47 protein-coding genes (1 of these 47 running past the window's edge) are annotated in these 57671 nt (G+C 71.5%); 37 read left to right on the top strand and 10 right to left on the bottom strand.

All coding sequences use genetic code 11. The features are described from left to right. The 3 genes from IG62_RS0108930 to IG62_RS0108920 form a co-directional block, all read right to left on the bottom strand. On the bottom strand, positions 1 to 999 hold the 5' portion of the coding sequence (locus IG62_RS0108930) for an MFS transporter (protein ID WP_051797774.1). Its footprint begins 201 nt before the window's first position; 999 of the gene's 1200 nt are visible here — the first part of the coding sequence; the start codon lies at positions 997 to 999; the stop codon falls past the left edge of the window. Positions 1000 to 1052: 53 nt separating this feature from the next. Beyond that, positions 1053 to 1838, bottom strand: a complete 786-nt coding sequence (locus IG62_RS0108925) for an arylamine N-acetyltransferase family protein (RefSeq protein ID WP_030799520.1) — start codon at positions 1836 to 1838, stop codon at positions 1053 to 1055. A 79-nt stretch (positions 1839 to 1917) separates the two neighbouring features. Beyond that, positions 1918 to 2940: a 3-oxoacyl-ACP synthase III family protein gene (locus IG62_RS0108920; RefSeq protein WP_030799518.1), complete on the bottom strand. Its 1023-nt coding sequence runs from the start codon at positions 2938 to 2940 to the stop codon at positions 1918 to 1920. Positions 2941 to 3218: 278 nt separating this feature from the next. Here IG62_RS0108920 and IG62_RS0108915 point away from each other — a divergent pair, with 278 nt between their 5' ends. From IG62_RS0108915 to IG62_RS0108805, 24 genes are all read left to right on the top strand, one after another. Then, positions 3219 to 4388, top strand: coding sequence for a 3-deoxy-7-phosphoheptulonate synthase (locus tag IG62_RS0108915; RefSeq protein WP_030799516.1), 1170 nt, complete (start codon positions 3219 to 3221; stop codon positions 4386 to 4388). 74 nt (positions 4389 to 4462) lie between these two features. Next, on the top strand, positions 4463 to 5236 hold the full coding sequence (locus IG62_RS0108910; RefSeq protein WP_030799514.1) for a 2,3-dihydro-2,3-dihydroxybenzoate dehydrogenase: 774 nt from the start codon (positions 4463 to 4465) through the stop codon (positions 5234 to 5236). 29 nt (positions 5237 to 5265) lie between these two features. After that, positions 5266 to 5910: an isochorismatase family protein gene (locus IG62_RS0108905; RefSeq protein ID WP_030799513.1), complete on the top strand. Its 645-nt coding sequence runs from the start codon at positions 5266 to 5268 to the stop codon at positions 5908 to 5910. Next, positions 5907 to 7811, top strand: coding sequence for an anthranilate synthase family protein (locus IG62_RS0108900; RefSeq protein ID WP_030799512.1), 1905 nt, complete (start codon positions 5907 to 5909; stop codon positions 7809 to 7811). The genes IG62_RS0108905 and IG62_RS0108900 overlap by 4 nt, the downstream gene beginning before the upstream one ends. Beyond that, positions 7808 to 8140 (top strand): hypothetical protein, encoded by a 333-nt coding sequence (locus tag IG62_RS0108895; protein WP_030799511.1) that lies wholly within the window; start codon positions 7808 to 7810, stop codon positions 8138 to 8140. The genes IG62_RS0108900 and IG62_RS0108895 overlap by 4 nt, the downstream gene beginning before the upstream one ends. Positions 8141 to 8408: 268 nt before the next feature. Continuing rightward, positions 8409 to 9119: an SDR family NAD(P)-dependent oxidoreductase gene (locus IG62_RS0108890; protein ID WP_030799510.1), complete on the top strand. Its 711-nt coding sequence runs from the start codon at positions 8409 to 8411 to the stop codon at positions 9117 to 9119. Then, positions 9119 to 11287, top strand: a complete 2169-nt coding sequence (tkt, locus tag IG62_RS0108885; RefSeq protein ID WP_051797772.1) for a transketolase — start codon at positions 9119 to 9121, stop codon at positions 11285 to 11287. Before IG62_RS0108890 ends, tkt begins: the two co-directional genes overlap by 1 nt. After that, complete coding sequence (gene aroA, locus IG62_RS0108880; protein WP_030799508.1) at positions 11284 to 12537, top strand: 3-phosphoshikimate 1-carboxyvinyltransferase; 1254 nt, start codon at positions 11284 to 11286, stop codon at positions 12535 to 12537. The genes tkt and aroA overlap by 4 nt, the downstream gene beginning before the upstream one ends. Before the next feature lie 53 nt (positions 12538 to 12590). Next, entirely contained in the window at positions 12591 to 13781 is a 1191-nt protein-coding gene (locus tag IG62_RS0108875) for a 3-hydroxybenzoate 6-monooxygenase (RefSeq protein ID WP_030799506.1), read from the top strand. Continuing rightward, complete coding sequence (aroC, locus tag IG62_RS0108870; RefSeq protein ID WP_030799505.1) at positions 13778 to 14962, top strand: chorismate synthase; 1185 nt, start codon at positions 13778 to 13780, stop codon at positions 14960 to 14962. Before IG62_RS0108875 ends, aroC begins: the two co-directional genes overlap by 4 nt. 220 nt (positions 14963 to 15182) lie before the next feature. Further along, entirely contained in the window at positions 15183 to 16559 is a 1377-nt protein-coding gene (gene gdhA / locus IG62_RS0108865; RefSeq protein WP_030799504.1) for an NADP-specific glutamate dehydrogenase, read from the top strand. 68 nt (positions 16560 to 16627) lie between these two features. After that, positions 16628 to 17206: a TIGR00730 family Rossman fold protein gene (locus IG62_RS0108860; protein WP_051797771.1), complete on the top strand. Its 579-nt coding sequence runs from the start codon at positions 16628 to 16630 to the stop codon at positions 17204 to 17206. A gap of 10 nt (positions 17207 to 17216) precedes the next feature. Then, complete coding sequence (locus IG62_RS0108855) at positions 17217 to 17906, top strand: SDR family oxidoreductase (RefSeq protein WP_030799502.1); 690 nt, start codon at positions 17217 to 17219, stop codon at positions 17904 to 17906. A gap of 56 nt (positions 17907 to 17962) precedes the next feature. Next, a complete protein-coding gene (locus IG62_RS0108850) occupies positions 17963 to 18403 on the top strand; it encodes a MarR family winged helix-turn-helix transcriptional regulator (RefSeq protein WP_030799501.1) in 441 nt (146 codons plus the stop codon). A 99-nt stretch (positions 18404 to 18502) separates the two neighbouring features. Continuing rightward, complete coding sequence (locus tag IG62_RS0108845) at positions 18503 to 19921, top strand: MFS transporter (protein ID WP_078871885.1); 1419 nt, start codon at positions 18503 to 18505, stop codon at positions 19919 to 19921. A gap of 84 nt (positions 19922 to 20005) precedes the next feature. Further along, a complete protein-coding gene (locus IG62_RS0108840) occupies positions 20006 to 21019 on the top strand; it encodes a methionine synthase (RefSeq protein ID WP_030799495.1) in 1014 nt (337 codons plus the stop codon). 30 nt (positions 21020 to 21049) lie between these two features. Further along, on the top strand, positions 21050 to 23266 hold the full coding sequence (gene ligA / locus IG62_RS0108835; protein ID WP_030799493.1) for an NAD-dependent DNA ligase LigA: 2217 nt from the start codon (positions 21050 to 21052) through the stop codon (positions 23264 to 23266). 156 nt (positions 23267 to 23422) lie between these two features. Further along, a complete protein-coding gene (locus IG62_RS0108830) occupies positions 23423 to 25531 on the top strand; it encodes a putative bifunctional diguanylate cyclase/phosphodiesterase (protein WP_030799490.1) in 2109 nt (702 codons plus the stop codon). After that, positions 25453 to 25857: a hypothetical protein gene (locus IG62_RS47105; protein ID WP_158795008.1), complete on the top strand. Its 405-nt coding sequence runs from the start codon at positions 25453 to 25455 to the stop codon at positions 25855 to 25857. The genes IG62_RS0108830 and IG62_RS47105 overlap by 79 nt, the downstream gene beginning before the upstream one ends. A 171-nt stretch (positions 25858 to 26028) precedes the next feature. Beyond that, positions 26029 to 26325, top strand: a complete 297-nt coding sequence (gene gatC / locus IG62_RS0108825) for an Asp-tRNA(Asn)/Glu-tRNA(Gln) amidotransferase subunit GatC (RefSeq protein ID WP_030799488.1) — start codon at positions 26029 to 26031, stop codon at positions 26323 to 26325. Between the two features lie 5 nt (positions 26326 to 26330). Beyond that, positions 26331 to 27824: an Asp-tRNA(Asn)/Glu-tRNA(Gln) amidotransferase subunit GatA gene (gene gatA, locus IG62_RS0108820; protein ID WP_030799485.1), complete on the top strand. Its 1494-nt coding sequence runs from the start codon at positions 26331 to 26333 to the stop codon at positions 27822 to 27824. After that, a complete protein-coding gene (locus tag IG62_RS0108815) occupies positions 27821 to 28063 on the top strand; it encodes a hypothetical protein (RefSeq protein ID WP_030412837.1) in 243 nt (80 codons plus the stop codon). The genes gatA and IG62_RS0108815 overlap by 4 nt, the downstream gene beginning before the upstream one ends. Positions 28064 to 28095: 32 nt before the next feature. Continuing rightward, positions 28096 to 29604: an Asp-tRNA(Asn)/Glu-tRNA(Gln) amidotransferase subunit GatB gene (gene gatB / locus IG62_RS0108810; protein ID WP_030799482.1), complete on the top strand. Its 1509-nt coding sequence runs from the start codon at positions 28096 to 28098 to the stop codon at positions 29602 to 29604. Between the two features lie 170 nt (positions 29605 to 29774). Continuing rightward, a complete protein-coding gene (locus IG62_RS0108805; protein ID WP_030799477.1) occupies positions 29775 to 30680 on the top strand; it encodes a TIGR03620 family F420-dependent LLM class oxidoreductase in 906 nt (301 codons plus the stop codon). Positions 30681 to 30697: 17 nt separating this feature from the next. On the opposite strand, the gene IG62_RS0108800 is transcribed toward IG62_RS0108805, so the two are convergent. The 3 genes from IG62_RS0108800 to IG62_RS0108790 all read right to left on the bottom strand — a co-directional run bounded on the left by IG62_RS0108800 (position 30698) and on the right by IG62_RS0108790 (position 32882). Further along, entirely contained in the window at positions 30698 to 31564 is an 867-nt protein-coding gene (locus IG62_RS0108800) for a hypothetical protein (RefSeq protein WP_078871884.1), read from the bottom strand. A 293-nt stretch (positions 31565 to 31857) separates the two neighbouring features. Continuing rightward, the gene (locus tag IG62_RS0108795) at positions 31858 to 32064 is read right to left on the bottom strand and encodes a DUF397 domain-containing protein (RefSeq protein ID WP_030799474.1); all 207 of its coding nucleotides are present in this window, start codon (positions 32062 to 32064) and stop codon (positions 31858 to 31860) included. Continuing rightward, the gene (locus IG62_RS0108790) at positions 32061 to 32882 is read right to left on the bottom strand and encodes a helix-turn-helix domain-containing protein (protein ID WP_030799471.1); all 822 of its coding nucleotides are present in this window, start codon (positions 32880 to 32882) and stop codon (positions 32061 to 32063) included. The genes IG62_RS0108795 and IG62_RS0108790 overlap by 4 nt, the downstream gene beginning before the upstream one ends. Positions 32883 to 32994: 112 nt before the next feature. On the opposite strand from IG62_RS0108790, the gene IG62_RS0108785 reads away from it, so the two are divergent. Then, positions 32995 to 33429 carry an ATP-binding protein gene (locus IG62_RS0108785; protein WP_030799469.1) on the top strand — a complete coding sequence of 145 codons (435 nt, stop codon included), beginning with the start codon at positions 32995 to 32997 and terminating at the stop codon, positions 33427 to 33429. Here IG62_RS0108785 and IG62_RS0108780 read toward each other — a convergent pair. Next, the gene (locus tag IG62_RS0108780; RefSeq protein ID WP_030799468.1) at positions 33414 to 35153 is read right to left on the bottom strand and encodes a chitinase; all 1740 of its coding nucleotides are present in this window, start codon (positions 35151 to 35153) and stop codon (positions 33414 to 33416) included. The genes IG62_RS0108785 and IG62_RS0108780 overlap by 16 nt on opposite strands. Before the next feature lie 404 nt (positions 35154 to 35557). Between IG62_RS0108780 and IG62_RS0108775 the strand changes: the two genes are divergently transcribed. The 9 genes from IG62_RS0108775 (at position 35558) to IG62_RS0108740 (ending at position 49572) form a co-directional block, all read left to right on the top strand. Beyond that, entirely contained in the window at positions 35558 to 35998 is a 441-nt protein-coding gene (locus tag IG62_RS0108775; RefSeq protein WP_051797767.1) for an SseB family protein, read from the top strand. Then, positions 35999 to 36649: a hypothetical protein gene (locus tag IG62_RS41525; RefSeq protein WP_063755342.1), complete on the top strand. Its 651-nt coding sequence runs from the start codon at positions 35999 to 36001 to the stop codon at positions 36647 to 36649. After that, complete coding sequence (locus IG62_RS0108765; protein WP_234326347.1) at positions 36646 to 41454, top strand: putative T7SS-secreted protein; 4809 nt, start codon at positions 36646 to 36648, stop codon at positions 41452 to 41454. The genes IG62_RS41525 and IG62_RS0108765 overlap by 4 nt, the downstream gene beginning before the upstream one ends. Next, positions 41444 to 41653, top strand: a complete 210-nt coding sequence (locus tag IG62_RS47100) for a hypothetical protein (protein ID WP_158795007.1) — start codon at positions 41444 to 41446, stop codon at positions 41651 to 41653. Before IG62_RS0108765 ends, IG62_RS47100 begins: the two co-directional genes overlap by 11 nt. A 693-nt stretch (positions 41654 to 42346) precedes the next feature. Further along, positions 42347 to 44623, top strand: coding sequence for an MMPL family transporter (locus tag IG62_RS0108760; RefSeq protein WP_030799461.1), 2277 nt, complete (start codon positions 42347 to 42349; stop codon positions 44621 to 44623). Between the two features lie 72 nt (positions 44624 to 44695). Beyond that, on the top strand, positions 44696 to 45298 hold the full coding sequence (locus IG62_RS0108755) for a hypothetical protein (RefSeq protein ID WP_037838018.1): 603 nt from the start codon (positions 44696 to 44698) through the stop codon (positions 45296 to 45298). Positions 45299 to 45583: 285 nt separating this feature from the next. After that, the gene (locus tag IG62_RS0108750; protein WP_030799456.1) at positions 45584 to 45790 is read left to right on the top strand and encodes a hypothetical protein; all 207 of its coding nucleotides are present in this window, start codon (positions 45584 to 45586) and stop codon (positions 45788 to 45790) included. 124 nt (positions 45791 to 45914) lie between these two features. Then, on the top strand, positions 45915 to 49001 hold the full coding sequence (locus IG62_RS0108745; protein ID WP_030799454.1) for a helix-turn-helix transcriptional regulator: 3087 nt from the start codon (positions 45915 to 45917) through the stop codon (positions 48999 to 49001). Positions 49002 to 49110: 109 nt separating this feature from the next. After that, positions 49111 to 49572: a hypothetical protein gene (locus IG62_RS0108740; RefSeq protein WP_030799453.1), complete on the top strand. Its 462-nt coding sequence runs from the start codon at positions 49111 to 49113 to the stop codon at positions 49570 to 49572. Here the strand turns inward: IG62_RS0108740 and IG62_RS0108735 are convergent. The 3 genes from IG62_RS0108735 to IG62_RS0108725 all read right to left on the bottom strand — a co-directional run bounded on the left by IG62_RS0108735 (position 49565) and on the right by IG62_RS0108725 (position 52141). Beyond that, entirely contained in the window at positions 49565 to 49744 is a 180-nt protein-coding gene (locus IG62_RS0108735) for a DUF6191 domain-containing protein (RefSeq protein ID WP_030799451.1), read from the bottom strand. The genes IG62_RS0108740 and IG62_RS0108735 overlap by 8 nt on opposite strands. An 85-nt stretch (positions 49745 to 49829) precedes the next feature. Further along, positions 49830 to 51014, bottom strand: a complete 1185-nt coding sequence (locus IG62_RS0108730; RefSeq protein WP_030799448.1) for a PQQ-dependent sugar dehydrogenase — start codon at positions 51012 to 51014, stop codon at positions 49830 to 49832. Positions 51015 to 51109: 95 nt separating this feature from the next. Further along, positions 51110 to 52141 carry an aldo/keto reductase gene (locus IG62_RS0108725; RefSeq protein WP_030799446.1) on the bottom strand — a complete coding sequence of 344 codons (1032 nt, stop codon included), beginning with the start codon at positions 52139 to 52141 and terminating at the stop codon, positions 51110 to 51112. Between the two features lie 89 nt (positions 52142 to 52230). On the opposite strand from IG62_RS0108725, the gene IG62_RS0108720 reads away from it, so the two are divergent. From IG62_RS0108720 to IG62_RS0108710, 3 genes are all read left to right on the top strand, one after another. Then, on the top strand, positions 52231 to 53193 hold the full coding sequence (locus IG62_RS0108720) for a 2-hydroxyacid dehydrogenase (RefSeq protein ID WP_030799444.1): 963 nt from the start codon (positions 52231 to 52233) through the stop codon (positions 53191 to 53193). 305 nt (positions 53194 to 53498) lie between these two features. Next, a complete protein-coding gene (locus tag IG62_RS0108715) occupies positions 53499 to 56414 on the top strand; it encodes an EAL domain-containing protein (RefSeq protein ID WP_037838012.1) in 2916 nt (971 codons plus the stop codon). A gap of 208 nt (positions 56415 to 56622) precedes the next feature. Further along, positions 56623 to 57671: thiamine pyrophosphate-binding protein (locus IG62_RS0108710; RefSeq protein WP_030799440.1), on the top strand; the 1049-nt coding region annotated here is incomplete at its 3' end.

The following is a 57671-nucleotide window of genomic DNA, read 5'->3' as shown; positions in this document are numbered from 1 at the left end:
CTGGAGGGCGGAGACGTTCACCGTGACCGCCAGCGTGGGCGCCTCGGCGGCGGCGCTGAGGACGCGGCCCTGCAGGGCGGGCAGGATCGCGAACGTCGCGACGGCGAAGAGGAAGAAGAAGGCCCAGGCGAGGGCCGTCACCGGGGCGGCGACCCAGAACAGCGCGCTGGTCAGGGTGAGTGCGGCCAGGGTGCCGGCGAGCGTCGGCAGCAGCGCCCGGTCGGCCAGCCGGCCGCCGACCCAGTTGCCGAGGATCGAGCCGATGCCGTACACGACCAGCATCACGGGAACCGAGGCCGCCGGGAAGCCGCCCACCTGGGTGGCCAGCGGGACCATGTACGTCACCACCGTGAAGAAGCCGCCGGTGGCCAGCGCGGTGGTCAGGATGCCGATGCGGATCTCCTTCTTGGTGAAGACCCGCAGTTCGTCGCGGACGGAGGTGGGGGTGCCCTCCGTGCCGCCGGGGATGAGGGCGGCGAGCAGGACGACGCAGATGAGGGAGAGGGCGGCGGTGGTGCGGAAGGGGGCCTGCCAGCCGAACTGCTGGCCGATCAGGGTGCCCAGGGGGACGCCGAGGACCGAGGCGAGGTTGAAGCCGAGCAGCACCTTGGAGACGGCCGAACCGGCCTTCTCCGGCGGCACCAGGCTGGCCGCGACGACGAAGCTGGCGGCCGCGAACGTGCCGTGCGAGAGGGCGGCGACGATCCGGCCGGCGACCAGCACGGTGTAGTTCGGAGCGAAGGCCGCGATCGCGTTGCCGACCGTGGCGGTGACCATCAGGGCGAGCAGCAGGCTGCGGCGGGACATCCGGGTGGTCAGGCCGGTGACCAGGGGGCCACCGAAGACCACCGTCGCGGCATAGGCCGTGATGACCAGACCCGCGGTCGGGATGGACACGCCCAGCCCGGCGGAGAGGTCTTCGATCACCCCGCCGGGCAGCAGCTCGCCGGTGCCGATGACGAAGAGCGACATGGTGAGGGCGAAGAACTTCAGGAACATCAGGGATCTCTCTCTGGGCGAGCCCGTGAGGAAGGAGAGCGAGCGGGGAGCGGTCAGCCGGCGGGGGCCGGCGGGGTGGGGAGGGCGTCGAGGTCGAAGCCGAAGTGGGTGCGGTAGGCCGCGAACACCGCCTCGTCGTCGGGGAGTTCCTCCTTGGTGCGGGTGCCGTCGACGACCTGGACGAGCTTGCGGCCGCTGAGGGTGACCCGGCCCTGAGCCGTCGGGCGGGTGCAGAACAGCTGGGTGAGGAACGGGGAGTCGTCGGCGCTGCGGAACCACCACAGGGTGGGCCGGAAGTCGTTCACCGTGCGCGGGCGGGGCTCGAACCGGTACTGGTGGGAGCCGTTGCGGTAGACGTCGAGGTCGCCGTGCGGGGCCTCGCGGAGCTCGAAGGTGCCCTGCGGGTCCTCCTGCGGCGCACGGGAGTCGAGACGGAGCGGGTGGCGGAAGCCGCGGCCGTAACCGACGTCGGCCAGCCAGGGCTCGGGGGAGTCCTCGGCGATCACCTTGAGGATCAAGTGGCCCATGAGCGGGCCGAGTTCGCCCTCATCCAGGACGCGGCCGGCCATGACGGTGACGTCGTAGCCGAGGGCGCGCAGGACCTCGGAGAACGCGCCGTTGAGCTCGTAGCAGCCGCCGCCGCGCCGCTGTTCGGTGATCTTGGGTATGGCGTCCGCGCCCATGTGGATGGGCAGCCGGAGGTTGAAGTCGATGTTCTCGAAGGGGATGGAGAGGACGTGGCGTTCGTGCAGCTCGCGCAGGGCGGCGACGGTGGGCTTCTCGGGCCGCTTGGTGCCCATGCGGCGCAGGTAGGCGTCGACCGCCTCGGGGGTCAGCATGACGGGGCTCCTCAAGATCAGCAAGGGGGTTCGGTGGGGGCGGCCCGGCGGTCCTCGACGACCGCCGGGTCGGGCGTCGTCAGCAGCGGACCAGCGCCAGCCCCGCCGCCATGCCACCGCCGAAGCCGGCCAGCAGCGCCAGGTCGCCGGGGCGTACCGCGCCGGAGGCGACGGCGGCGTCGAGGGTGAGGGGGACGGAGGCGGCGCCGGTGTTGCCGTAGTCGGCCACGGTCGTGTGCAGGCGGGCGTTCGGCAGCCCGAGGGCGTCCGCCAGCTCGTCGAGCATGATCGCGTTGGCCTGGTGGGGTACGAGGTGGTCGATCTCGTCGGGGCGGACGCCGGCCCGGCGCAGCATCTCGTGCACGGCCGGCGGGACGTGCTCGGCGACGAACTCGCGCACCGCACGGCCGTTCATCCGGAAGTAGTGGGCGCCCTCGGCGAGGGTCTCCTCCGAGGCCGGGCGGCGGCTGCCGCCCGCGGCCACCTCGATCAGGTCCCGGTAGGCGGGGAAGGTGGCGAGGTGGGTGGCCAGCACGCCGCGGCCGGCGTCGGTGGGTCCCAGCACCACGGCGCCCGCGCCGTCACCGAACAGCACCGTCGTCCGGCGGTCCGTGCGGTCCAGGATCCGCGAGTAGACGTCCGCGCCGATCACCAGCGCATGGCCGCCGGACGCCAGCAGGGTGCGCTGCACCACGGACAGCGCGAAGACGAAACCGCTGCACACGGCGTTGAGGTCGAAGGCGGCGGTGGCCGGGGTCGCCCCGATCAGGTCGGCGACGACGGCGGCGGTCGGCGGCTGGGGGGTGTCGGGGGTGGAGGTCGCCACGACGACCAGCGACAGATCGCGGGCGCTGATCCCGGCGCTCTTCAGCGCGGCCCGGCCGGCCGCGGCGGCCAGATCGCTGGTCGCCTCGTCCGGCTTGGCCCAGCGCCGGGCCCGGATACCGGTCTTGCGCACGATCCAGGCGTCGTCCACCCCGGCGGGCTCGCCGGCCTCGTCGTTGCCGACCACATGGCCCGGGAGATACGAGCCGGTGCCCAGCACGCCGACCGGCGACTGCCCGCCGGGCGGGCGGCCGTGCGCTGTCGTTGCCAATGTCATCTCGCATCCTTCGTCGGGTGAGAAGAACGTGCGGTGATTTCCCGACCCACGATGACGAGGCGGCTGAATGAGCGTCAATTTGCTTCGTATTACTTTGTCAACTGGCCGGTACTTTGTCATTACCCGGGCCGGAAAGGAGGCCCGAGCAGTTCCCGCGCGATGTGCGGCCGGACTCACTTGACTGAGTACCGGAATCTGTATTGGTGTTCGACTATTACGCGCCACAGACTTCCCGGTGCGTGGCTAGCTGCTGCCGCTGATTAATCGGGAGGAATGAAGTGCGTAGTCTGGAACGCCTGCATTCGTTGCCGGCGGAACAACAGCCGGATTGGCCGGACACCGGAGCGCTCGACGCCGTACGCGAGGAACTGGCGCGGGCCGAACCGCTGGTGCGCGCCGCGGACGTGCGGGAACTGCGCGGGCTGCTCGCCCGTGCCGCGGCCGGGGAACTCCAGGTCATACAGACCGGCGACTGTGCCGAGGACCCGGCCGAGAGCACCCCCGGCGATGTCGCCCGCAAGACCGCGCTGCTCGACATGCTCGCCGGCACCATGAAGCTCAACACCGACAAGCCGGTCATCCGGGTCGGCCGGATCGCCGGGCAGTACGGCAAGCCCCGCTCCCGGCCCACCGAGGTCGTCGGCGGTGTCGAACTGCCCGTCTACCGCGGCCACATGGTCAACCGCCCGGAGCCCGACCCGGAGCTGCGCCGCCCGGACCCGGGCCGGATGCTTTCCGGGCTGAGCGCCGCCCGGCAGGTCACCGAGCAGCTCGGCTGGACCGGCGCGGCCCGCCGGCGCGGCGTCGAGGCGCCGGTGTGGACCAGCCACGAGGCGCTGCTGCTCGACTACGAACTGGCCATGGTCCGCGCGCAGGAGGACGGCGGGCTGCTGCTGACCTCGACGCACTGGCCGTGGATCGGCGAGCGCACCCGCCAGGTGGACGGCGCCCACGTCGCGCTGCTCGCCGCCGTCGGCAACCCGGTGGCCTGCAAGGTCGGCCCGAGCATGACGCCGGACGTGATCCGTCGGCTGTGCGAGCGCCTCGACCCGCACCGCGAACCCGGCCGGCTCACCCTGATCGCCCGGATGGGCGCCGACGCGGTGCGCGCCGAACTGCCCGCGCTGGTCCGCGCGGTACGCGGCGCCGGTCACCCGGTGATCTGGCTGACCGACCCGATGCACGGCAACACCGTCACCGGCCCGGTCGGGCTGAAGACCCGCTGTGTGGAAACCGTCATCCGTGAGGTGACGGAATTCCAGAGCGCGGTTTCCGAGGCGGGCGGAGTGGACGGCGGACTGCATCTGGAAACCACTCCGGACCAGGTCACCGAATGCGGTGTCGGCGCGGACGGGTTCCCCGGAATAGGGGAGAAGTACACGACACTGTGCGACCCCCGGCTCAATCCGTCCCAGGCGGTCGCGGTGGCCGCCGCCTGGCGTGGCTGACCGGCCCCGGAATTCGCGTCGCAGCACGAATTCGCGGCGCGGCACGCAATGGAGGTAGCGAGAATATGTCAGGTATGGAAGGCAAGGTCGCCCTCGTCACGGGGGCGGCCGGCGGGATAGGCGCGGCGGTCGTACGGTCCCTCGGCGAGCGCGGTGCGGCGGTGGCCGCCGTCGACCGCGACGCCGAGCGGCTGGCCGACGTGGTCGACAAGCTCCGGGCCGACGGCCTTCAGGCGGCGGCGTTCCCTGCGGACGTCACCTCCAGTGCCGAGGTCGAGGCGGTGGTGGACCGCGTCGAACGCACCCTCGGCCCGGTGGACTTCCTCGTCAACGCCGCCGGTGTGCTGCGGCTCTCGGAGGCCCGCGCGCTCACCGACGAGGACTGGGCGGTCACCTTCGCGGTCAACACCACCGGCGTCTTCTTCGTCTCCCGCGCCGTGGTCAACCGCATGATCGGCCGCGGCAACGGCGGCGCCCTGGTCACCGTCGCGTCCAACGCGGCCGGCACGGCACGGGTCGAGATGGCCGCCTACGCCGCCTCCAAGGCCGCCGCGACCATGTTCACCAAGTGCCTGGGGCTGGAGGTGGCCAAGGAGGGCATCCGCTGCAACCTGGTCGCCCCCGGCTCCACCGAGACGCCGATGCTCAGCTCCATGTGGCACGACGAGTCCGGCCCGCGCGGCACCATCGACGGCCGTTCCGACGCCTACCGCGTCGGCATCCCGCTGGGCAAGATCGCCCGCCCCGAGGACGTGGCGGACGCGGTGGCCTTCCTGCTCTCCGACCAGGCCGCCCACATCACCATGCACGACCTCACGGTCGACGGCGGCGCCACACTCGGCGTCTGACCGTGGCCCCCAGAGCCCCTGGAGGAACCATGGCGGGGATCCCCCCGATCGAGCCCTACCCGATGCCCGGCCCGGGCGACCTGCCCGGCAACACCGTCGGCTGGACCGCCGACCCGGACCGGGCCGTGCTGCTCGTCCACGACATGCAGCGCTACTTCCTGCGACCGCTGCCCCGGACCGTACGCGACGCCCTGGTGGCCAACGCCGCACTGCTCCGCGACCGCGCCGCCGAACTGGGCATACCCGTCGCCTACACCGCCCAGCCCGGCGGGATGACCGGGGAACAGCGCGGCCTGCTCAAGGACTTCTGGGGCCCGGGCATGACCCCCGGACCCGAGGACCGCACCGTGGTCGCCCCGCTCGAACCCCGGCCCGGCGACTGGGAGTTCACCAAGTGGCGCTACAGCGCCTTCCACAAGTCCGACCTGCTCGCCCGCATCCGGGAGACCGGCCGCGACCAGCTGCTGATCTGCGGGGTGTACGCACACGTCGGCGTGCTGATGAGCGCCGTCGAGGCGTTCACCAACGACATCCAGCCGTTCCTCGCCGCGGACGCGGTCGCCGACTTCTCGGCCGCCGACCACCGGATGGCCCTGGACTACGCCGCCCGGCGCTGCGCCGCGGTCGTCACCACCAAGGAACTCCTCACCCACCTCGACGGGGGGCACCGATGACCGACGACCTGCTGGGACGCGTACTGGCCTCGCCGCCACCGGCGTTCGCGCTGCTGCACCGCCCGGAGGCGACCGGCCGCGGCCTGATGGAGGTGATCCGCGGCACCGCGTCCACCGTGGACACCCTCGCCGGCATCCCGCTGCCGGACGGACCCGCCGACGGCGGCCGGGACGACGCCGCCGCCCGGCACGAGGTGCTCGCCCTCATCCCCTACCGCCAGCTCGCCGAGCGCGGCTTCGACGCCCCCGACGACGGCGCACCGCTGATCACCCTCACCGTCGAGGAACAGGACACGGTGCCGGTCGCGGAGGCGCTGGCCCGCATCCCCGACGTCCCGATCACGCTGTCCGACGGGGCGTTCGACGTCGACGACGACGCCTACGCGGCCACCGTGCGCCGGATCATCGCCGAGGAGATCGGCACCGGCGAGGGCGCCAACTTCGTCATCAAGCGGTCCTTCGTCACCGAGATCACCGACTACGGGCCGCACAGCGCGCTGACCTTCTTCCGCCGGCTGCTGGAGCGCGAGGCCGGTGCGTACTGGACGTTCCTGGTGCACACCGGCGGGCGGACGTTCGTCGGCGCCTCGCCGGAGCGGCACATCAGCGTGCACGGCGGCGAGGCCGTGATGAACCCGATCAGCGGCACCTACCGCTACCCGCCCGCCGGGCCCACCCTGCCCGAGGTCATGGACTTCCTCGCCGACCGCAAGGAAGCCGACGAGCTCTACATGGTCGTCGACGAAGAGCTGAAGATGATGGCCCGCATCTGCGAGTCCGGCGGCCGGGTCGTCGGGCCGTACCTGCGGGAGATGGCCCGGCTCGCGCACACCGAGTACTTCATCGAGGGCCACACCACCCGCGACGTGCGGGAGATCCTGCACGAGACGCTGTTCGCGCCCACCGTCACCGGCAGCCCCCTGGAGAGCGCGGCCCGGGTGGTGGCCCGCTACGAGCCGGCCGGCCGCGGCTACTACAGCGGCGTCGCCGCCCTGATCGGCCGGGACGCCGCGGGCGGCCGCACGCTCGACTCGGCGATCCTCATCCGGACCGCGGAACTCGACCCGCGCGGCCGGGTCCGGATCGGCGTCGGCGCCACCCTCGTCCGCCTCTCCGACCCGCGCTCCGAGGTCGCCGAGACCCGCGCCAAGGCCGCCGGGCTGCTGTCCGCACTGGTGGAACCGGGGCGCGGCCGCTTCGGCGGTCACGCCACCGTGCGGGCGGCGCTCGCCGAACGCAACGCCACCATCGCCGGGTTCTGGCTCGCCGCCGAGGAGGACCGGACCGGCCACGCCGTCGCCGGGCTCACCGGCCGGCGGGTGCTGGTCGTCGACGCCGAGGACACCTTCACCTCGATGATCGGCCACCAGCTGCGCTCCATGGGCCTTGACGTGACCGTGCGCCGCTTCGACGAACCGTACGCCTTCGACGGCTACGACCTGGTGGTGATGGGGCCCGGCCCGGGCGATCCGCGGCAGACCGCCCACCCCAAGATCGCCCATCTGCGGACCGCGATCAGTCAACTCCTCGACGAGCGGCGCCCGTTCCTCGCGGTCTGCCTCAGTCACCAGGTGCTCAGCACCCTGCTCGGCCTCGACCTCGTCCGCCGCGCGGTCCCCAACCAGGGCGTCCAGCGGACCGTCGACCTCTTCGGCGACCGGGTGCGGGTCGGGTTCTACAACACCTTCGCCGCGCACAGCACCGAGGACAAGGCGGAGACCCCGGCCGGGGTGATCGAGATCAGCCGGGACCCGGACACCGGCGAGGTGCACGCACTGCGCGGACCCGGATTCGCGTCGATGCAGTTCCATTCGGAATCCGTGCTGACCGAGGACGGCGTCCGCATCGTCAGCGGACTGCTCGCCGAAGTCCTGGCGCAATCGGAGGCGGTCGCCCGGTGAAAGCAGTCATCGCCTGGTGGGACCTCGCGGAATCCGACCAGACCGCGGAAACGCTGCGGGAATTCCTGCGGGACGAGGCGGTCGAGCGCTTTTCCCGGTGGCCCGGACTCCGGATGAAATTCTGGGTCTCGGACGCCGGGGGCGGAGGCTGGGGCGCGGTCTTCCTGTGGGAATCGGAGGCCGCCGCGAGCCGGCCGCTGCCCACCCGGGCCGCCGAACTCATCGGCTATCCACCCACCGTGGTGCACCGCTTGAACGTCGAGGCGGCCACCGAGGGGGAGCACACCGTCCCCGATCTGACCGGGCTGGGGCTCGCCTTCGCACGGTGACCGGCCGGGAAGTGCCGGAAATCGGAACGCAGCCTCCCCAGGAATGTCCAGAATCCCCGGAGAACCGCCGCGGCGCCGGGCCGGAAGAAATCCTTCCGGGCTCCGCGCCGCGGCCTTTCCGGCCCGGCCGACCGCGGCATCTGACGGAGTACCGGGCTTTTGACGGAGTGCCGTTGCCGCCGTTGTCCGAAATGGCGCCCGGCAACCAGAGTTCATGCCACGGCATCCCGCCGGCTGCCGCCGGCCCAGCGGAAACAGGAGAAGCACAATGCCCGCACGATTCGACGGCAAGGTCGCGCTCGTCGCCGGTGGCGACGACGCCATCGGCCGGGCCGGCGCGCTCGCCCTCGCCCGCCAGGGCGCGACCGTCGTGGTCGCCGGACCGGACGCCCGGCCCCTGGACGCCACGGTCGCCACCATCCGCCGGGCCGGCGGCCGCGCCGAGCGGGTGGTGGCCGATGTGACCCGCGGCGGACCCGAGGCCGCCGAGCGGATGGTCGCGGTCGCGGTGGAGCGCTGCGGCGGACTCGACATCGCCTTCAACAACGTCACCGTCACCGGTCCGGCCCGCCCGGTCGCCGAGACCTGCGAGACCGTCTGGACCGAACTGCTCGCCCACAACCTCACCGGCGTGTGGACGTCCATGAAACACGAGATCGCCTACATGAAGGAGCACCGCGGCGGGGTCATCGTCAACACCGCCTGCAACCTCCTCAGCAACGGCCTCCGCCCCGGCCTGGGCGCCTATGCCGCCTCCAAGGCCGCCCTGACCACCCTGACCCGCGCGGCCGCCGGCGAGTACCTCTCCGCGGGCATCCGGATCAACGCCATCAGCCCCGGCCCGGTCGACGGACCCGCCGCCGGGCCCGGCCACGCCACCGCCGACGAGATCGCCGACTCCGTGGTCTGGCTCTGCTCGGACGAGTCCTCGTTCGTCGTCGGCCACGACCTCGTCCTCGACCGGAAGCGAGTCGCCTGATGACCACCGCACCCACCGCCCCCGCCCCCGCACCGGCCGGGACCACGGCCCCCCTGGAGTGGACCGCCCTCGACCGCCGCGCCGTGGACACCGCCCGCGTGCTCGCCGTCGACGCCGTCGAACGCGCCGGCCACGGCCACCCCGGCACCGCCATGAGCCTCGCCCCCGCCGCCCACCTGCTCTTCCAGCGGCTGCTGCGGCACGACCCGGCCGACCCGCGGTGGGCCGGCCGGGACCGCTTCGTCCTCTCCTGCGGCCACGCCAGCCTCACCCTCTACATCCAGCTCTACCTCTCCGGCTACGGGCTGACCCTGGACGACCTCAAGTCCCTGCGCACCGCCGGCAGTCTGACCCCCGCCCACCCCGAATTCGGTCACACCCCGGGCGTGGAGACCACCACCGGCCCGCTCGGCCAGGGCCTGGGCAACGCCGTCGGCATGGCCATGGCCGCCCGCCGCGAACGCGGGCTGTTCGACCCCGACGCACCCGAGGGCACCAGCCCCTTCGACCACACCATCTGGGCGTTCGTCTCCGACGGCGACCTCGCCGAGGGCCTCAGCCACGAGGCCGGCTCACTCGCCGGCCACCAGCGCCTCGGCAACCTCGTCGTCCTCTACGACGACAACCGCATCTCCATCGAGGACGACACCCGCATCGCCCAGTCCGAGGACGTCCTCGCCCGGTTCGCCGCCTACGGCTGGCACGTCCAGCACGTCGACTGGACCACCGGCTACGGCTACTACGAGGACGTGCCCGCCCTCCACCGGGCGCTCGTCACCGCCCGCGCGGAGACCGGCCGCCCTTCGATCGTCGCGCTGCGCACCCTCATCGGCTGGCCCTCACCGGGCAAGCAGAACACCGGCAAGATCCACGGCGCCGCGCTCGGCGCCGACGAGGCGGCCGCCACCAAGGCCGCCATGGGGCTCGACCCCGCGCGCTCCTTCCACGTCCCCGCCGAGGTGCTCGAACGGACCCGTCAGGCCGGCGTCCGCGGCCGTGCCCTGCGTGCGGAGTGGGAACGGCGCCACCAGGACTGGCGGTCCGCATTCCCCCGGCGGGCCGCCGCACACGACCGGATCGCCGCCCGCACCCTGCCCGACGACTGGCGGGCGGCGCTCCCGGAATTCGCCCCCGGCCAGGAGATGGCCACCCGCAAGGCGTCCGGCGCGGTGCTCGCCGCGCTCGCCGACACCCTGCCGGAACTGTGGGGCGGCTCGGCCGACCTCGCCGAGTCCAACAACACCACCATGCCCGGCCAACCCTCCTTCGTGCCCGAGGAGTTCGCCACCGGCTCGTTCCCCGGCCACCGCTACGGCCGCACCCTGCACTTCGGCATCCGCGAACACGCCATGGGCGCGGTCCTCAACGGCATCGCCCTGCACGGCGGCACCCGCCCCTACGGCGGCACCTTCCTGGTGTTCTCCGACTACATGCGCCCCGCCGTCCGGCTCGCCGCCATGATGCGGCTGCCCGTCACCTACGTCTGGACCCACGACTCCATCGGGCTCGGCGAGGACGGCCCCACCCACCAGCCCGTGGAACACCTGTGGTCGCTGCGCGGCATCCCCGGACTCGACGTGGTTCGCCCCGCCGACGCCAACGAGACCGCGATCGCCTGGCGCACCGTCCTCACGCACACCGACCGGCCCGCCGGCCTCTGCCTGACCCGGCAGAACCTGCCCGTCCTCGACCGCTCGCCCGGCACCGGCCTGGCCCCGGCCGACGGCGTCGCCAGGGGCGGCTACGTCCTCGCCGAGGCCCACACCCCCGACGGCGCCCCCACCACCCCGGACGTCGTCCTCATCGGCACCGGCAGCGAGGTGCACCTCGCCCTCGAAGCCCGGCGGCTGCTGCACGACGAGGGAATCGCCGCCCGCGTGGTCTCCCTGCCCTGCCTGGAGTGGTTCCGCGCGCAGAGCCAGGAGTACCGCGACCAGGTACTGCCGCCGGACGTCCGCGCCCGGATCTCCGTCGAGGCCGGCTCGGTCCTCGGCTGGCACGCCCTGGTCGGCGACGCCGGAGCAGCCCTGGGCCTGGACCAGTTCGGTGCGTCGGCCCCCTACCAGGCGCTGTACGAGCAGTACGGACTGACCGCCACCCGGGTCGCCGCGGCCGCCCGCGCCTCGCTCACCCGGGTGCGGGCCCGCCACCGGGAGCACACCCGATGAAGGTCACCGTCCCCGGCTCCAAGAGCATCACCAACCGGGCCCTGCTGCTGGCCGCTGCCGCCGACGGCCGCTCCACCCTGCACGCCCCGCTGGTCAGCGACGACACGGTGGCCTTCCGCGACGCGCTGACCGGCCTCGGCACCACGATCACGGCCGGGCCCGGCGACGCCACCTGGGAGGTCACCGGCACCGGCCGGGGCCCGGCCGGCGGCCACCGCGTCCGGTGCGCCGACGCCGGCACCGCCGCCCGCTTCCTGCCGCCGTTCGCCGCCACCGGCACCGGCAGCTACGCCTTCGACGGTAGCGACCGGCTGCGGGCCCGGCCGCTGCGCCCGCTGACCGGCGCACTGCGCGCGCTCGGCGCCAGGATCACCACGGCGCCCGGCGGCGGACTCCCGCTGACCGTCGACGCCACCGGCCTCGACGGCGGCGAACTGGCCCTGGACGGCTCGCTCAGCAGCCAGTACCTCAGCGGCCTGCTGCTCGCCGCGCCGCTGCTGCGCACCCCGCTGACGCTGCGCACCACCGGGCTGGTCAGCCGGCCCTACCTCGATCTGACGCTGGCCCTGATGCGGCACTTCGGCGTCCCGGTCGAATCCGGCCCGGACGGCGCGCTGACCGTACGCCCCGGCCGCTACCGCGCCACCGACCTGCACATCGAACCGGACGCCTCCACCGCCTCGTACTTCTTCGCGGCGGCCGCCGTCACCGGCAGCCGGATCACCGTCCCCGGCCTCGGCCGCCACAGCCTCCAGGGCGACCTGCGGTTCGTTACGGCACTGCGCCGCACCGGCGCGGCGGTCGAGGTCGGCGAACACACCACCACGGTCACCGGCACCGGCCCGCTGCGCGGCGGCTTCGCCCTCGATATGGGCGACATCTCCGACACGTTCATGACGCTGGCCGCGATCGCCCCGCTCGCCGACGCCCCGGTCACCCTCCACGGCATCGGCCACGCCCGGCTCAAGGAGTCCGACCGCATCGACGCGGTCGCCGGGAACCTGCGGGCGCTCGGCATCACCGTCACCACCGGCCCGGACCGGATCACCGTGCACCCCGGCACCCCGCGCCCGGCCACCGTCGCCTGCCACCGCGACCACCGGATCGCCATGGCCTTCTCCGTCCTGGCCCTGCGCGCCCCCGGCATCGCCCTCGACGACCCCGGCTGCGTCAGCAAGACCTTCCCCGGCTTCCACACCGCACTGCGGCGCTGCTTCCCGGCGCACGCGGCGCACGCACCCGCCGTGTGACCCCCGCCGCGGCTCGGGCGACGCGCGCACAACTACGCAACGAAAGGCATGACATGGCGAAGATACTCATCGCCGGCGGCGGCGTGGGCGGCCTCGCGGCGGCACTGGCCACCGCCCGGCACGGACACCGGGTGACCGTCCTGGAACGCCGGGACTCCTTCACCGAACTCGGCGCCGGCATCCAGCTCGGCCCCAACGCCTTCCACGCCCTGGACCGGCTCGGCGTCGGCGACGCGGTTCGCGAACGGGCCGTCTTCATCGACGAGTTGCGCTTCATGGACGGCACCACCGGCCGCACGGTCCGGTCGATGCCGCTCACCGGCGCCTACCGCACCCGCTTTCACAACCCCTACGCCGTGGTCCACCGCACCTGCCTGTACGAACCGCTGCTGGCCGCTTGCCGGGCCGCCGACGGCATCGCACTGCGCACCGACAGCCCGGTCGTCCGCTACGAGCAGGACGCCGGCTCGGTCACCGCCGTACTCGCCGGCGGCGAACGGCTCACCGGGGACGCCCTCATCGGCGCCGACGGCATCCGCTCCACCGTCCGCGGCCAGCTCCTCGGCGACGGCGACCCCCGGGTCTCCGGTCACACCATCTACCGCTCCGTCATCCCCATGGCCAAGGTCCCCGAGGACCTGCGCTGGAACACCGTCACCCTGTGGGCCGGACCCAAGTGGCACTTCGTCCACTACCCCGTCGGCGGCGGTGCGTTCCTCAACCTCGCCGCCACCCGCGACGACGGCGCGACCGAGGCGGTGGCCGGCCTCCCCGCCGACCGCGACCGGGTGCTCGCCGAATTCCCCGACCTCGGCACCACCGCCCGCCGGCTGCTGGAGCTCGGCGAGAACTGGAAGGCCTGGGTGCTCTGCGACCGCGACCCGGCCGACCGCTGGACCGACGGCCGGGTGGCCCTCCTCGGCGACGCCGCGCACCCGATGCTCCAGTACGCCGCCCAGGGCGCCTGCCAGGCCCTGGAGGACGCCGTGGTCCTCGGCGAACTCCTCGACGGCCCGGCCGCCGACGTCGTCCAGCGCCTGGAGAAGTACCACGCGGTCCGGCACGAACGCACCGCGAAGACCCAGCTGGTGGCCCGGGAGATGGGCCGGCAGCTCTACCACCCGGCCGGCGGGGCGGCCCGCGAGCGCAACGCCATGCTCGCCGCCATGACCGTGGACGACCTGTACGACACCGTCCAATGGCTGCACGGCGAACGGGACTTCGGCGCCGGAGCGGACCGTTGAGCAGGCTGCGCTGGCTGACGGCGGGGGAGTCGCACGGCCCCGCACTGGTGGCGACGCTGGAGGGCCTCCCGGCCGGGGTCCCGGTCACCACGGAGCTGGTGGCGAACGCCCTGGCCCGCCGCCGGCTGGGCCACGGACGCGGTGCGCGCATGGCCTTCGAGCGGGACGCGGTCACCTTCCTCGGCGGGGTACGGCACGGCCGCTCGCTGGGCTCGCCGGTGGCGATCATGGTCGGCAACACCGAGTGGCCCAAGTGGGACCAGGTGATGGCGGCCGACCCGGTGGACGAGGCGGAGCTGGTCGAACTGGGCCGCAACGCGCCGCTGACCCGCCCGCGCCCCGGTCACGCCGACCTCGCCGGAATGCAGAAGTACGGTTTCGACGAGGCCCGCCCCATCCTGGAGCGCGCCTCGGCCCGGGAGACCGCGGCCCGGGTCGCCCTGGGCGCGGTGGCCCGCTCCTTCCTCAAGGAGACCGCGGGCATCGAGATCGTCTCGCACGTGGTGGAGCTGGCGGCGGCCAAGGCGCCGTACGGGGTCCACCCCGAGCCCTCCGACGTCGAGCGGCTGGACGCGGACCCGGTGCGCTGCCTGGACGCGGACGCCTCGAAGGCGATGGTCGCGGAGATCGACCAGGCCCACAAGGACGGTGACACCCTGGGCGGGGTGGTCGAGGTGCTGGCCTACGGGGTGCCGGTGGGCCTCGGCTCGCACGTCCACTGGGACCGTCGTCTGGACGCCCGTCTTGCCGCCGCGCTCATGGGCATTCAGGCGATCAAGGGGGTGGAGGTCGGTGACGGCTTCGAGCTGGCGCGGGTGCCGGGTTCGCGGGCACATGACGAGATCGTTCCCACCGGCCAGGGCATCCGCCGCGCCTCGGGCCGCTCCGGTGGGACCGAGGGCGGGCTGTCGACGGGTGAGCTGCTGCGCGTCCGGGCGGCCATGAAGCCGATCGCGACCGTGCCGCGGGCGCTGGCGACGGTGGACGTCAGCACCGGTGAGGCGGCCACGGCGCACCACCAGCGCTCCGACGTCTGCGCCGTGCCGGCCGCCGGGATCGTGGCCGAGGCCATGGTCGCCCTCGTCCTCGCCGACGCAATAGTGGAGAAATTCGGGGGCGACAGCGTGGCCGAGACCCGCCGCAACGTCCGGGGCTTCCTCGACACCCTGGCGATCACCTGACCCGTCCGCCGAGGTGGCCGGGGCAGCGGTGTCAACCGGTGGCCGCTCCCCGGGGGTGGTTGCGGGACCGGCCCGGGAGCGCGCGCGGTGTGGCGTTCGTGACACCCCGGGCCGGACCTGGCGATGAGCGCCCCGGGGGGTCATGGGCGCCGAGTAAGGTCGGCCAGCACGGGGCGTCAGAGGTGGGGCCTTCGCGGCCACGAACGGAACGGAAGTCCATATGTCGACTGTTCAGTCTGGGGTCAGGTCCGGCGCGCAGCAGCCCGGCCCGGCATCCCTGTACGCCGAGCTGGTGCGCCGGAACCCGGGTGAGCCCGAGTTCCACCAGGCGGCCCTGGAGGTGCTGGAGACGCTGGAGCCCGTGCTCGCCGCTCGGCCGGAGTTCGCCGAGGCGAAGATCCTGGAGCGGATCTGCGAGCCCGAGCGGCAGATCATGTTCCGGGTGCCCTGGCAGGACGACGCCGGCACGGTCCACGTCAACCGCGGCTTCCGGGTGGAGTTCAACAGCGCCCTCGGCCCCTACAAGGGCGGGCTGCGCTTCCACGCGTCCGTGAACCTCGGGATCGTGAAGTTCCTCGGCTTCGAGCAGATCTTCAAGAACGCCCTGACCGGCCTGAACATCGGCGGCGGCAAGGGCGGCAGCGACTTCGACCCGCACGGGAGGTCGGACGCCGAGGTGATGCGGTTCTGCCAGTCGTTCATGACCGAACTCCACCGCCACCTCGGCGAGCACACCGACGTACCGGCCGGTGACATCGGCGTCGGCGGCCGGGAGATCGGCTACCTCTTCGGCCAGTACCGGCGGATCACCAACCGCTGGGAGGCCGGGGTGCTGACCGGCAAGGGGCTGTCCTGGGGCGGCTCCAAGGCCCGTACCGAGGCCACCGGTTACGGCAATGTGCTGTTCACGCAGGAGATGCTCAAGGTGCGCGGGGAGGAGCTGGACGGCCAGCAGGTCGTGGTGTCCGGTTCCGGCAACGTCGCCCTCTACACCATCGAGAAGGCGCAGGCCCTCGGCGCAAATGTGGTGACCGCCTCGGACTCCGGCGGCTACGTCGTCGACGAGAAGGGCATCGACCTGGCGCTGCTGCGGCAGATCAAGGAGGTCGAGCGCGGCCGGATCAGCGCGTACGCCGAGCGGCGCGGGGTGTCGGCCCGGTACGTGCCCGGCGGCCGGGTGTGGGACGTCGCCTGTGACGTCGCGCTGCCCTCGGCGACCCAGAACGAGCTGGACGCGGAGGCGGCCCGGATCCTGGTCCGCAACGGCGTCAAGGCGGTGTCCGAGGGCGCGAACATGCCGACCACGCCGGACGCGGTGGCGCTCTTCAAGGAGGCCGGGGTGGCCTTCGGCCCCGGCAAGGCCGCCAACGCGGGCGGGGTGGCGACCAGCGCGCTGGAGATGCGGCAGAACTCCGCGCGGGACACCTGGTCCTTCGAGCGGACCGAGGGCGAGCTGGCGGCGATCATGCGCGGCATCCACCGCACCTGCCACGAGACCGCCGACCGGTTCGGGCGGCCCGGCGACTACGTCGCGGGCGCCAACATCGCGGGCTTCGAGCGGGTCGCGGACGCGATGCTCGACCAGGGCCTGATCTGACCGCGGGCGGCGGGGCGCGCGCCTGCGCGGCGGCCGCCCCGCCGCCCCCGGCTCGTAAGGTGGCCCGCATGAACATCTGCGTCTTCTGCTCCGCCGCCGACCTCGACGACCGCTATGTCGTCCCGGCCCGCCGGTTCGCCGAGCTGATCGGCAAGGGCGGGCACGCGCTGGTGTGGGGCGGTTCGGACACCGGGCTGATGAAGGTCATGGCCGACGGGGTGCAGGAGGCCGGCGGGAAGCTGATCGGGATCTCGGTGGAATTCCTGGCGCACAAGGCGCGCGCGGGCGCCGACGAGATGGTCGTCACCAAGGACCTCGCCGAGCGCAAGGCGGAGATGCTCGCCCGCGCCGACGCCATCGTCATCATGGTCGGCGGCACCGGCACCCTCGACGAGGCCACCGAGATCCTGGAGCTGCGCAAGCACGGGCTGCACAGCAAGCCCGTCGTGCTGCTGAACACCGCCGGCTTCTACGACGGGTTGCACGAGCAGTTCCGGCGCATGGAGGACGAGGGTTTCCTGCCGCTTCCCCTCACCGACCTGGTGTTCTTCGCGGCGGACGGGGTCGGCGCGCTGGCCTATCTGGAGGAGAAGGCGGGCTTCACGGGCGCAGCCGCCGTCCCGCCGCCCGGTGGGCCGGCTCGTTAGGATCGGGCCCATGGGTACGCACTTGATCACGGGCGCAGGGTCGGGCATCGGGGCGGCGGTCGCACGGCGGCTGGCGGAGCGCGGCGAGGAGCTGTGGCTGCTGGCGCGCAGCGCGGTCCGCGCGAAGGAACTCGCCGCGCAGTTCCCCACGGCCCATGTGATCGTGGGCGACCTGGCCAACCCCGAGAAGCTGTCCTGGGCGCTCGGCCAGCAGTCGCTGCCGGACCGGATCGACTCCCTCCAGCACATCGCGGGCGTCATCGAGCTGGGCGCGGTCGGTGATCTGCCGGCCAAGGCGTGGCAGCGGCAGCTCGCCGCCAACCTGGTGGCGCCGGCCGAGCTGACCCGGCTGCTGCTGCCGCTGGTGCGGCACGCCAAGGGCCATGTGGTCTTCGTCAACTCCGGCGCGGGGCTGAACGCGCACGCCAACTGGAGCGCGTACGCGGCGAGCAAGCATGGCCTGAAGGCGCTGGCCGACTCCCTGCGGGCGGAGGAGCACGGCAACGGCGTGCGGGTGACCTCGGTCTACCCGGGGCGCACGGCCACGCCGATGCAGGAGAGCACCCACCAGCAGGAGGGCAAGGAGTACGACCCGTCCCGCTGGATCGACCCGGAGTCGGTGGCCACGGCCATCCTCGCCGCCATCGACCTGCCGCGGGACGCGGAGATCAACGACGTCTCGGTGCGCCCGGGACACTGAGGATCGTGGTCCACGGGGCCACCTCCAGGACCGCCGCGGCGACGTACGCTGCAAGAGTGACCACTGAAGCGAAGTCGACCGCGGCGGCGGGGTGCGGGTTCCGGGAGATCCGGGGACTCGTGGCCGAACTGAGCCGCCGGCTGGACGCCCATCAGCGCAGCCGGATCACCGAGCTGGACCTGACCCCGACGCAGGCCAAGGCGCTGGAGGAGCTCGGCGAGCCGAAGACCGCGCGGGAGCTGGCCGGGGTGCTCTGCTGCGAACCGCCCAATGTCACCTATGTCATCTCCAAGCTGGAGAAGCAGGGCATGGTGGTGCGGCAGCCGCATCCACTGGACGGCCGGGCCAAGCAGCTCGTACTGACCGAGGCGGGGCGGGAGTTGCGGCTCGACCTGCTGCGCCGGATGGGCACCGCGTCGCCGCTGGACCACCTCACGCACGAGGAGCGGGCCGCGTTGCGCGACGACCTGCTGAAGGCCCTGGGGCGGGGCGACTGACCCCTGCGCCGGGAGGGCGCCGGCGGTTCCGTATGCCTTTCGTAAAGTTATAGCTGTAACCATTGCGCCGAGTGATGGTTACAGCTTTAACTGCATTGCATGATCACTGAGAAGGCGACGGCGCGCGGCCCGGCGCGCGAGACCTCCGAGGCGCCGGCCGCACCGGCCACACCGGCGGCCCGTGGTGGGCTCCAACTCCTCGTTCTTGCCCTCGGGTTCGTGATGGCCAGCCTGGACACCGGCATCATGAACGTCGCGGCACACGACCTGCGGGCCCGCCTCGGCCTGAGCATGGCCGGCCTCACCTGGGTCGTCGACGGCTATGTCCTCGCCTTCGCCGCGCTGCTGCTGCTCGCCGGCTCGCTGGCGAAGCGATACGGCGCCCGCCGGATCTACCTCGTCGGCCTCGCCGCGTTCACCGCCGCCTCCCTGCTCGGCGCCGCGGCCCCGGACGGCACCGTCCTGGTGGCGGCCCGCTTCGCCCAGGGCGTCGGCGCCGCGCTGTTCATGCCCAGCTCGCTGTCGCTGCTGATGAACGCCTTCCCCGAACCGGCCCGCCGGGCCAGGATCCTCGGCATCTGGTCGGCGATCGTCTCCACCTCCGTGGGCCTCGCCCCGACCATCGGCGGCCTCCTGGTGGGCACCCTGGGGTGGCGCTCCATCTTCCTGGTCAACCTCCCCATCGGCGTCGCCGGGCTGCTGCTCACCCGCCGGGTGATCGCGGCGGTCCCGGCCCGCGGTTCGGCGCTCGGCGGCACCGGCCACGTCCTCGGGCTGCTCGCCCTCGGAGCGCTCAGCTACGCCCTCATCGAAGGACCGGACCAGGGCTGGTCCGCGCCGCTCGTGCTGGGCGCCTTCGCGCTCACCGTGGTTGCGGTGGCCGGTTTCGTCGTCCGGGAACGGACTGCCCGTACGCCGATCCTGCCGGTCGCGCTCTTCTCGGACAGCCGGTTCTCGGCGGCCAACGTGGTCGGCTTCCTCTTCAACTTCGCCTTCTACGGCGCCCTGTTCGTCCTCGGGCTGTTCCTCCAGACGGCCCGCGGCGCGAGCGCGGTGACCGCCGGCCTCCAGATGCTCCCGGCCGTGCTGATCCTGCCGTTCGGCAACATGCTCTACGCCCGGATCGGGCACCGCCTCGGCAACCGGACCGCGCTCACCGCCTCCCTCGCCGTCTCCGCGGCCGGATATGTCGTGCTCTTCCTGATCGTCCGGCCCGGACTGCCGTACTGGGTCCTCGCGGTGGTCCTCGCCGTCACCAACATCGGCAGCGGGATCAGCTCCCCGGCACTGACCGGCGTCCTGATGGAGGCCGCCGGCCGCGAACACGCCGACATCGGCAGCGCCACCCTCAACGCCAACCGCCAGATCGGCTCGCTGGTCGGCATCGCCGGGATGGGCGCGGTGCTCACCGCGGCCGGTGGTGGCCACCCGGGCGCGCAGGCCGCCTTCGCCCTCACGGCCGGAGCGCTGGCGGTGGCCGCGGTGACCGGCTGGCTGGGCGTGCGCGGCCGTCGGTGAGGGACCGCACGTCCCGGAGGCGGGTGCGTGCGGCGGCGGGCCCGGGGTACGCCACCCGGGCCCGCCGCCGCATACCCTTCCGGGGTGAGCGAGAACAGCACGTACGAGTGGGCAGCGGGCGCGGCGACCGGTATCGGGTCGATGCCCGGCGGGGACGCGCGGGAGGCGGCCAAGACCGTCACCGGGTCGCTGGAGACCTTCCCGTATCTGCCGGAACTCCCGGCGCGGGGCCCCGGCGCCGACATGATCGGACGCACCCTGGGGATGCTCGTCGAGGTCTACGGCCATGTGGAGCCCAGCGGCTGGCGGATCAGCGACCGGCCCGGCCGGGACACCCGGCGGGCGCACTCCTGGCTCGGCGAGGACCTCGACGCCCTGGAAGAGTTCACCCAGGGCTACGAGGGCCCGCTGAAGGTCTCCGCGGTCGGGCCCTGGACGCTGGCCACCGCCCTGGAACTGCGCAACGGCGAGGCCGCCCTCAGCGACCCCGGCGCCTGCCGGGACCTCGCGGCGTCGCTGGCGGAGGGGCTGCGCGGCCATCTCGCGGACGTCCGGCGCCGGGTGCCGGGGGCGAAGGTCGTCCTCCAGCTCGACGAGCCGTCGCTGACCGCGGTGCTCCAGGGGCGGGTGAAGAGCGCGAGCGGGTACCGGACGCACCGGGCCGTGGACCGGGCCGTGGTCGAGGGCGCGCTGCGCGATCTCGTGGCGGTGGCGCAGGGAGGGCCCGTGGTCGTCCACTCCTGCGCGCCCGAGGTGCCGTTCGGGCTGCTGCGGCGGGCCGGAGTCACGGGCATCTCGTTCGATTTCGCGCTGCTCACCGAGCGTGAGGAGGAGGCGATCGGGGAAGCCGTCGAGAGCGGTACGGCGCTGTTCGCGGGCGTGGTGCCGGGCGTGGACGGCCGATTGTCAGACCCTGCCGGTAGCGTCATGGGTGTCAGGACGCTCTGGCGCAGGCTGGGGCTGGCACCGGGGACTCTCAGCGAGTCCGTGGTGGTCACCCCGTCGTGCGGGCTCGCGGGCGCTTCGCCCGGATATGCCCGTTCGGTGCTCGCCCATTGCGTCCGGGCAGCGAGGTCGCTCGCAGACAACCCTGAGTGACCGCACTCAAGGACACGGGAGGACAAGACGGTGGCTGGCGAACAGCACGCAGCGCAATCCAAGGTGCCCACCGCGGCGCGGGAGGAGCACGCGCAGCTCGCTGAGCAGATCGAGGAGCACCGCTTCCGCTATTACGTGAAGGACGCTCCGGTCATCAGCGACGCCGAGTTCGACCGGCTGCTGCGCTCCCTGGAAGCACTGGAGAACGAGCACCCCGAGCTGCGCACCCCGGACTCCCCGACCCAGAAGGTCGCCGGTGCGTACGCGACGGAATTCACCGAGGTCGAGCACCGCGAGCGGATGCTCTCGCTCGACAACGCCTTCGACGAAGAGGAGTTGGCGGCCTGGGCGGAGCGGCTCGCCGGTGAGCTGGGCGGCGCCCCCAAGGGCGCGGGCTACCACTTCCTGTGCGAGCTCAAGGTCGACGGCCTCGCCGTCAACCTCACCTACGAGCACGGCCGGCTGACCCGCGCCGCCACCCGCGGCGACGGCCGCACGGGCGAGGACATCACCCCCAATGTCCGGACGATCGCCGACATTCCCAACCGCCTGAAGGGTGACCGGATTCCGGCCCTGGTCGAGGTGCGCGGCGAGGTCTACTTCCCCATGGAGAAGTTCCTCCAGCTCAACGAGCGGCTGGTGGCCGACGGCAAGCCGCCGTTCGCCAACCCCCGCAACGCCGCGGCCGGTTCGCTGCGCCAGAAGGACCCCAAGATCACGGCCAGTCGCCCGCTGCACATGGTCGTCCACGGCCTCGGTGCCCGCGACGGCCTGGAGATCGACCGGCTCTCGGAGGCGTACGACCTGCTCAAGGAGTGGGGCCTGCCGACGGCCACGCACAACAGGGTCGTCGACTCCCTCGAAGCGGTGCGGGAGTTCATCGCCCACTACGGCGACCCCGAGACCCGCCGCACGGCCGTGGAGCACGAGATCGACGGCGTGGTCGTCAAGCTGGACGAGATCCGCCTCCAGGGCCGGCTGGGCTCGACGTCGCGCGCCCCGCGCTGGGCGATCGCCTGGAAGTACCCCCCGGAGGAGGTCAACACCAAGCTGGTGGACATCCGGGTCGGCGTCGGCCGCACCGGCCGGGTCACGCCGTATGCCGTGGTCGAGCCGGTCACGGTCGCCGGGTCCGAGGTGGAGTTCGCGACCCTGCACAACCAGGACGTGGTCAAGGCCAAGGGGGTGCTGATCGGGGACACCGTCGTGATCCGCAAGGCCGGCGACGTCATCCCCGAGATCCTGGGCCCGGTGGTCGACCTGCGGGACGGCGGCGAGCGGGAGTTCGTGATGCCGGCCGAGTGCCCCGAGTGCGGCACGGCCCTGCAGCCCGCCAAGGAAGGCGACATCGACCTGCGGTGCCCCAACAACCGCTCCTGCCCCGCGCAGATCCGTGAGCGGCTGTTCTACCTCGCCGGTCGCAAATGCCTGGACATCGAGAATTTCGGATATGTCGCGGCCACCGCCCTGAGCCAGCCGCTGGAGCCCACCGAGGCGCCGCTGAAGGACGAGGGCGATCTGTTCGGCCTCTCCGTCGAGCAGCTGCTGCCCATCAAGTCGTACGTCCTCGACCCCGATTCCGGGCTGCCCAAGCGCGACCCGAAGACCGGCGAGGAGAAGGTCGTCACGTTCTTCGCCAACCAGAAGGGCGAGCCGAAGAAGAACACCCTCGCGATGCTGGAGAACATCCAGGCCGCCAAGGAGCGCCCGCTGGCCCGCATCCTGACCGGTCTGTCCATCCGGCACGTGGGGCCCGTGGCGGCCGAGGCGCTGGCGCGGGAGTTCCGCTCGATCGACCGCATCCGGGACGCGGAGGAGGCCGAGCTGGCCGCCGTGGACGGCGTCGGGCCCACCATCGCCGCGTCGTTGAAGCAGTGGTTCGCCGAGGACTGGCACCGCGAGATCATCGAGAAGTGGCGGGCCGCCGGCGTCCGAATGGAGGAGGAGCAAACGGGTGACGAGGGCCCGCGCCCCCTCGAAGGCGTCACCGTCGTCGTAACGGGCACACTTCAGTCACACACAAGAGATGGCGCGAAAGAGGCCCTCCAGAACCTCGGAGCGAAGGTGACCGGTTCCGTTTCGAAGAAGACCGGTTTCGTGGTGGTGGGCGACAACCCCGGTTCGAAGTACGACAAGGCGATGCAGTTGAAGGTCCCGGTACTGGACGATGACGGCTTCGCGGTGCTGCTGGAACAGGGTCCCGAGGCGGCACGAGCGGTAGCTGTCACTCCGCCTGAGGAGGAGTGAGGTGTCACCCCATCGGCGCATACCAGATTGATCCAGGATGCCGGGTCGCATTCGGGCAACCGTCGCCGATCGCTGCCCGCGGCGGCCTTCCGCGGCCTACTGTTGAGGAGTGCGCCTGCCGTGGCGCGGGCACAGCCGGCTGTGAGAGGGATCGGAATGAAACCGACCGACAGCGCCGCTCCGGCGTCGCGGCTCCGGCAGCTCGTCGTGCCCGCGTTGCCCGCGGCCATCGTCACCGTGGCGAGCCTCGCGCTCGCCACGGGCGTGTTCCGGACTCTGGGCGTAGGTGACGCGCTGTTCCCCGGAGGCTCGGTGGGATGGTCGCTGGCGATCCTGACCGGCGTCATCGTCGGCCACCTCGTCGCCCTCGGCCGCGACCGCTGGTGGGGCGGCACGGGCTCCGGCGCGGCGCTCGCCCTCGCCGTCCTGCTGCTGTACGGCTGGGTCCCGGCCACCCTGGTCAGCCTCTCCGTCGTCATGCTGGTCGGCGCCGCCCGCCGGCACCGCTGGCGGCAGGCCGTGGTGCACGGCGCCGTCGACGTCCTCGGCATCGGCGCCGCGGCGCTCGGCCTCGCCGCGTTCGGCGTGGTCTCCACCGTCCGCCAGCCGTGGACCCCGCTCGCCTGGGACCTCTCCGTCCTCCCCGAAGTGGTCGTCACCGCGGGCGGTTACCTCTTCGTCAGCCGTGGCCTGCTGTGGCTCAGCCTCACCCCGCGCAGCGGCCAGCTCCCCGCCATCCCCCGCACCGCGGTCGTCCGCCAGGCCCTGGTCGGCATCGCCCTGCTCGGCATCGCCCCGCTGATCGCCGTCTGCGCGGTCAACGCCCCGTTGCTGCTGCCGCTGTTCGCGGTCCCGCTGATCGCGCTGGACTCCACGCTCTGGATAGCCCGGGCCCGCGCCGAGGAGCAGCTGCGCGACCCGCTCACCGGCCTGCCCAACCGCCAGTGGCTGCTGGAGCGCACCTGGACCGCGTTGGACGAGGCCGAGCGGATCGGCGCCCGCTCGGCCCTGGTCCTCATCGACCTGGACCGCTTCCGCTCCGTCAACGACACCCTCGGCCACCTCGCCGGCGACCGCCTGCTGCTGCAGATCGCCGACCGGCTGCGGCACGCCCTCCCGCGCGGCGCCGAGGCGGCCCGGCTCGGCGGCGACGAGTTCGCCGTCCTGCTGCCCACCACCGACTCCCTCACCAGCTCCCAGCGGGTGGCCCGCAATCTCGTCGCGGCCCTCAGTTCCCCGCTGGACCTCGACGGGCTGACCCTCGTGCTCGAAGCCAGCGCGGGGGTCGCCGTCTTTCCCGACCACGCCCTGGACGCCGAAGGCCTGCTGCGCCGCGCCGATGTGGCGATGTACCAGGCCAAGCGGGACCGCAGCGGCGTCGAGCTCTACGAGGCCAAGCGCGACGGCAACACCCCCGACCGGCTCGGCCTGCTGGGCGATCTGCGGCGCGCCCTGGACGCCGGCGACGTCGAGCTGCACTACCAGCCCAAGGTGGGATTCGACGGACATGTCGCCGGGCTGGAGGCACTGGTCCGCTGGGTGCACCCCGACCGCGGCCGGGTACCCCCCGACGAGTTCATCGCGATCGCCGAGTCCTCCGGCCTGATGCCCCGGCTCACCGAGTACGTCCTGGAAACCGCGCTCGCCCAGGTGGCGCGCTGGCGCGCGATGGGCCTGGAGGTCCCGGTCGCGGTCAACGTCTCCCCCCGCGACGTGCACTCCCCGGGCTTCGCCGGCGCCGTCGCGGCCCGGCTCGCCCGACATCGCGTCCCACCGGGCGCCCTCCAACTGGAGATAACCGAGCACGTCCTGCTGGAGGATCCACAGCGGGCCGCCGACACGCTCGCCGGGCTCACCGCCCACGGCGTGAAGATGTCGCTGGACGACTTCGGCACCGGCTACTCCTCCCTCGTCCACCTCCGCCGCCTCCCGGTCAGCGAGCTGAAGATCGACCGCTCCTTCGTGGCCCGGCTGGCCGTCGACACGGAGGACGCCGAGATCGTCCGCTGCACCCTCGACCTGGCCCATTCGCTCGGCCTCCTGGTCGTCGCCGAGGGCGTGGAGGACGACGAGACCTGGGAACGGCTGCGCGACCTCGGTTGCGACGCCGTCCAGGGCTGGCTGGTGGCGGCCGCGATGCCGCCCGACGAGACCACGGCCTGGCTGAGGGCCCGCGGTGAGCACGGTTGGCACCGCGAATCGGAGACGGCCGCCCTGGCGGCGGAGAAGGCAGCCGAGCGCCCTTCCGGACAGGTCCTGAACTGACCCGGCCACCGGCCGTCCCGTGTCCCCGCTCCGAACTCAGCGAAGCCGAGAACACCAGCGAACCCGAAACGGACAGCGAACCCGAGATCACCAGCGAAGCCGAAGCCGACCGCGAAGCCGTAGCCGAAGCCGACCGCGAAACCCAAGGCGAAGCCGACAGCAATACCCAAGCCGACAGCGAAGCCGACGAAGCAGCCGACGACGGTCGAGCCGAAGCAACCGACGACAGCCGAGCCGAAGCCGCCGCGGAAGCCGCAGAAAGCGGCGAACCGGAGGACGACGGCGACCGGCCCGACGGGCCCGATCAGGCCCCCGAGCCCCGCTGACCGGGGCGCGCCCGCCCGCGCGGGCCGCGCCCCGGTGAAACGGTTTCGCGGCCGCTGACCCGTACGCCATAGGATTGGGCCGGAAAAAGTTCACCGGAGTGCTCGCCGAGACCACTCCACGGGGAACACTCCGCCCAGAACACTCCGCCAAGAACACCAGAGGATCTCTGCATGCCTGGCATCACGCGCGAGGAGGTCGCCCACCTCGCCCGGCTGGCACGTCTGGAGCTGAAGGACGAAGAGCTCGACCACTTCGCCACCCAGCTCGACGACATCATCGGCGCGGTCGCCCGCGTCTCCGAGGTCGCCGACCAAGACGTTCCGCCGACCTCCCACCCGCTGCCCCTGACCAACGTCATGCGGCCGGACGAGGTCCGTCCGTCGCTGACCCCCGAGCAGGCGCTCTCCGGCGCCCCGGCCCAGGAGCAGCAGCGTTTCAAGGTGCCGCAGATCCTGGGGGAGGAGTGACCGACATGGCCGACCTGATCAAGCTCACCGCCGCCGAGATCGCGGCCAAGATCGCCTCCGGCGAGCTCACCGCCGTCGAGGTGACCGAGGCCCACCTGGCCCGCATCGAGGCCGTCGACGAGAAGGTGCACGCCTTCCTCCACATCGACCGCGAGGGCGCGCTGGCGCAGGCCCGCGCCGTCGACGAGAAGCGGGCCCGCGGCGAGGAGCTCGGCCCGCTGGCCGGCGTCCCGCTCGCGCTCAAGGACATCTTCACCACCGAGGGCGTCCCGACCACCGTCGGTTCCAAGATCCTCGAAGGCTGGATCCCGCCGTACGACGCCACGGTCACCAAGAAGCTCAAGGCCGCCGACGTCGTCATCCTCGGCAAGACCAACATGGACGAGTTCGCCATGGGGTCCTCCACCGAGAACAGCGCCTACGGCCCGACCGGCAACCCCTGGGACCTGACCAAGATCCCCGGCGGCTCCGGCGGCGGCTCCTCCGCCGCCCTCGCCTCCTTCGAGGCCCCGCTCGCCATCGGCACGGACACCGGCGGCTCCATCCGCCAGCCCGCCGCCGTCACCGGCACGGTCGGCGTCAAGCCCACCTACGGCGGCGTCTCCCGCTACGGCATGGTCGCCTTCTCGTCCTCCCTCGACCAGGGCGGGCCCTGCGCCCGTACGGTCCTGGACGCCGCGCTGCTCCACGAGGTGATCGCCGGGCACGACCCGATGGACTCCACCTCCATCGACGCCCCCGTCCCGCCGGTCGTCGAGGCGGCCCGCAACGGCAGCGTCGAGGGCATGCGGGTCGGCGTCGTCAAGCAGTTCCGCGGCGAGGGCTACCAGGCCGGCGTGCTGCAGCGCTTCGACGAGTCGGTCGCGCTGATGAAGGAGATGGGCGCCGAGATCGTCGAGCTGGACTGCCCGTCCTTCGACCTCGCGCTCGCCGCGTACTACCTGATCGCGCCGTCCGAGTGCTCCTCCAACCTGGCCCGCTTCGACGCCATGCGCTACGGCCTGCGGGTCGGCGACGACGGCACGAAGTCCGCCGAGGACGTCACCGCCCTGACCCGCGAGGCCGGCTTCGGCCCCGAGGTCAAGCGCCGGATCATGCTCGGCACCTACGCGCTGAGCTCCGGCTACTACGACGCGTACTACGGCTCCGCCCAGAAGGTGCGGACGCTGATCACCCGCGACTTCGAGAAGGCCTTCGAGCAGGTCGACGTGATCGTCTCGCCGACGACGCCGACCACCGCCTTCCCGATCGGCGAGCGTGCCGACGACCCGATGGCGATGTACCTCGCCGACGTGTGCACGCTCCCCGTCAACCTGGCAGGCAACGCAGCCATGTCGCTGCCCTGCGGACTGGCACCCGAGGACGGGCTGCCGGTGGGCCTGCAGATCGTCGCCCCCGCCATGAAGGACGACCGGCTCTACAAGGTCGGCGCCGCGGTCGAGGCCGCGTTCACCGCCAAGTGGGGTCACCCGCTGCTTGAGGAGGCACCGTCACTGTGAGTGGAAAGCTCGCCAAGGCCAAGGGCTTCAAGAAGTCCAAGCCCGGTACGTACCTGTCCATCGGCACCACGCTGTTCGGCGCGGTGAGCGTCGTCAAGCAGGCGAAGAAGGCGCGGGTGGAGCAGGACACGCTCCAGCTGGTCGACGCCGTCGTCTCCGCCGCCGCCATCGTCACCGGCGTCGCCCTGCTCATCCGCGAACTGCGCCGTCTGGGCGACGACGACGTCCTCGCGGACTGACCGGCGCCGGACCCTGAGAGGTTAGTTTCACCGTGACTGTCACCGACCTGGTGTCGTACGAGGACGCGCTGGCCGCCTACGACCCCGTCATGGGGCTCGAGGTCCACGTCGAACTCGGCACCAAGACCAAGATGTTCTGCGGGTGTTCCACCGCCCTCGGCGCCGACGCCAACGCGCAGACCTGCCCCACCTGCCTCGGCCTGCCCGGCTCGCTCCCGGTCGTCAACGCGACCGGCGTCGAGTCGGCGATCAAGATCGGCCTGGCGCTCAACTGCAAGATCGCGGACTGGTGCCGCTTCGCCCGGAAGAACTACTTCTATCCGGACATGCCGAAGAATTTCCAGACCTCCCAGTACGACGAGCCGATCGCCTTCGACGGTTACCTCGACGTACAGCTGGAGGACGGCGAGGTCTTCCGGGTGCACATCGAGCGCGCCCACATGGAGGAGGACACCGGCAAGTCGACGCACGTCGGCGGCGCCACCGGCCGCATCCACGGCGCCCGGCACTCCCTCCTGGACTACAACCGCGCCGGCATCCCGCTCATCGAGATCGTCACCAAGCCCATCGAGGGCGCGGGCGAGCGGGCCCCCGAGGTCGCCAAGGCGTACGTCGCCGAACTGCGCGAGCTCATCAAGGCGCTCGGCGTCTCCGAGGCCCGCATGGAGCAGGGCCAGATGCGCTGCGACGTGAACCTCTCGCTGCGCCCCAACGGCACCGAGAAGTTCGGCACCCGCTCGGAGACCAAGAACGTCAACTCGCTCCGCTCCGTCGAGCGCGCCTGCCGCTTCGAGATCCAGCGCCACGCGGCGGTGCTCTCCTCCGGCGGCACGATCGTCCAGGAGACCCGCCACTTCCACGAGGAGGACGGCTCCACGACGCCCGGCCGGATCAAGGAGGAGGCGGAGGACTACCGCTACTTCCCCGAGCCGGACCTCGTCCCGGTGGCCCCCTCCCGCGAGTGGGTCGAGGAACTGCGCGCGACCCTGCCCGAACTGCCGCGCCTGCGCCGCAACCGCCTCCGCGAGGAGTGGGGCGTCAGCGAGCACGACATGCAGTCGATCCTCAACGCGGGTGCGGTCGACCTGATCGTCGCCACCGTCGAGGCCGGTGCGGACGCCGCCGCGGCCCGTAAGTGGTGGATGGGCGAACTGGCCCGCCGCGCCAACGAGGACGGCATCGAGCTGGCTGCCCTGCCGATCACCCCCGAGCAGGTCGCGCGGGTCGCCGAGCTCGTCGCCAAGGGAGACCTGAACGACAAGCTGGCCCGTCAGGTCATCGAGGGCGTTCTCGCCGGCGAGGGCACCCCGGACGAGGTCGTCGAGAAGCGCGGCCTGAAGGTCGTCTCCGACGAGGGCGCCCTGGGCACCGCCGTCGACGAGGCGATCGCCGCCAACGCCGCCATCGCCGACAAGATCCGCGGCGGCAAGGTGGCCGCGGCCGGCGCCCTGGTCGGCGCGGTCATGAAGGCCACCCGCGGCCAGGCCGACGCGGCGCGGGTCCGTGAACTGATCCTGGAGAAGCTGGGCGTCGAGGGCTGATCCGGCTCTGCCGGGTTGTCTGCTTCAGCGGCCGTCCTCCTCCGGGAGGGCGGCCGCTGCGCGTACGACCGGATGATGCGGGCGCGGAATGCCGGGCCCGGGCCGGATGCTGTGCAAGGGTACGGATCTTCATCCCTCAGCCAGTGGAGGAACGGGTGCAGGAGGAACGCGTGCAGCACGAGGGTCTCGCCTCGCGGATCGGACGGATCGGGGTCTGGCACGGCGGACTCGGCCGGGAACCGGCGGCAACCGCCCGCCGGGCGGCCGCCGAGATCGAGCAACTCGGCTACGGCGCCCTGTGGTTCGGTGAGGGTCCCGCCACCAAGGAGGCGTTCAGCCACGCCGGACTCCTCCTCGCCGCCACCGAACGCCTCACCGTCGCCACCGGCATCGCCAACATCTGGGGCCGCGACGCCGCAGCGGCGAACGGCGCCGCACACACCCTCGCCGAGGCGTACGACGGCCGCTTCGTCCTCGGCCTCGGCGCCAGCCACGCCCCGATCGTCAGCCTCCGCGGCCACACCTACACCAAGCCGCTGGCCGCCATGCGCGCGTACCTCGACGCGATGGACCGCGCCCCCTACGAGGGCCCGCTCACCGACCCCGCACCGCCCCGCGTCCTGGCAGCCCTCGGCCCGAAGATGCTCGAACTCGCCCGGGACCGCGCGGCCGGCGCCCACCCGTACTTCGTCCCCACGGAACACACCGCGCGCGCCCGCGAGATCCTCGGACACGGCCCGCTGCTCGCCCCCGAACAGGCCGTCCTCCTGGAGACCGACCCGGCCAAGGCCCGGGCCCTGGCCCGCGAGCACCACACCCGCTTCTACCTGCAACTCCCCAACTACGTCGGCAATCTGCGCCGCTTCGGCTTCGACGACGACGACTTCACGGACGGCGGCAGCGACCGCTTGGTCGACGCGCTCGTGGCCTGGGGCGACGCGGACACCGTCCGGCGGCGCGTACAGGACCACCTCGACGCGGGCGCCGACCACGTGGCGATCCAGCCCCTGGCCGCCGATCGGGGCCTGGGCCTGGACCAACTCCGGGAACTGGCACCGGCGTTGATCGAGAACTGATGCGTCCGGGCGGCCCCTCAGACGAGGTCGCGTGCGCCGGTCTGCTCGGTCTGCTCGGTCGGCTCGGCTGGGGTGTCCTTGTGGCTGATCGCCAGATAGCCCACGAGCAGCACGATCGGGACCGTGAGCGCGAGCGTGGCCGGCCCCGTCCCCCAGCCGAGGCCACCGTGAGCGGTGGAGACGCCCATCCAGTCGGCGAAGGAGGCCCCGAGCGGGCGGGTCAGCACATACGCCCCCCAGAAGGCGGCGACGGCGTTCAGACCGAGGAACCGGCCGGACAGTGCGGGCACCGCGATGAGCGCGGCGAACAGGATGCCGGAGGGCAGATATCCCAGATGAAGGGTGCCCGCGGTGAGGTCGCCCACCGCGGTGCCCAGCGCGAAGGTGGCGAGCACCGTCGCCCAGTAGAACGCTTCCCGGCGCCGGGTGCGGACGCTGTGGATCGAGAGTGTCCCCTCGGCCCGGTACCAGGCCGTCAGGAGGGCGGCCAGCGCGACGGTGAAGGCGACCGCCGAGACCGTGTAGGGGATGCCGGCGATGACGTGTACCACGTCGGCGGCCATCGTGCCGAACACGCTGACCATGACGATCGCGGACCAGTACGTCCACGGCCGGTAACGGGTGGCCCGGAACTGGAGGGCCAGGAAGAGCACGAACCCGGCCAGTCCGAGGCAGCCCGCCGGTATCGGCCCGAGCGTCCGGCCGAGGTAGTCCGAGGCCGTCTCGCCCATGCCGGTGGTGAGGACCTTCACTCCCCAGAACAGGGCCGTGACCTGCGGCACCTTGCTCCATCCGGCACCCGGTCCCGCGTGGGGCAGGGGCTCGTGCCCCCGCCCTTCCCCCGTCGTGGGCAGGGTCGTCGCCCCGCCGGTCGACTGCGCCATCGTTCCGTCCGCCTTCCCGGCGCGGTACGTCGCGCCTGGGCAACCAACTGCACATCGGGCGCCGTTCAGCGGACCACGCGTGGTCGGCGGCCGCTGCCCAGCGATCTTTCGTCTACAGGACTGTAGACGATGGCGGGTGTGCGTCACGCACGGCGGGGGTGGGGGAGACCGCCTCACGGGCGAAGAGCGAGTACTGGCGCGCCGCAGCCGGAACGTGGTCGCCACCCACCGAGGGCGGAGACCCGCGGCCTGTCCGTACCCAGACCTCGGTGGCGCATGGCGCCGCTGACCGATCAGGCGGAGGCGGTGGCGAGGGCGAGGAACTCGGCCCATGCACCGGCGCTCAGTGTGAGCGTGGGCCCTTGCGGGTTCTTGGAGTCGCGGATGTGGATGGTGGGGTGGGGGGATGAGCTGGCGGCGACTTCGAGGCAGTTGCCGCCTTCGCTGGCGCTGTAGCTGGACTTGAACCAGGCCATGTCGCCGATTGCTGGGCTGCTCATGCCTCTCCCGCCAGTTCGTCAAGCAGGCCGATGCTGTCTTCAGGAGCGAGTGCCTGCGACCGCAGCATCCCATACTTCTGTTGGAGCAGACTGACCTCGTCCGGGTCATCAACGAGATAGCTGACTCGTTGGCCTTCGATATAAGCCAGTTGACCGTGCTCCGGTGTTTCGAGCAGGACGATTGGCCCATCCAGGCCGGCGTGCTTTGCGCGAGAAGTGGACATGATCTGAAGCCCGACGAACGGCAACTCCGCACACCGTCGCAGATGCCTGATCTGCTCGCGCAAGATGTCCGCATCCCCGATCGGCCGCCGAAGAACCACCTCCTCCACGATGAAGTTCAAGACGGGCGATGGATCCCGATGCAGCAACTGCTGCCGATCGAGTCGGGCGGAGAGCCGCTCGTCCGCCTCCGGTTCGCTGATGGGCGGGAACAGGCAGGAGAAGACGGCGCGGGCGTAGTCCGCGGTCTGCAGCAGGCCAGGCATGACGTGGTTCTCGTACGAGAGCAGTGACAGCGCGTCCGCTTCGTACTCGACGAAGTCCTGCACGAAGGCCGGAAAGCGCTCCTTGTGCGGCACCTTCGCCACCGCGACTGCCAATGCCCCCTTCGTGTCGAGGAGTTCATCCAGCGTCTCGGCCAGATCGATCTTCAGTGGTCTGCGGCCCTGCTCGATGGAGCCGATGGTGTCCTCATGGAGCCCGACCCGCTCGGCAAGGCCGGGTTGAGTGATGCGGGCGGCCCGCCGGAAGTGGCTCAGCTGGGCTCCGATCACGTGCCAGGACGTGATCCTCTTCGGTTTGTTCGCCGGGTGCATGCGGCTTGCCTTCCCCCCGTCGTGACTGTCTGATGCGGCGCGGAGTCGTACATCGAATCTGTACGACTTCACGCTGTGGTCCAGCGTAATCACAGGGTGTGACAGTGCTGCCATGTACAAGGAGATTCAGGCTCTCTGCACCCGCTCGGCGTTCTACCTCCGGGAGCGCCGTTCCGTGTCCCTGGCCAGGGAGTTCGCCCGTACCACGCTCGCCGACTGGGATCTGAAACTACGCACGGACGACATCGTGCTCTGCGTGAGCGAACTGGCCACCAACGCCCTGCTGCACGGCGCCCCACCGGGGCGCGGTTACCGGCTGTGGCTATCGCTGGGGGCCGCGGACGGACCGCTGCGCGTCGAGGTGCACGACAGCGGGGACGGGGAGCCGTACGCAACGGAGGCGACCGTGGGCGCGGAGTGCGAGTCCGGTCGCGGGCTGCTGCTGGTGGAGGCGCTCGCCGACCGGTGGGGCGTCGGCGAGCGCGTACCCGGGAAGATCGTGTGGTGCGAATTCCGCTGTGCCGACGGGCGTTACGGCAGTCCGTGAACGTATGGGCCGACCGCCGACGACCAGGCGTTGCCGTTCGCCGCGTCCCAGTTGGTGGACCAGGTCATGGCACCGCGCACACCCGGATAGGTCTTCGCCGGTTTGAAGGAGCCGCAGCTCGTCCCCCTGGCGAGGCAGTCCAGGGCGGCGTTGACGACGCTCGGGGCGACGTAGCCGCTGCCCGCGCCCCGTGTGGAGGCGGGCAGGCCCAGGCCCACCTGGGACGGGTCGAGGCCACCTTCGAGCTGGATGCAGGCCAAGGCGGTGAGGAAGTCCACGCTCCCCTGGGAATACACCTTTCCGTCGCACCCCAACATCGACCCACTGTTGTAGTACTGCATGTTGACGACGGTGAGGATGTCCTTCACGTTCAGCGCCGTCTGGAAATAGCTGCCGGACGTCGACTGCATGTCGATCGTCTGCGGCGCCATGGTGAGGACGAGCTTCCCGCCCGCCTTCTGGGAGAGCGAGCGCAGCGCCTGCGACATGTACGTCGGGTTCAGGCCGTTTTCGAGGTCGATGTCGACGCCGTTGAAGCCGTACTGCTGCATCAGCGCGTACACGCTGTCGGCGAAGTTGGCGGCCGAGGCGGAGTCGTTGACGGAGACCGTGCCCTTCTCGCCGCCGACGGAGATGATGACCGACTTGCCGCCCGCCTGCTTGGCCTTGATGTCGGCCTTGAACTGGTCGACGGTGTAGCCGCCGAGACCGGCCGAATCGAGGGTAAAGGTGACCGCACCGGGCGTGGTCGTCGCGTCGGCGAAGGCGACCGCGATGATGTCGTACTGGTTCGGAACGTCGCTGATCTTCTGGACCGTCGCGCCGTTGTTGAAGTTCTGCCAGTAGCCGGTGACCGCGTGCTTGGGGGCGGAGGGGTCGGTTCCGCCGCCTGACGGGGAGGTCGTGACGCTGATCTCGGCCGAACGGGCCGACTCACCGGCCGCGTTGGTCGCGGAGACCTGGAAACGGTAGCTGGTGGAGGGGCTCAGTCCGGTCACCGTCGCGGACGTCCCGCTCACCGTCCGGTCCTTGGTGCCGTCGCGGTAAACGGTGTATCCGGTGGCGCCGGAGACCGGGTTCCAGGAGAGGGCGACCGAGGACGAGGTCACAGAACCGGCGGTGAGGCCGCCGGGGGCCGCCGGGACCTGGGGGTCGGGGTCGGTGCCGCCACCGCCGTCCGGCCCCAGCACACTGAAGTCGTCGGCGTAGTAGGCGGGTTGGGCGTACCAGCCATGGGTGTAGACGGTCACGGAGGTCGTGTTCGGGCCGGTGGTGAAACTGGTGGCAAGCTGCTGCCATCCGGTGGCTGACGGCGTCCAGGTGGAGACGTCCGTCGTTCCGGTGCCGGACGCTCCCAGGTAGACGTACGAGCCCTGCACGTACGCGCTGAGCCGGTACGTCGCGTTCGGCTTGACGGCGACGGTCTGGGAGCAGGTGGCGTTGTCCGAGGCGGTGGGGGTCGCCTTGAGGGCGGCGGCGCCGCCGTGCACGGGGGAGCCGACGGAGGCCCCACTGCCCGCCGAACAGGTCCAGTTGCTCAGACCGGACTCATAGCCGGCGTTCTTGGCCACGTTGACGTCGGCGGCGGTGGCCGGGGTGGCCGCCGACATGCCGGCCGCCGCACTGGCGAGGACCACCAGAAGTGTGCTGAACAGGCGTCTGTGGTGCCTGTTGTGTCTGTGGCGCGAGGGTCTGATGCGGGTGGGTGCTGCGGTGCGAGGCATACCTGTCTCCTGTGCCGAAAGGGGGAGCCCGAGGACTGCACGAGACGGTGGCCACCGCTGACGAGAGCCGTTGCCGACCCTGCGCCCAGAATGGTTCAGACCAATACGCCGGTCAAGAGGTGTGACGCGGACGGACGGACGGGCCTGCCGGGGCGGCTGCGACCGGCACGGAGGGTGGGTTCGGGTGCGGGGGTGGCTCGCGGGGGCGGCCGCCAGTATTGCGAGCGATTCCCCTCCTCGCCCAAACAGCAAGGTAATTGAAGCCAAAAGGAACTGCGGGCCGGTTTCCTGTGGTCCGGCCTTTCGCTCCACCTTCCCGCCGCGTCCCCAGCCCCGTTGTCAGTGCCGTATGCGAAAGTATGTATGGCAGTTGAGTAGGGAATCGGGGGAGGGCTCGGTCCGTTATGTCGTTGATCGATGAGGTGGCGGCGATTCATGCCGGTCAACCAGATCCGGCCGCACTCGTGGGGGAATTCCGGCGCACCCATGTCTTGATTCCGGCGGTCAACGACACCCTCCTCTCGGCGGACTTGGACGGCATCCGCTGGCTGTACGCCTTCACCGACGAGGAGGCGCTGTCCCGCTTCGCGCTGGGCCGCGGCGCCGAGCCCGGCACGGAGTGGCAGTACCTGTCCGTGTCCGGCGCTCGCGTCCTTGACGTGCTGATTCCCGCCATCGAGGGCCCTACAGGGGTGGCCCTGGACGCGGGCAGCGAGCAGGGCGCGCTGTTCCCGCCGGTGCGCGGAATCGTGCCCGACCGGGTGGCCATCGACACCCCACCCGTTGTGTCTGCCCTGCCCACTGACGACATATCGGACGCATCGGTGCGCGGAGAGGGAGCGTAAATGGGCCTGATAGGCGGAAACGGCTACCAGCTTGAGCCGGAGGCGTTCGAGCAACTCACCAAGGGAATCAGGGCGGCAACGTCCGAGCTCAAAGAACTGGGCTTCGACGTGGAGGCCCAACTGGGGCGCGGTTTCGACCGATTGTCGCTGGACAACATGGAATGCGGCGACGACGGCCTGGCCGCCGCCCTGGACTCGTTCTGCGACCGCTGGGGCTGGGGCGTGCGCACCCTGATGCAGGACGCCAACGAATTCTCCAAGAAGCTGGGTATTACGGCTGGCATTTACTACGAGCAGGAGCAGTACGCCTCGGACGCCCTGAAGCAGACCGTGAACGCGGCGATGGGCGATCCGAACCTGACCGCGGAGAAGTTGCACAAGAGGTCCTGGGACAAGGTCATCGACGACAACCCGATCTCCCAGGTGGCCAACGCCGACTTCGACCCGCACTCCGAGGCGTCGCGCGAATCGCGCGAGCAGATGCTGCAGGCGGGCGACCAGCTCCTCCAGGACGCGCACTCGGTCCCGGACCGGATCAAGAACGGCGGGGAGGACGTCGAGGTCACGACGGGGTTCTACGAGGCGGGGACGTCGCAGGGAGAGCAGGGCCGACAGGGCCGGCAGCAGGGCCAGGGGGGTAACGGCAAGTGAGCATCTTCGGTGATGCCATCGACGCGGTCGGCGAGGGCGCGAGCAAGGTCACGGGCGCGATCGAGCGCGGCGCGGGGGAGGTGGTGGAGAAGGGTTCCGAGCTGGCCGGTGATGCGCTGGAGACGGCCGGTCTGGACGATGCGGCGCACGCGGTCCGTAGTGGCGGCGCGAAGGTGGCCGGCGCCCTCGGGGCACACGTCGACGAGCGTCAACTCGGCGAGACCGAGGACCCCAAAGAACTCATCCACGGCGACCCGGGAAAGATCGCCGAGACCGCCGCCCACCTCAAGGACTTCTCCGCGGCGTTCGACCGGGTGGCGAACGGTATGCGCAAGCTGGGCTCGGGCCAGCACTGGAGCGGCAAGGCGGCCGATGCCTTCCGTGAGGCGTTCGACATGCACCCCAAGCAGTGGATGCACGCCGCCGATGCCTGCGGTGATGCCGCCAAGGCGCTGGCGTCATACGTCGAGACGGTGATCTGGGCGCAGCACAAGGCCGCCGAGGCGATCGAGAAGTACCACAACGCCCAAGAGGCCACCCGTTGTTCCTTCGAGGCGTACAAGGCGAAGCTCGACAGATACAACGCCCAGGCCGATGCCTACAACGCCGCCGTCGACCAGGGCCAGGACCCCGGCCCCATGCCACAGGAACCCACCGTCGAGGTCGACCCGGGCGCCGAGGGCCGCGAGGCGGCCCAGGACATGCTCAAGGAGGCCCGCAGCCAACGCAACGAGGCCGCCGAGCACGCCCGCAATGCCATCAAGGCTGCCTTGGCGCACGCGCCCGAGAAGCCGGCCCTGACCCAACTCGCGGGCGCGGCCCTCAAGGACGGCGGAGAGGCGCTCGTCCTGGAGCACCTGCACATAGCCGGCGGCGCATTGAAGGCGGGCGCGGACACCCTCAAGCTGGGCCGCAAGATCAATCCGCTGGACCCGTACAACGTCACGCACCCGTTCCAGTTCATGGACAACACCGCGATGACCCTCATGGGGCTGGCTCAGGCACCACTCCACCCGGTGGAGACGGCCAAGGGGATGCTGGGCTCGGGCTGGGGCAGCGATCCCTTCGATGCCTACGGTTCTGCGTTGGTGAACGTCCTAGGGGGAAAGGGGGCGGGCGGGCTCGGCAAGAGCGCAGCCAAGGCGGGCGCGAAGGAGGCCGCCGAGAACGCGGCCCGCACCGCGGCCAAGGAGGGCGGCAAGCGCACCGTCCGGGACCGGCTGCGCGAGATGTGGTCCAAGAAGACCTGTGGTGACCCGATCGACATGGCCACCGGCCGGATGGTCCTGCCGCAAACGGACATCACCCTCCCCGGCAGCCTCCCGCTCTCCTTCTCGCGCACCTTCGAATCGTCCTACCGGACCGGCCGCTGGTTCGGCCCCACCTGGATGTCCACGGTCGACCAGCGCCTGGAGATCGACTCCGAGGGCGTCATCCTCATCGGCGAAGAGGGCAACTTCCTCTGCTACCCCCACCCGGCGGTGGGCGTCCCCACCCGCCCCGTGGAGGGCGACGGCGCGCCCCTCGAACTCACCCCCGACGGCGACTACCTCCTGTCCGACCCGGTGACGGGCCTACGCCGCTACTTCACCACCTACACCGACAACCTCGCCGTCCTCGACGAGATCACCGACCGGCACGGCAACCACCACACCTTCGATTACACCGAAGACGGCACCCCGCTCGCCATCACCCACAGCGCCGGCTACCGCCTCCTCCTCACCACACAGGAGGGCCGCATCACCGCCCTCCACCTGGCCGGCGCCGCCCCCGACGGCAGTGACCAACTCCTGGTCACCTACGGCTACGACGAGCTCGGCAACCTCACCACCGTCACCAACTCCTCCGGCCTCCCCCTCCGCTTCACCTACGACGAGTCCGGCCGCATCACCTCCTGGACCGACACCAACAACAGCAGCTACCACTACGTCTACGACGACCAGGACCGCTGCATCACCCAGGGCGGCATCGAAGGCCACCTCCGCGGCGACTTCACCTGGGGCGACCCCGACCCGGAAACCGGCCTGCGCACCAACCAGCACCGCAATTCCCTCGGCCAGGTCACCACCTACCAGGTCAACGACCACCACCACATCGTCGCCACTACGGACCCCACCGGCGCCACCACCCGCACGGTGCGGGATGCGGGTCACCGAATCCTTTCCACCACCGACCCGCTGGGCCGCACGACCCACATCTCCTACGACGACGCCGGCCGCCCGGTAACCGTCACCCTCCCCGACGGCTCCACGTCCACGACGACCTACGACGCCGACGGCAACCCGGTTGCGGTCACCGGCCCGGACGGCACCACCTGGACCCACACCTACGACGAGAGCGGCAACCGCACCTCATCCACGGACCCCACCGGCGCCACCACCACCTACACCCACGACGCACTCGGCAACCTCGCCTCCGTCACCGACGCCCTGGGCAACACCACCCACCTCTACTGCAACAAGGCCGGCCTACCGCTCTCCGTCACCGACCCCCTCGGCGCGGTGACCCACTACCGCCGCGACGCCTTCGGCCGCACCACATCCATCACCAACCCTCTCGGCGAGACGACCCACATGATGTGGACGGTCGAAGGGAAACTGGCCGCCCGCATCGACCCCACCGGCGCCACCGAGGAGTGGACCTACGACGGTGAAGGCAACCGCACCTCCCACACCGACCCCATCGGCCAGACGACCACCTACGAGTACGGCCACTTCGACCTCCTGGTGGCCCGCACCGACCCCGACGGCGTCCGCCACGAGTTCGCCCATGACACCGAACTCCGCCTCACCCAGGTCACCAACCCCCAGGGTCTGACCTGGAACTACACCTACGACGCAGCAGGCCGCCTGCGGTCGGAGTCGGACTTCGACGACCGGGTGCTCACCTACACCCACGACCCCGCCGGCCAGCTCACCACCCGAACCAACACCCTCGGCGAGGTCACCACCTACACCCGAGACACCCTCGGCCGCATCACGCACAAGGACGCCGCGGGCCTCCTCACTACCTACACCCACGACGCCGCCGGCAACCTCCAGCAGGCCACCAACCCCGACGCGACGGTCACCTACACCCGCGACGTCCTGGGCCGCGTCACCGCCGAGACCGTCAACGGCCGCACCATGACGTTCACCTACGACGCCCTGGGCCGCCGCACCAGCCGCACCACCCCCACCGGCCACACCACCACCTATACCTACGACGCCGCCGGCAACCGCACCGCCATGGACATCGCCGGCCACGTCCTCACCTTCGACCACGACGCCGCCGGCCAGGAACTCACCCGCACCATCGGCGACAACCTCACCCTCTCCCACACCTGGGACCCCACCGGCCGCCTCACGTCCCAGTCCCTCACCACGGTCGGAACCGGCACGGCCCAAACTCCCCACACCGCCGCCGCAGAGGTGGAACAGGTCCTCTCCCGCTCCTACACCTACCGTCCTGACGGCCACCTCACCGCGATCGACGACTCCCACACCGGCCGCCGCACCTTCGACCTCGACCGCGCCGGCCGCGTCACCGCCGTCCACGCCACCGACTGGACCGAGACCTACGCCTACGACGCCGCCGGCAACCAAACCCACGCCACCTGGCCCGACCGCCACCCCAACCCCTCAGCCCGAGGCCAAAGGTCCTACGAAGGCACCAACATCACGCGGGCGGGCCGCATTCGCTACGAACACGACGCTTTGGGGCGCGTCACCCTCCGCCAAAAAACTCGCGTTTCCCGGAAGCCGGATACCTGGCGGTACAGCTGGAACGCGGAAGACCGTCTCACCATCGTCATCACCCCGGACGCCACCGTTTGGCGTTACCTCTATGATCCCGCTGGCCGCCGAATAGCCAAACATCGGCTCGCAAGCAACGCAGCCACAGTCGTCGAGCAAATAGATTTCACCTGGGATGGTCCCATGCTCGCCGAACAAAGCGCCCGCACGTCACTAGGTCAGGAATCTCTATCCCTTACCTGGGATCACCGCGATCTTACCCCCCTCACGCAAACCGAACGCAAAACGACCGTCCGGGCAGATGCGTCTCAACGGGAAATAGATCAGCGTTTCTTTGTCATCGCCACCGACTTGGTCGGCTGCCCCACCGAACTTGTCGACCCACGCGGCTTCATCGCCTGGCGCACCCGCACCACTCTCTGGGGCACTACCACCTGGAACCGCGACGCTACGGCCTACGTGCCCCTACGGTTCCCAGGCCAGTACTTCGACCTCGAAACGGGCCTGCACTACAACTTCCATCGGATTTACGACTCCGACAACGCGCGTTACCTCTCAGCGGATCCCCTCGGTCTTACACCTGGCCCCAACCCCGCTACCTATGTGCACAATCCGCACACTTGGACAGATGTCCTGGGGCTGTCGCCATGCGAATTGAACCGTCTTCTGTATGGAGGGCGACCCGGGGAAGGGCTGCCAGGAAGTGAGGGGATAGCGATCCCTCGGCGCCCGACAGTTCAAGAGATGGAGAATCTTACGGTGAAGCACGGCGTTGAGTTTGCCGTGACCTATAAATATGGTCCCGGGGTGAGTGGTGGAGGCGGGCAGTACCACTTGTACTCGGGTGTGGAGGCATCCGTTCAAGTGCCTCTTGAGGCAGACCGCATGTTTGTCTATCACACGCATCCCGGGGGGACGCCACGGCCCAGTAGCGCAGATAAAGCTCTGATGGGGCTTCTCGAAGACATGGGCTCGCCTCAGCGTATCTCGGAGGTGATTCCGGTCGGAGGTGGCAGGGCGATAGCATACGGAAGTGGACCATTCTACGGAGATCTGCCAAATGAGCGCTGACACGAAATCGTACGACTATCTTTGGACCACGGAACGCACGGACTGGGTTCTCATCAAGACGTCTAGAACGGTGGTTCCTGTGATCTACAACCGTTCTAGTCGGCGTGTATTGCTCATCGAGGATAATGATGTGCACGCCGCTGTCGTGGCCAAGATGAAAGGCGTAGGAATTGAGGTATTTGACTCCATTCCTCAATGAAGTAATGGTGCAAGTTCGCTTTCCATGTGTCGAGCCTGCCGCCGTGATCGTTGATACGGTCGATTGGCTCGGTCCGCGGAGTGGAGAGGTGCTGCGCGGCGATGTCCATGCGATGAAGAGTTCTCCAGACACCCTTAGCTGCCGCGTCCGGCAAGGAGTCGATCCGCTAGGGATGGTCGGCGCCGATGACCTGCGGGATAGCGTCAAGATTGCAGTGGCATCGAAAATGCTCTGCCGCTGCGTTTCCTGGGACTTCTCGCACGGCAGTCGGTTTCCAGCAAGCGAACCTGACGAGCTGGATAAGGATCAGGGTCGGCCTTCCCTGGCAGAATTCGCTGATACGTCGAGCAAGATTCGGTCCGAGGTGCAGGGGGTAACAACACACGGGCCACTCGATGGAGGGGCAGCGGAAGGAGCACGATCGATTAGTCGCTGGTGATCTCGCTTAGGGTCTGATCGGCGGATGGCTGCATGACTTTGCTCCAGGCGGGCCGTCGGGTCCCTATCCCCAAGCCTTTGTGGGGAATCCCACAAAAAGGTCAAAGGATCTTTTCCCGGTGTCACCCTGCTCTGATGGGGCCCGGCGTCGCGCCTAACCGGTGTGCGTGCGGGCCCGACCGTCCCCGTTCATAGCGCTCGGCACCACCCGTACCCGGGAGTTCTCGACGCACAACCCGGGAAGCGATCAACATAGTGACCGCTCTGGCTCGGTGGTGTCTCAGGCGCCGCTTCGTGGTGATCGTTCTTTGGCTTGCCGTGTTTGGGGGCGTGGGTGTGGCCGCGGGGGTGAGTGGGGCCGCGTACTCCACTGACTACGAGGTGCCGGGGACCGAGTCCGGGCGGGCGAGTGCGCTGATGGAGAAGGCGTTTCCGGGGGAGACCGGGGACAGCGACACCATCGTGTGGCACACGGATCACGGGACCGTGCGGGCCGGCGTGGTGGAGAAGACCATGCGGCAGACCCTGGAGAGGGTTGACGGGCTGCCCGGGGTCGCCGAGGTGCACAGTCCCTATGGGAAGCACAACCGGGGAGCGCAATCCCCCGGAGCGCGGCAGATCAGTGGGGACGGGCGGACCGCCTACGCCTCGCTCACCTTCGCGCGGTCGACCGAGGATCTGGACGCCGGGCAGGTCCGGAAGGTCGTCGAGGTCGCCCGGTCCGCTGCCGGCAACGGCCTTCAGGTGGAGCTCGGCGGGGCCGGGATCGCCGTGACCGAGGCGCCGCGGGCCCAGTTGCCGGAGCTCATCGGGCTCGGGGCGGCGGCCGTGGTGCTGTTCCTCGCGTTCGGGTCCCTGGCGGCGACCGCCCTGCCCATCGTTACCGCGGTAGCCGCCGTGGGCACCGCGTCGGCCGGGATCGCGTTGCTCAGTCATGCCATGACCGTGGCCGACTTCGCGCCGATGCTCGGGAGCCTGATCGGGCTCGGGGTGGGGATCGATTACGCGTTGTTCATCGTGACGCGGCATCGGAAGGGGCTCAGGGCGGGACTGCCGGTCGAAGAAGCGGCCGAGGGGGCCGTGGCGTCGTCCGGGCGGGCGGTGGTGTTCGCCGGGGCGACCGTGTGTATTGCGTTGCTGGGGATGCTGGTGCTGCGGCTGAGCTTCCTGAACGGAGTGGCGTTGGCCGCTTCGCTCACCGTCGTACTGACCGTGGCCGCCTCCGTGACCCTGTTGCCGGCCCTGCTGGGACTGATCGGGATGCGGGCGCTCGGGCGGCGGGAGCGGCGGAGGCTCGCCGGGGGCGGGCCGCGGCGGGAGGGACGTGCCGGGATGGCCGCCCGCTGGTCCGGGTTCGTCGAGCGGCACCCCAAGCTGCTGGGCGTGGTCGCGGCCGGTGTCATGCTCACCCTCGCGCTGCCCACGTTCGGGCTCCATCTCGGGACCTCCGACCAGGGCAACAATCCGGCCACCTCGACGACCCGTAAGGCGTACGACCTGATGGTGCGGGGCGGCCCCGGGGACGGTCACGGTGGCGGCTTCGGGCCGGGGGCCAACGGGCCGTTGACGCTGGTCGGCACGTTGGACGGGGCCAAGGACCGGATCGCGTTCGACAATCTGTCGCGGCAACTTCGCGGCACCCCCGGGGTGGCACAGGTCAGCGGGCCGGAATTCGACGGGAGCCGCGGCACCGGGGTACTGACCGTCGTTCCGGACAGTTCGCCGCAATCCCGGCAGACCTCCGACCTGGTGGAGCGGCTGCGGACCCATGAGCTGCCGAAGGCCGAGCGCGGCACCACGATGCGGGTGGCGGTCGGCGGGGTCACTGCCGGCTACGACGACTTCGCGTCCGTGATCGTCGGCAAGTTGCCGCTGTTCATCGGTGTCGTCATCGCGCTCGGATCCGTCCTGTTGCTGCTCGCCTTCCGGTCGCTGGCGGTGCCGCTCAAGGCCGCGCTGATGAACGTCGCCGCGGTCGCCGCCTCGTTCGGTGTCGTGGTCGCGATCTTCCAGTGGGGGTGGGGGAGCGAGCGGCTGGGGCTGGGCAGCGCGGGGCCGATCGAACCGTTCCTCCCGGTGATCATGGTGTCGGTACTCTTCGGGCTGTCCATGGACTACCAGGTGTTCCTGGTGTCGCGGATGTACGAGGAATGGCAGCTGACCGGGGACAACTGCCGGGCCGTGCGGGTCGGCCTGGCCGAGACCAGCCGGGTGATCAACTCGGCGGCGGTCATCATGATCGCGGTGTTCGCGGCCTTCGTGCTGAGCGGCGACCGGACGATCGCGATGTTCGGTATCGGGCTGGCGTCCGCCGTCGCCCTGGACGCGTTCGTGCTGCGTACGCTGCTGGTGCCGGCGCTGATGCACATGCTGGGCGGCGCCAACTGGTGGCTGCCGTCCTGGCTGGAGCGGTGGCTGCCCCGGATCAGTATCGAACCACCTGTGGGGCGGACGGGCGGGATGCCTGAGTTGTCCGACATGCCGGGGCTGCCCGGGCCCCGGGACGGCGAGCGGCCGCTGGTGGGGGCGTAGGGAAGGGCCCCGGCCGGCCCGTCCGCCGCCGTTCTCATCTCGTTCTCAGACGCGGCACCTACGGTCGCGCCCATGGGTACCACCAGGACCACCGACACGACCGACACGACCGATACGACCGCCACCGCCGATAAGCGAATCGACGACGAGACCGTGCCGGCGCAGGCCGTCGCCACGGAGGGCGGGACGGACGCCGAGGCGGCCCCGGAGGACGCGGGGGCCGCGCGCGAGGCCGAGGACACCGAGCCGGCCGACGAGGATGACGACGCTGCCGCTCCGCCCACCACCGGCATCGCCGCCGGTGCCGGCGCGGTCGTCGCCGCCGGGCTCGGTCTCGCCTCCGTCACCGGCACCTGGCTCGGCACACTGATGGCCGAGCGGCAGACGCTGATGGGGCAGATCAACCTCCAGGCCGGTAAGGCCACCGACCAGATCTCCGCCATGTACGGCACCCCCTGGCACACCACGGCCCTGGTCAACGGCGTCTTCGCGGTGCTGGCGGCACTGGTCGCCGCGGTGGTGCTGACCCGGCCGCGCGCCGCCACCTGGGTGCGTGCCGTCGCCTGGGGCGGACTGGCCCTCGGCGTGCTCGGCCTGCTGATCTCCGCGGGCATGTACCTCGACCTGTTCGGGAGCATGCCCACCATCCCGAAGGGCACCCGGCCCGGCGCCTGAGGCCGGGCCGGCTGTCCGGCATCGCTAAGGCCCCTGTGCCTTAGGCACCCGCCCCGGTGTCTAAGGCACAGGGGCCTTACCGCTGTCCGGAATAGGTACGGGCGGTGCCCCGCGCACCGCCCGTACGCCGTTTCCCGGGCGCCGGCCGTATTTCCTAAGCACCCCCGCGCCCGAAGATCGGGCACTCTCCCGATGTGGCGGGGCCCCCTTGGAGACGAGGCTTGAGCACGTCAACGAGCCCGCACCACCGGGGCTCAACCGGCCCACACCACAGGGGAGAACGAGATGCACAGCTTCGAACTGGAGCTCCGGGCCCGTCAGGACGAGCTGCACCGCGAGGCCGCCCGGCAGCGTCTGGCGCGCGAGGCGATCGAGGGGCGCCGGGCCGCGCGTGCGGCCGCCGCCCGCTCCGGGAGCGACGAACCCGAGGGGCGGGTGAGTAGCAGCCGGAGCCGGGCCCGGCGGTGGCGGGTACGCCGTGCCGCGGTCTGAGCCGGCCGGGCGGGGCGGGTACGCCGTGCCACCGCTGGAGCCGGCCGGCCCCCGGCCCCCCTCCGCCCCACCCGCCGTCCAGCACCTGATCAAACCCCCTGCCGCAATGTCGGACCCCTGTGCGATGCTCAAGCGCGTGGAGACCAGGTCCGTCAGTCCCGTGTTCGTCGGTCGAGCCCCCGAGCTCGCCGCGCTCGATGACGCGCTCGCCCGCGTCGCGGCGTCCGGCGAGCCCCAGGCCCTGCTGATCGGGGGCGAGGCCGGCGTCGGAAAGACCCGGCTGATCGAGGAGTTCGGCGAGGCCGCGCGGGCCCGGGGCGCGCTGGTCGCGCTCGGCGGCTGCATCGAGATCGGCTCGGAGGGGCTGCCCTTCGCGCCGTTCTCCGCGATCCTGCGCACCCTCAACTGGCATCTGCGTGACGAGCTCGCCGCGGCGGTCGCCGGTCAGGAGGGCGAACTCTCCCGCATCCTGCCCGAATTGGGGGAAACACCCGGTGAGACGCACGGTGAGGAGATCGGCCGGGCCCGGCTCTTCGAGCTGACCGCCCGCCTCCTGGAGCGCCTCGCCGCGGAGCGCACGCTCGTCATCGTCATCGAGGACCTCCACTGGGCCGACCGCTCCACCCGTGAACTCCTCGCCTACCTCCTGCGGGCGCTGCACGACGCCGGCGTCCTCTTGGTGGCGACGTACCGCTCCGACGACATCCACCGCCGCCACCCGTTGCGCCCGTTCCTCGCCGAGATCGACCGGATGCGCACGGTACGGCGGGTCGAGCTGGACCGCTTCAACCGCGAGGAGGTCCGCTCCCAGCTCGCCGGCATCAACGGCAGCGCACCGGAGGAGGGCACCCTCGACCGGGTCTTCAAGCGCTCGGAGGGCAACGCCTTCTTCGTCGAGGAGCTGGCCCGCAGCCTCGCCGACGGCTGTCTGCACGGCCTCAGCGACCCACTGCGCGATCTGCTGCTGGTGCGCGTCGAGGCGCTGCCCGAGGACGCCCAGCGGGTGGTCCGTACGGCCGCCGAGGGCGGCTCGACGGTCGAACACGAACTCCTCTCCGCCGTCTGCCAGATGCCCGAGGACGACCTCATCGAGGCGCTGCGGGCCGCCGTCGGCAGCAACACCCTCGTGCCCACCGACGACGGCACGGGCTACCGCTTCCGGCACGCCCTGGTCCGCGAGGCCGTCGTCGACGACCTCCTGCCCGGCGAGCGCACCCGCCTCAACCGCCGCTACGCCCAGGCCCTGGAGGCCAACCCCTCCCTGGTCCGCGCCGATGCCTGCGCCACCCGGCTGGCCAGCTACTGGTACAAGGCCCATGACGCCGCCAAGGCACTGCCCGCCGTCCTCGCAGCCTCCGTGCAGGCCCGCCGCCGCCATGCCTACGCCGAGCAACTGCGCCTGCTGGACCGGGCCCTGGAGCTGTGGGACGACGCCCCGCCCGAGGTCCGTCAGGGAGTGCGCCCGGTCGACTACGCCGAGGCGTACCCGGCCTGCGGCTGCGACGACGATTCGCTGCGCTTCCTGGACCTGCTCGCCGAGATCGCGGTGGCCGCCCGGCTGTCCGGCGACAGCGAGCGCGCCTTCACGATCACCAAGCGTGCCCTGCGCTCCCTCCGCGACGGGAACGACCCCCTGCGCACGGCGTGGTTCCTGGTGCAGCGTTCCCGGCTCTGCCAGGGCACCGGCCGCGGCAACGGCTGGGAGGACCTCGGCAGGGCCCAGGAGCTGATGCGCGGCCTGCCGCCGTCGTCCGTGCACGCCGAGGTGACGGCCGCCGTCGCCAGCTGGGCGGTGCTGCACGAACCGGGCCCGGGTACCTTCGCCACCGCTGAACGCGCCGTGGAACTCGCCCAGTTGGTCGGCGACGAAGAGGCCGAGCTGAATTCCCGGCTGACCCTGGCCGGGCTGCGGACCGACTCCGGCGAGGTCGACGAGGGCCTCGCCGACCTCCGGGCCGCCCTCGACCGCGCCGTCGACCGCGGCTACTTCACCGCCATCGGCCGCGGCCACGTCAACCTCCCCTCCTTCCTGGAGGGCGTCGGCCGCTCCCGTGAGGCCGTCGAGGTCACCGAGCGGGGCATCGAACTCACCACCCGCTACGGCCTGAAGGACAAGACCTGCTGGGTGATGGCCAACCGCGCCGAATCGCTCCAGTCGCTGGGCCGCTGGGAAGAGGCGCTCCAGGCCGCGGCCGACTCCCGCCGGCTCGCCCAGAACGCCCGCTCGATCGCCCTGGCCGCCAACCGCCGCACGGACCTCGCCCTCGGCATGGGCGACTTCGACGCCGCCGAGCGCGAACTGGCCGTCGCCCGCGAGCACTACGGCACCCACGACCCCCAGCCGCAGCACGCCATCCCGCTCGCCCAGCACGCCCTGCGGATCGCCGCCCACCAGGGCCGCATCCTGGACGCCCGCACCCTCCTCACCGAAACCCTGGACGCCGGTCTGCCGCCCGGCATCCAGCGCTACGCCTGGCCCCTGCTGTGGTGGGCCACCGCCGCCGAGTCGGACGCCCGCGGACTGCCGGCCGCCGGGCCGGGCCGGCCCGCCGTCCTCGCCCGCATCCGCGACGCCGCCAAGAAGCTGGCCCGGGCCTGCCCGATATGGGAGGCGTACGCGGTCGCCGTCGACGCCGAGCTCCGCCGCGCCGAGGGCCGGGAGACCCCCGACCACTGGGCGGCGGCGGTCGCCGCCTTCAAGCCGCTGGAGCGCCCGTACGAGCTCGCCCGGGCCTGCTACCGCTGGGCGGAGTCACTGCTGCACGGCACCGGGCGGGCCACCGCCGGACTGGACGGCCGCACCCCGCGCGAGGCCGCCGTCCTGCTGCTCGGCCAGGCGCACACCGCCGCCACGACCATGGGCGCCCGCCCGCTCGCCGAGGAACTCGCCCTGCTCGCCCAGCGCGCCCGCATCCCGCTGCCCGGTCTGATTCCGGCGGCGGACACAGCGGCCGCCGGCTCCGGAAGCGGGGCACCCGCCGACCCCGCTCCCGCCGCATCCCTCGGCCTGACCCCGCGCGAGCGCGACGTCCTGCGCCTGGTCGCCGACGGCCGCAGCAACCGCCAGATAGCCGACGCGCTGTTCATCTCCCCCAAGACGGCCAGCGTCCACGTCTCCAACATCCTCGCCAAGCTGGGCGTCTCCGGCCGCGGCGAGGCCGGCGCGGTGGCCCACCGGCTGCGTCTGTTCGGCGAACCGGCGGCCTCCTGACCCGGCCGGCGGCCGTGCCCGGCCCCCCCGTCGCGGGCCCGGTACCCCGCTGGGATACTCCGGGTGCGGATGCCGGCCGGCGGCGGCGCGTTCGGGATACGGGGACGGTATGGGGACGTCACGCGCCGTGCTGCGGCGGGGGCTTACGTTCGGGCTGCGGGCCGGGGCGATCCCGGCGGGCGTCTGCGCCGTGCTGTGGGCGGCCACCATGGTGACGCGGTACCTCTACGGACCGGGTGACAGCACGCTGGAGGATCCGGCCCTGGCCGCGGTCGCCGTGCTGGGTTCGCTTGCCGTGGGCGTCGTGATCGGCGCGGCCATCGGCCTCGTACTGGCCTACGCCCCGCTCCGGCTGGTCGCCTCCGGCCCGCTGCGGGCGCTGGTGTGCTTTCTGCTCGGCGGCACGCTGTCCTCCGGAGAGTTCGTGGTGATGACCGAGGCGACCGACGGCGGCTACGGGCCGATCTTCGTGGCCCTGCTCGCCATGCCGGTGGTCGGTGCGGTCGCCGCGGCCCGCAGCCGGGACATCGCCGCGGCGCGGATCGGCGCCGCGGGCCGGCACCTTACGTAGCGCGGCCGCCGGCCCGTCCCGTCCGGATGACGACGGTCCCCGAGGAGAGGTCTATCGGGCCCTTCCCCGGGTCGCCGTCACCGATGTCGTCGACGACCAGCGACATCTTCTGCCGCTCCTCGTCGGTGTTCTTACGACCCGGCGCGAACAGTTCTTCCACGATGTTGAACACGGTGCCTGCCCCTCTTCGGTGTGACGCGCACCCGTCCCCTGCCACCCGAGTCTAGGCAGGACACACGAAAAGGGGACCAGAAGGATCAGCTCACCTTGAGGCGGAGAATCCGGTCATCTCCCTTACGGGGCGTGCCGCGGCCGTCGGTGTTGCTGGTGACCAGCCACAACGTGCCGTCACCGGCCGCCACCACCGTCCGCAGCCGCCCGTAGGTGGCCTTGAGGAACGCCTGCGGGGCCGCCACCGGCTTCGTCCCGTTCAGCGGGATGCGCCACAGCCGCTCACCGCGCAGCGACGCCATCCAGAGGGAGCCCTTGGCGTACGCGAGGCCGCTGGGCGAGGCGTCGTCGGTCTTCCACACCTCGACCGGGTCGACGTAATCCGGGCCGCCCTGGCCGGACTTGGCCTTGCCCTCGATCTCCGGCCAGCCGTAGTTCTTCCCCGGCTCGATGAGATTGAGCTCGTCCCAGGTGTGCTGCCCGAACTCCGAGGCCCACAGCCGGTGGTCCGAGTCCCAGGCCAGCCCCTGCACATTGCGGTGGCCGTAGTCGTACACCACCGAATCGGCCGAGGGGTTGCCGTGCGCCGGCTCGCCGTCCGGCGTCATCCGCAGGATCTTGCCGCCCAGCGAGCTCTTGTCCTGCGCCAGCCCGGTGTCGCCGGTCTCGCCGGTGCCGGCGTAGAGCATCTTGTCCGGGCCGAACGCGATGCGCCCGCCGTTGTGGATCTCGCCCTTGGGGATGCCCCGCAGGATCGTGTCGGGCGCGCCCAACTGGTCGCCCGGCGGACGCTTGTCGTCGTAGATCATGCGGGCGATGCGGTTGTCGGACGCGGTGGTGAAGTACGCGTAGACCTGATGGTCGGTGCCGAAGTCCGAGGACACCGCGAGGCCGAGCAGCCCGCCCTCACCGCCCGGGGCCACACCCGGCACCGAGCCCAGCTCGGTGGTCTTCCCGCTGTCCACGGCGATCCGGACGATCTTGCCGGTGTCCCGCGAGCCGACGAGCAGGTCCCCGCCCGGCAGCACCGCCACGCCCCACGGGGACTTCAGCCCGGTGGTCAGCGTCTTCGTCACCTTCACCGAGCCCTTGGCAGCCGGCGCGGCGGGCGACGGGGTGGCGCCCGGTGAGGTGGCACGGGCCGAGGCGCCGGGGCTCTTCGCCGTGGCGGGGGCACCCCCGCCGGGAGGCTGCGGGCCACCGTTCGAACAGCCCGCTGCCAGAAGCAGCGAAGCGGCGGCCAACACGGCGGTCTGGGAACGGCGTTGCACGGCAGGGGTCCTCTCGTCGTCCGGGCGAGCACAAGAACACCACATCGGGCCGCCGGACGCGGCAAACCGGCGCGCACGCCCGGCCGCCGGGCCTGCTACCAGGACTGCCGGGCCGGCGGCAGCGCGGCGATCTCCGCCAGATCCTCACGGCCGAGCACCAGATCGGCCGCCTTGGCGTTCTGCGCGGCCCAGCGCTCCTTCTTCGTACCGGGCACGGGGACGACATGCCGGCCCTGGGCCAGCACCCACGCCAGCGCCACCTGCCCCGGCGTCGCACCGTACCGGGCGCCGACCCGCCGCAGCCCGGCCACCAGCGGCTGGTTCGCCGCCATCATCTCGGCCGTGAAGCGCGGATGGCGGGCCCGCAGGTCCTCCCGTTCGAAGCCCTGCCCCGGCGTGAGCGTGCCGGTCAGATAGCCGTTGCCCAGCGGCATCGCCGCCAGGAAGCCCACCCCGCGCGACTCGCACCACGGCAGCAGCGCCTCCAGCGCCTGGCGCGACCACACCGACAGCTCGGCCTGCACACTGCTGACCGGGAACACCTGCTGGATACGCTCCAGTTGGGCCAGCGTGCCGTCGTGCGTCCGGGACCGCGGCCGGGCCCCGGCCGGCCGCCGCTCCGCACGGGCCGAGCGGGGCTGCCGCACCGCCCGCGCACCCACCGCGCACAGCCCCAGCGACCGCACCTTCCCGGCCGCCACCAGCTCCGCCATCGCCCCCCAGGTCTCCTCGACGGGCACCTCGGGGTCGGCCCGGTGCAGCTGATAGAGGTCGATCCGGTCCGTCTGCAGCCGGCGCAGCGAGGCGTCACAGGCGCGTTTGACGTAACCGGGCCGCCCGTTGGCGACGATGTGCTGCTCGCCCACGAGCAGCCCGACCTTGGTCGAGACGAACGCGTCCTGGCGGCGCTCCTTCAAAGCCCGTCCCACCAACAGCTCGTTGGTGAACGGCCCGTACATGTCGGCGGTGTCCAGCAGGCTGCAACCACGGTCCAGCGCGGTGTGCACGGCCCGCAGGGACCCCTCCCCGTTGCGCTGCGACTCGGTGTACCCCCAGCTCATCGGCATACAGCCGAGACCCACGGCGCCCACTTCCAGAGCCGCCGCACCGATTGTCCTGCGCTCCACCTGGTTGTGCCTCCGTCCCCTCGCCCCCGATCAAGGGCACGGACCAAACTAACGTCTGAGCAGAACATCCCTTCGCATAGCCTCGGGCCATGGCAACCGCAGACCAGCGCACCGAACCGAACGACGTCTGGCTCCCGATCCCGCCCGACGAGATCGAGGGCCTGCCCGGCGGCCTCCACTACGTCCACTGGGACGCCGGCCCCGAGTACCCGGCCGATCCGGCCCGGTGCGTCTTCTACGCCGTCCCCTACATGAAGGGCGCGGAGGTCAGCCTGCGGCCGCTGGCCCGCATGAACCGGGTGCGGGTGGTGCAGACCCTCACGGCCGGCATCGAGCACATGCTGCCCGGGCTGCCACAGATGCCGGCCGGGGCCCAGCTGTGCAACGCGCGCGGACTGCACGACGCCAGCACCGCCGAACTCGCGCTCACCCTGATACTGGCGGCGCTGCGCGACGTCCCCGGCTTTGTGCGGGCCCAGGACGCGGGGGAGTGGCGGCCGGCCTTCCGGCCTGCCCTCGCCGACAAATCGGTCCTCATTGTGGGCTATGGTTCGATCGGCAGTGCCATCGAGGACCGGCTCACGCCTTTCGAATGTGCGCGGGTGGTGCGCGTCGCACGCACCGCGCGTGACACTGTGCGCGGCCCCGTGCACCCACTCTCCGACCTGTCCGCCCTCCTGCCCGACGCGGACGTCGTCGTGCTCGCCACTCCGCTCACCGACGAGACCCGTGGCCTGGTCGGACGCGATTTCCTGGCGCGGATGAAGGAGGGCGCACTCCTCGTGAACATCGCGCGCGGGGCCATCGTCGACACCGAGGCACTGCTCGCCGAGCTCGAAACCGGGCGGCTGCGCGCGGCGCTCGACGTCACCGATCCTGAACCCCTGCCCGCCGGGCATCCGCTGTGGCACGCTCCGGGCGTGCTCATCACTCCACACGTCGGTGGTCCCAGCTCTGCCTTCCTGCCCCGTGCGAAGCGGCTGCTGCGGGACCAGTTGACGCTTTTCGCGGCCGGCGAACCCCTGCGGAACGTCGTCGCGACCGCCGACTGAAACGGGGCGCGGATGGCGCTACGGGGCCGTACGACTGCGGTGGGTATTCACCACCCCGCACGCCGTCACGCTCCGTAGATACCCTATGTCGCTGAGTGACGGAACTGGTGTATCGTCCGAGCGGGGACGGCGCCGGGACAGCCGCGGCGCGATGCGAGATCCGGAACGCAAGGGGGGCGACGGGCGATGTACGGACGATGGACGATCCGCGAGAGGCGGGATCCACGAGCGCCCGCGGGGACGCGGCGGGGCCACCGGGCACCCCGCGCGAGGCGCCGTCCGGCGCGGGACCACGGGAGAGTGCGGTGAGCGCCCCCGGGGCGATGCTCTCCAGGCCGCCGACGCCGGCCGGCAGTCCGCCGAGCCCGGTGCCGCAGGTCGTCCTGGCCGTGGTCTGCGGCGGCTACGCCCTCGGAGCCGCCTTCGGCTGGGGGTCCACCGAAGTCGCCCTGTTCATGGGGGACTTCGGGCTCAGCTTCGCGGCCCTGGTCGCGGCCGTCTCCTGCGGTCTGTACGCCCGCCGGCACCGCAGCCGGCTCCGGCCGGCCTGGATGCTGTTCGCCGCCTCCTCGGCGATGGCCGGCATCGGCAACGGCGTATGGGGCTGGTACGAGGTCATCCTGGGCACGACCGTGCCGAGCCCCTCGCCGGCCGACTTCTGCTTCCTGCTGTTCGCGCCGCCGGCCATCGTCGGCCTGCTGGTGCTCGCCAAGCGCCCGGTGAGCCGGGCCGGCTGGGTCTGCCTGGGCCTGGACTCCTGGCTGATCGCCGGCTCGCTGCTCACCCTCTCCTGGAGCCTCGCGCTCGCGCACACCGCCCACTTCCAGGGCCGCAGCGTGGCGCAGAGCGCCCTGTCGCTGGCCTACCCACTGCTGGACATCGTGCTCGTCAGCATGGTCCTGGTCCTGCACTTCCGGCGCTCCTCGGTGCACCGCTCGGCCGTCAACACCGCCATCGCCGCGCTCGCGCTGACGGTCCTGTGCGACGCCCTGTTCAGCTCCCCGCTGCTGCGCGAGCACTACCGCTCCGGGCAGATCCTGGACGCCGGGTGGTTCGCCGGTTCGATGCTGCTCGCGTACGCGCCCTGGGTCGCCCGCCGGGCCGAGGAGGAGGAGCCGGAGGAGGTGGCCGAGCCCGCCGCCGTCCGCGTCCCGCACGGCAGCCGTCCGCTCGCCGGCTCGCTCGCCGCACTCACCCCGTACCTCGCCGCCGCGGTCTGCACCCTGGGCATCCTCACAAACGTTCTCGACGGGCGGCGGATCGACCGCGTGGTGCTCTTCACCGGCTGCACGGTCGTGCTCGCCCTGGTCGTCCGCCAGGGCATCATGCTGCTCGACAACATCACCCTGACCCATGAACTCGCCCAGAAGGAGAACCACTTCCGCTCCCTGGTGCAGGGCTCCAGCGACGTCATCATGATCGCCGCGCCGTCCGGCGTGCTGCGCTACGTCAGCCCGGCCGCCGCCGGCGTCTACGGCCGCGACGCGGAGGAACTGATCGGCTCCGAACTCGCCACGCTGATCCACCCCGAGGACCTCGGACGGGTGGTGCACGAGGTCCGCCGGTTCCTCGCCGCCGATCCGCAGGACGAGCCGACCACCCGCATCGAATGCCGCTTCCGGGCCGGCGGACAGCGCTCCGGCGTCGACGGCTGGCTGAACGTCGAGTCCACGGTCAACCGCCACCACGGCGGCCTGATCTTCAACTCCCGCGACGTCACCGAACGCGTCCGCCTCCAGGCCCAGCTCCAGCACAACGCCTCGCACGACGCGCTCACCGACCTGCCCAACCGCGCGCTGTTCACCGAACGCGTCACCCAGGCCGTCACCGGCCGGCGGGCCAGCGACCACGACACCGCCGTGCTCTACATCGACCTCGACGGCTTCAAGCAGGTCAACGACACCATCGGCCACCAGGCCGGCGACGAACTGCTGATCCAGGCCGCCCGCCGGCTCGCCGAATCGGTCCGCGCCGGCGACATAGCGGCCCGGCTGGGCGGCGACGAGTTCGCCGCGCTGATCACCGGCGACGGCACCCGCGACCGCGCGGCCCGCGAGTTCCGCATCCACGAGATCGCCGACCGGCTGCGCATCAAGCTCTCCGAGCCGTACCGCATCGACGGCCGGGACGTCCGCGTGGCGGCCAGCATCGGCGTCGCCTTCGCCGAACCAGGCGTCACCCCCGCCGGTCTGCTCCGCAACGCCGACCTCGCCATGTACCGAGCCAAGCAGGCCGGCAAGGGCCGGGTCGAGCTCTACGCCCCCCAGATGCAGGACGAGGTCGCGCACCGCGCCGAGCTCGCCTCCAAGCTCCGTACGGCCCTCCACGAAGGCGAATTCGCGCTGCTGCACCAGCCCGTCGTCGACCTGGCCACCGGGCGCGTCACCGCGGTCGCCGCGCACGCCCGCTGGCGCTCCGCCGAGGGCATCCTGTTCACCCCCGCCGAATTCCTCCGGGTCGGCGACCGCGGCCGGTACACCGACGACGGCGACCGCGCCGCGGAACTCGACCGCTGGCAGCTGGAGGAGGCCGTCCGGCAGGCCGCCGCGCGCCACCGCGCCGGCCACCAGATCCCGGTCGCGGTCCGGCTCTCCGCCCGCCGGCTGCTGGACCGCGCGCTGTCCCCCAAGGGCGTCGAAGCGCTCCTCACCCGGCACGGCCTGCCCGCCCGGGAGCTCGTACTGGAACTGTCCGAAAGCGACTCCCGGATCCCGCTGGACGACCTGGAGCGCCGGCTGGTGGCGCTGGGCCGGCTGGGCGTACGGATCGCCCTCGACGGCTTCGGCAGCGGGTACGCCGCGATCACCGCACTGCGCCGGCTGCCCGTCGACGTCCTGCGGCTGGACCGCGGCCTGGTCGACGGCGTGGTGGAGTCCTCCCGGCTGCACAAGATCACGGCGGGGCTGCTGCGGATCGCCGGCGACCTGGGCATGCAGACCGTCGCGGACGGCGTCGACCTGCCCGAACAGGTCCTGGCACTGCGCTCGATGGGCTGCACGCACGGCATGGGCCTGGCCTTCTCCGGCCCGCTCGACGAACCCCGGCTGCGCCGGGCGCTCACCCGTACCGGCTACCCCGTTCCCGACCACGCGGGGCAGGGGCGCGCGGTGGTGCTCAGCGGCAGCGGAGTGCCCGCCCGACGTGGGGGGCTGGCCGGTCCGGAGACCATGGCGCATCCCCCATTGCGCTCAAATAGTGAGACCTCCGTCCCACCCACTTGACACTCGGTGCACGAGAGGGGGAGGGTCAGTGCCATGCGCACCCGAATTCTCGTACTTGGAAAGCGCGTCGGCTGAAGCCGGGCCCCTACGCCGCCCGGCAGACCGCACCGACGCGCTCCCCTCGCTTGCCACCCGGCACGAGGGGTTTTTTGTTGCACAGCAACCTCACAAATCCCGTCAAAACCCTCAGCTTCGAGAAGAGACGCAGATGACCGAGCAGGCCTCCGGGGCCCACCATCCGCAGCCGCGGGCCCGTAACGCCGGCGGACCGCAGCCGTCCGCCACCGTCGAGCACGTCACGGGCGCGCAGTCCCTCATCCGTGCGCTGGAGGAGGTCGGGGCCGACACCGTGTTCGGCATCCCCGGCGGTGCGATCCTGCCGGCGTACGACCCGATGATGGACTCCTCGAAGGTCCGGCACATCCTCGTCCGCCACGAGCAGGGCGCCGGGCACGCCGCCACGGGATACGCGCAGGCCACCGGCAAGGTCGGGGTCTGCATGGCCACCTCGGGCCCGGGTGCCACCAACCTCGTCACCCCGATCGCGGACGCCCACATGGACTCCGTCCCGCTGGTCGCGATCACCGGTCAGGTCGCGTCGAAGGCGATCGGCACGGACGCCTTCCAGGAGGCGGACATCTGCGGCATCACGATGCCGATCACCAAGCACAACTTCCTGGTCACCGACCCGGCCGAAATCCCCAAGACGATCGCCGAGGCGTTCCACATCGCGTCCACCGGCCGTCCCGGCCCGGTCCTGGTCGACATCGCCAAGGACGCCCTGCAGGCGCAGACCACGTTCAGCTGGCCGCCGCACACCGACCTGCCCGGCTACCGCCCGGTCACCAAGCCGCACGCCAAGCAGATCCGTGAGGCCGCCCGGCTGATCGCCGAGTCCAAGCGCCCGGTGCTCTACGTCGGCGGCGGCGTCCTCAAGGCCGGTGCCACCGCCGAGCTGAAGGTGCTCGCCGAGCTGACCGGCGCGCCGGTCACCACCACGCTGATGGCGCTGGGCGCCTTCCCCGACAGCCACCCGCAGCACGTCGGCATGCCCGGCATGCACGGCTCGGTCACCGCGGTCACCGCCCTGCAGAAGGCCGACCTGCTGATCACCCTCGGCGCCCGCTTCGACGACCGGGTCACCGGAAAGCTGGACTCCTTCGCGCCGTACGCCAAGGTCGTGCACGCCGACATCGACCCGGCCGAGATCGGCAAGAACCGCGCCGCTGACGTGCCGATCGTCGGTGACGCCCGCGA

This window comes from Streptomyces sp. NRRL S-337 (assembly GCF_000720175.1).
GTDB lineage: Bacteria > Actinomycetota > Actinomycetes > Streptomycetales > Streptomycetaceae > Streptomyces > Streptomyces siderophoricus.
The sequence above is the reverse complement of the archived record's forward strand: the minus strand, read 5'-3'. Positions and strand labels throughout refer to the sequence as shown.

Excerpts from the sequence above, each read along its gene's own strand:
- gatC (WP_030799488.1), top strand. The coding sequence starts at position 26,029 with ATGCCTGGCATCACGCGCGAGGAGGTCGCCCACCTCGCCCGGCTGGCA.
- aroA (WP_030799508.1), top strand. The coding sequence starts at position 11,284 with ATGAAGGTCACCGTCCCCGGCTCCAAGAGCATCACCAACCGGGCCCTG.
- IG62_RS0108785 (WP_030799469.1), top strand. The coding sequence starts at position 32,995 with ATGTACAAGGAGATTCAGGCTCTCTGCACCCGCTCGGCGTTCTACCTC.
- IG62_RS0108795 (WP_030799474.1), bottom strand. The coding sequence starts at position 32,064 with ATGAGCAGCCCAGCAATCGGCGACATGGCCTGGTTCAAGTCCAGCTAC.
- IG62_RS0108920 (WP_030799518.1), bottom strand. The coding sequence starts at position 2,940 with ATGACATTGGCAACGACAGCGCACGGCCGCCCGCCCGGCGGGCAGTCG.
- IG62_RS0108905 (WP_030799513.1), top strand. The coding sequence starts at position 5,266 with ATGGCGGGGATCCCCCCGATCGAGCCCTACCCGATGCCCGGCCCGGGC.
- gdhA (WP_030799504.1), top strand. The coding sequence starts at position 15,183 with ATGTCGACTGTTCAGTCTGGGGTCAGGTCCGGCGCGCAGCAGCCCGGC.
- IG62_RS0108775 (WP_051797767.1), top strand. The coding sequence starts at position 35,558 with ATGTCGTTGATCGATGAGGTGGCGGCGATTCATGCCGGTCAACCAGAT.
- IG62_RS0108845 (WP_078871885.1), top strand. The coding sequence starts at position 18,503 with ATGATCACTGAGAAGGCGACGGCGCGCGGCCCGGCGCGCGAGACCTCC.
- IG62_RS0108925 (WP_030799520.1), bottom strand. The coding sequence starts at position 1,838 with ATGCTGACCCCCGAGGCGGTCGACGCCTACCTGCGCCGCATGGGCACC.
- IG62_RS0108800 (WP_078871884.1), bottom strand. The coding sequence starts at position 31,564 with ATGGCGCAGTCGACCGGCGGGGCGACGACCCTGCCCACGACGGGGGAA.
- IG62_RS0108720 (WP_030799444.1), top strand. The coding sequence starts at position 52,231 with ATGGCAACCGCAGACCAGCGCACCGAACCGAACGACGTCTGGCTCCCG.
- IG62_RS0108900 (WP_030799512.1), top strand. The coding sequence starts at position 5,907 with ATGACCGACGACCTGCTGGGACGCGTACTGGCCTCGCCGCCACCGGCG.
- IG62_RS0108890 (WP_030799510.1), top strand. The coding sequence starts at position 8,409 with ATGCCCGCACGATTCGACGGCAAGGTCGCGCTCGTCGCCGGTGGCGAC.
- IG62_RS41525 (WP_063755342.1), top strand. The coding sequence starts at position 35,999 with ATGGGCCTGATAGGCGGAAACGGCTACCAGCTTGAGCCGGAGGCGTTC.
- IG62_RS0108830 (WP_030799490.1), top strand. The coding sequence starts at position 23,423 with ATGAAACCGACCGACAGCGCCGCTCCGGCGTCGCGGCTCCGGCAGCTC.
- IG62_RS47100 (WP_158795007.1), top strand. The coding sequence starts at position 41,444 with ATGAGCGCTGACACGAAATCGTACGACTATCTTTGGACCACGGAACGC.
- IG62_RS0108745 (WP_030799454.1), top strand. The coding sequence starts at position 45,915 with ATGCTCAAGCGCGTGGAGACCAGGTCCGTCAGTCCCGTGTTCGTCGGT.
- IG62_RS0108855 (WP_030799502.1), top strand. The coding sequence starts at position 17,217 with ATGGGTACGCACTTGATCACGGGCGCAGGGTCGGGCATCGGGGCGGCG.
- IG62_RS0108780 (WP_030799468.1), bottom strand. The coding sequence starts at position 35,153 with ATGCCTCGCACCGCAGCACCCACCCGCATCAGACCCTCGCGCCACAGA.
- IG62_RS0108755 (WP_037838018.1), top strand. The coding sequence starts at position 44,696 with ATGGGTACCACCAGGACCACCGACACGACCGACACGACCGATACGACC.
- tkt (WP_051797772.1), top strand. The coding sequence starts at position 9,119 with ATGACCACCGCACCCACCGCCCCCGCCCCCGCACCGGCCGGGACCACG.
- IG62_RS0108740 (WP_030799453.1), top strand. The coding sequence starts at position 49,111 with ATGGGGACGTCACGCGCCGTGCTGCGGCGGGGGCTTACGTTCGGGCTG.
- IG62_RS0108860 (WP_051797771.1), top strand. The coding sequence starts at position 16,628 with ATGAACATCTGCGTCTTCTGCTCCGCCGCCGACCTCGACGACCGCTAT.
- gatA (WP_030799485.1), top strand. The coding sequence starts at position 26,331 with ATGGCCGACCTGATCAAGCTCACCGCCGCCGAGATCGCGGCCAAGATC.
- IG62_RS0108875 (WP_030799506.1), top strand. The coding sequence starts at position 12,591 with ATGGCGAAGATACTCATCGCCGGCGGCGGCGTGGGCGGCCTCGCGGCG.
- IG62_RS0108910 (WP_030799514.1), top strand. The coding sequence starts at position 4,463 with ATGGAAGGCAAGGTCGCCCTCGTCACGGGGGCGGCCGGCGGGATAGGC.
- IG62_RS0108790 (WP_030799471.1), bottom strand. The coding sequence starts at position 32,882 with ATGCACCCGGCGAACAAACCGAAGAGGATCACGTCCTGGCACGTGATC.
- IG62_RS0108750 (WP_030799456.1), top strand. The coding sequence starts at position 45,584 with ATGCACAGCTTCGAACTGGAGCTCCGGGCCCGTCAGGACGAGCTGCAC.